The sequence below is a fragment of the Sphingosinicella sp. YJ22 genome, assembly GCF_011320075.1.
GTDB lineage: Bacteria > Pseudomonadota > Alphaproteobacteria > Sphingomonadales > Sphingomonadaceae > Allosphingosinicella.
This window is the reverse complement of the sequence record NZ_JAANPA010000013.1, coordinates 1-55443: the sequence shown is the minus strand read 5'-3', so window position 1 is coordinate 55443 and position 55443 is coordinate 1. Positions and strand designations below refer to the sequence as shown.

Annotated in this window: 62 protein-coding genes and 1 tRNA gene (1 of these 63 only partly in view); 31 read left to right on the top strand and 32 right to left on the bottom strand. The window is 68.4% G+C overall.

What is annotated here, in order from left to right:
- The 6 genes in view from G7B71_RS06720 to G7B71_RS06695 are tightly spaced (at most 13 nt apart) and all read right to left on the bottom strand, a layout consistent with a single transcriptional unit that may run on beyond the window.
- Positions 1-544, bottom strand: partial view of a FliI/YscN family ATPase gene (locus G7B71_RS06720; RefSeq protein WP_243406137.1) — the 5' end (the start) only. The gene continues 770 nt to the left of window position 1, outside the view; the window shows 544 of its 1314 coding nt (coding positions 1-544); its start codon is at positions 542-544; its stop codon lies off the left edge, out of view.
- 8 nt (positions 545-552) lie between these two features.
- A complete protein-coding gene (locus G7B71_RS06715) occupies positions 553-1179 on the bottom strand; it encodes a FliH/SctL family protein (protein WP_166039173.1) in 627 nt (208 codons plus the stop codon).
- Positions 1172-2221, bottom strand: coding sequence for a flagellar motor switch protein FliG (gene fliG / locus G7B71_RS06710; protein WP_166039171.1), 1050 nt, complete (start codon positions 2219-2221; stop codon positions 1172-1174). The genes G7B71_RS06715 and fliG overlap by 8 nt, the downstream gene beginning before the upstream one ends.
- A 1-nt stretch (position 2222) precedes the next feature.
- Positions 2223-3905: a flagellar basal-body MS-ring/collar protein FliF gene (gene fliF / locus G7B71_RS06705; protein ID WP_166039169.1), complete on the bottom strand. Its 1683-nt coding sequence runs from the start codon at positions 3903-3905 to the stop codon at positions 2223-2225.
- Between the two features lie 3 nt (positions 3906-3908).
- The gene (gene fliE / locus G7B71_RS06700) at positions 3909-4265 is read right to left on the bottom strand and encodes a flagellar hook-basal body complex protein FliE (protein ID WP_166039167.1); all 357 of its coding nucleotides are present in this window, start codon (positions 4263-4265) and stop codon (positions 3909-3911) included.
- Positions 4266-4278: 13 nt separating this feature from the next.
- The gene (locus G7B71_RS06695) at positions 4279-5493 is read right to left on the bottom strand and encodes a sigma 54-interacting transcriptional regulator (RefSeq protein WP_166039210.1); all 1215 of its coding nucleotides are present in this window, start codon (positions 5491-5493) and stop codon (positions 4279-4281) included.
- A gap of 277 nt (positions 5494-5770) precedes the next feature.
- Between G7B71_RS06695 and G7B71_RS06690 the strand changes: the two genes are divergently transcribed.
- Positions 5771-6604 (top strand): flagellin, encoded by an 834-nt coding sequence (locus G7B71_RS06690; RefSeq protein ID WP_166039165.1) that lies wholly within the window; start codon positions 5771-5773, stop codon positions 6602-6604.
- A 59-nt stretch (positions 6605-6663) separates the two neighbouring features.
- Here G7B71_RS06690 and G7B71_RS06685 read toward each other — a convergent pair whose 3' ends face one another.
- The 11 genes from G7B71_RS06685 to G7B71_RS06635 form a co-directional block, all read right to left on the bottom strand.
- Complete coding sequence (locus tag G7B71_RS06685; RefSeq protein WP_166039163.1) at positions 6664-7011, bottom strand: hypothetical protein; 348 nt, start codon at positions 7009-7011, stop codon at positions 6664-6666.
- An 85-nt stretch (positions 7012-7096) separates the two neighbouring features.
- Complete coding sequence (locus tag G7B71_RS06680) at positions 7097-7435, bottom strand: hypothetical protein (RefSeq protein ID WP_166039161.1); 339 nt, start codon at positions 7433-7435, stop codon at positions 7097-7099.
- Positions 7436-7531: 96 nt separating this feature from the next.
- Positions 7532-8377: a class I SAM-dependent methyltransferase gene (locus G7B71_RS06675; RefSeq protein WP_166039159.1), complete on the bottom strand. Its 846-nt coding sequence runs from the start codon at positions 8375-8377 to the stop codon at positions 7532-7534.
- Positions 8377-10767 (bottom strand): hydrolase, encoded by a 2391-nt coding sequence (locus G7B71_RS06670; protein WP_166039157.1) that lies wholly within the window; start codon positions 10765-10767, stop codon positions 8377-8379. Before G7B71_RS06670 ends, G7B71_RS06675 begins: the two co-directional genes overlap by 1 nt.
- A gap of 19 nt (positions 10768-10786) precedes the next feature.
- Positions 10787-11515 (bottom strand): RNA polymerase sigma factor FliA, encoded by a 729-nt coding sequence (gene fliA / locus G7B71_RS06665; protein WP_166039155.1) that lies wholly within the window; start codon positions 11513-11515, stop codon positions 10787-10789.
- Positions 11502-12320, bottom strand: a complete 819-nt coding sequence (locus G7B71_RS06660) for an AAA family ATPase (RefSeq protein WP_166039153.1) — start codon at positions 12318-12320, stop codon at positions 11502-11504. Before G7B71_RS06660 ends, fliA begins: the two co-directional genes overlap by 14 nt.
- Positions 12317-14422, bottom strand: a complete 2106-nt coding sequence (gene flhA / locus G7B71_RS06655; protein ID WP_166039152.1) for a flagellar biosynthesis protein FlhA — start codon at positions 14420-14422, stop codon at positions 12317-12319. The genes G7B71_RS06660 and flhA overlap by 4 nt, the downstream gene beginning before the upstream one ends.
- Positions 14419-15231, bottom strand: coding sequence for a transglycosylase SLT domain-containing protein (locus tag G7B71_RS06650; RefSeq protein ID WP_166039150.1), 813 nt, complete (start codon positions 15229-15231; stop codon positions 14419-14421). Before G7B71_RS06650 ends, flhA begins: the two co-directional genes overlap by 4 nt.
- A gap of 167 nt (positions 15232-15398) precedes the next feature.
- The gene (locus G7B71_RS06645; RefSeq protein ID WP_166039148.1) at positions 15399-15698 is read right to left on the bottom strand and encodes a hypothetical protein; all 300 of its coding nucleotides are present in this window, start codon (positions 15696-15698) and stop codon (positions 15399-15401) included.
- Positions 15695-15979 carry a flagellar biosynthesis anti-sigma factor FlgM gene (flgM, locus tag G7B71_RS06640; protein WP_243406136.1) on the bottom strand — a complete coding sequence of 95 codons (285 nt, stop codon included), beginning with the start codon at positions 15977-15979 and terminating at the stop codon, positions 15695-15697. The genes G7B71_RS06645 and flgM overlap by 4 nt, the downstream gene beginning before the upstream one ends.
- 58 nt (positions 15980-16037) lie before the next feature.
- Positions 16038-16583, bottom strand: coding sequence for a flagella basal body P-ring formation protein FlgA (locus tag G7B71_RS06635; RefSeq protein WP_166039146.1), 546 nt, complete (start codon positions 16581-16583; stop codon positions 16038-16040).
- Positions 16584-16902: 319 nt separating this feature from the next.
- On the opposite strand from G7B71_RS06635, the gene flgB reads away from it, so the two are divergent.
- From flgB to G7B71_RS06565, 14 genes are all read left to right on the top strand, one after another.
- Positions 16903-17250, top strand: coding sequence for a flagellar basal body rod protein FlgB (gene flgB / locus G7B71_RS06630; protein ID WP_166039144.1), 348 nt, complete (start codon positions 16903-16905; stop codon positions 17248-17250).
- A complete protein-coding gene (flgC, locus tag G7B71_RS06625) occupies positions 17247-17660 on the top strand; it encodes a flagellar basal body rod protein FlgC (RefSeq protein ID WP_243406135.1) in 414 nt (137 codons plus the stop codon). The genes flgB and flgC overlap by 4 nt, the downstream gene beginning before the upstream one ends.
- Positions 17657-18328: a flagellar hook capping FlgD N-terminal domain-containing protein gene (locus G7B71_RS06620; protein WP_166039141.1), complete on the top strand. Its 672-nt coding sequence runs from the start codon at positions 17657-17659 to the stop codon at positions 18326-18328. Before flgC ends, G7B71_RS06620 begins: the two co-directional genes overlap by 4 nt.
- Positions 18329-18352: 24 nt before the next feature.
- On the top strand, positions 18353-19162 hold the full coding sequence (locus G7B71_RS06615; RefSeq protein WP_166039139.1) for a flagellar hook-basal body complex protein: 810 nt from the start codon (positions 18353-18355) through the stop codon (positions 19160-19162).
- Positions 19163-19188: 26 nt separating this feature from the next.
- Positions 19189-19929 carry a flagellar basal body rod protein FlgF gene (gene flgF / locus G7B71_RS06610; protein ID WP_166039137.1) on the top strand — a complete coding sequence of 247 codons (741 nt, stop codon included), beginning with the start codon at positions 19189-19191 and terminating at the stop codon, positions 19927-19929.
- 12 nt (positions 19930-19941) lie between these two features.
- Positions 19942-20730, top strand: a complete 789-nt coding sequence (gene flgG / locus G7B71_RS06605; protein WP_166039136.1) for a flagellar basal-body rod protein FlgG — start codon at positions 19942-19944, stop codon at positions 20728-20730.
- Between the two features lie 5 nt (positions 20731-20735).
- Positions 20736-21389 carry a flagellar basal body L-ring protein FlgH gene (locus G7B71_RS06600; protein WP_166039204.1) on the top strand — a complete coding sequence of 218 codons (654 nt, stop codon included), beginning with the start codon at positions 20736-20738 and terminating at the stop codon, positions 21387-21389.
- A gap of 16 nt (positions 21390-21405) precedes the next feature.
- Positions 21406-22503 carry a flagellar basal body P-ring protein FlgI gene (locus tag G7B71_RS06595; protein WP_207774729.1) on the top strand — a complete coding sequence of 366 codons (1098 nt, stop codon included), beginning with the start codon at positions 21406-21408 and terminating at the stop codon, positions 22501-22503.
- Complete coding sequence (locus G7B71_RS06590) at positions 22503-22823, top strand: rod-binding protein (RefSeq protein ID WP_243406139.1); 321 nt, start codon at positions 22503-22505, stop codon at positions 22821-22823. The genes G7B71_RS06595 and G7B71_RS06590 overlap by 1 nt, the downstream gene beginning before the upstream one ends.
- Positions 22820-24172, top strand: coding sequence for a flagellar hook-associated protein FlgK (gene flgK / locus G7B71_RS06585; protein WP_166039132.1), 1353 nt, complete (start codon positions 22820-22822; stop codon positions 24170-24172). The genes G7B71_RS06590 and flgK overlap by 4 nt, the downstream gene beginning before the upstream one ends.
- Positions 24173-24183: 11 nt before the next feature.
- The gene (locus G7B71_RS06580) at positions 24184-25029 is read left to right on the top strand and encodes a flagellin (RefSeq protein WP_166039130.1); all 846 of its coding nucleotides are present in this window, start codon (positions 24184-24186) and stop codon (positions 25027-25029) included.
- A 136-nt stretch (positions 25030-25165) separates the two neighbouring features.
- A complete protein-coding gene (gene motA / locus G7B71_RS06575; protein WP_166039128.1) occupies positions 25166-26029 on the top strand; it encodes a flagellar motor stator protein MotA in 864 nt (287 codons plus the stop codon).
- Between the two features lie 36 nt (positions 26030-26065).
- A complete protein-coding gene (locus tag G7B71_RS06570) occupies positions 26066-27001 on the top strand; it encodes a flagellar motor protein MotB (RefSeq protein WP_166039126.1) in 936 nt (311 codons plus the stop codon).
- 118 nt (positions 27002-27119) lie between these two features.
- Positions 27120-28121, top strand: coding sequence for a GGDEF domain-containing protein (locus G7B71_RS06565; protein WP_166039124.1), 1002 nt, complete (start codon positions 27120-27122; stop codon positions 28119-28121).
- Here the strand turns inward: G7B71_RS06565 and G7B71_RS06560 are convergent.
- Positions 28118-28879, bottom strand: a complete 762-nt coding sequence (locus G7B71_RS06560; RefSeq protein WP_166039122.1) for a competence/damage-inducible protein A — start codon at positions 28877-28879, stop codon at positions 28118-28120. The two genes, G7B71_RS06565 and G7B71_RS06560, sit on opposite strands and share 4 nt — an antisense overlap.
- Before the next feature lie 85 nt (positions 28880-28964).
- On the opposite strand from G7B71_RS06560, the gene map reads away from it, so the two are divergent.
- Both map and G7B71_RS06550 read left to right on the top strand, forming a co-directional pair.
- Positions 28965-29786: a type I methionyl aminopeptidase gene (gene map, locus G7B71_RS06555; RefSeq protein WP_166039200.1), complete on the top strand. Its 822-nt coding sequence runs from the start codon at positions 28965-28967 to the stop codon at positions 29784-29786.
- Positions 29787-29866: 80 nt separating this feature from the next.
- Positions 29867-30508, top strand: coding sequence for a protocatechuate 3,4-dioxygenase (locus tag G7B71_RS06550; protein ID WP_166039120.1), 642 nt, complete (start codon positions 29867-29869; stop codon positions 30506-30508).
- Between the two features lie 63 nt (positions 30509-30571).
- Here the strand turns inward: G7B71_RS06550 and G7B71_RS06545 are convergent, their stop codons facing one another.
- Complete coding sequence (locus tag G7B71_RS06545) at positions 30572-30982, bottom strand: hypothetical protein (protein WP_166039118.1); 411 nt, start codon at positions 30980-30982, stop codon at positions 30572-30574.
- Positions 30983-31117: 135 nt separating this feature from the next.
- On the opposite strand from G7B71_RS06545, the gene G7B71_RS06540 reads away from it, so the two are divergent.
- The 8 genes from G7B71_RS06540 (at position 31118) to G7B71_RS06505 (ending at position 37171) form a co-directional block, all read left to right on the top strand.
- Positions 31118-31456 carry a P-II family nitrogen regulator gene (locus tag G7B71_RS06540; protein WP_166039116.1) on the top strand — a complete coding sequence of 113 codons (339 nt, stop codon included), beginning with the start codon at positions 31118-31120 and terminating at the stop codon, positions 31454-31456.
- Positions 31457-31464: 8 nt separating this feature from the next.
- Positions 31465-31689, top strand: a complete 225-nt coding sequence (locus G7B71_RS06535) for a transcriptional regulator (protein WP_166039113.1) — start codon at positions 31465-31467, stop codon at positions 31687-31689.
- 101 nt (positions 31690-31790) lie between these two features.
- The gene (gene glnA / locus G7B71_RS06530; RefSeq protein ID WP_166039111.1) at positions 31791-33203 is read left to right on the top strand and encodes a type I glutamate--ammonia ligase; all 1413 of its coding nucleotides are present in this window, start codon (positions 31791-31793) and stop codon (positions 33201-33203) included.
- Between the two features lie 159 nt (positions 33204-33362).
- A complete protein-coding gene (locus G7B71_RS06525; RefSeq protein WP_166039109.1) occupies positions 33363-34109 on the top strand; it encodes a hypothetical protein in 747 nt (248 codons plus the stop codon).
- Positions 34110-34490: 381 nt separating this feature from the next.
- On the top strand, positions 34491-36188 hold the full coding sequence (gene rpsA, locus G7B71_RS06520; protein WP_166039107.1) for a 30S ribosomal protein S1: 1698 nt from the start codon (positions 34491-34493) through the stop codon (positions 36186-36188).
- 208 nt (positions 36189-36396) lie between these two features.
- Positions 36397-36675 (top strand): integration host factor subunit beta, encoded by a 279-nt coding sequence (locus G7B71_RS06515; protein WP_166039106.1) that lies wholly within the window; start codon positions 36397-36399, stop codon positions 36673-36675.
- Positions 36676-36796: 121 nt separating this feature from the next.
- On the top strand, positions 36797-37036 hold the full coding sequence (locus G7B71_RS06510; protein ID WP_166039104.1) for a hypothetical protein: 240 nt from the start codon (positions 36797-36799) through the stop codon (positions 37034-37036).
- Positions 37037-37085: 49 nt separating this feature from the next.
- Positions 37086-37171 (top strand) — tRNA-Leu (locus G7B71_RS06505).
- A gap of 37 nt (positions 37172-37208) precedes the next feature.
- Here G7B71_RS06505 and G7B71_RS06500 read toward each other — a convergent pair.
- Complete coding sequence (locus G7B71_RS06500; RefSeq protein ID WP_166039102.1) at positions 37209-37544, bottom strand: PilZ domain-containing protein; 336 nt, start codon at positions 37542-37544, stop codon at positions 37209-37211.
- A 126-nt stretch (positions 37545-37670) separates the two neighbouring features.
- On the opposite strand from G7B71_RS06500, the gene G7B71_RS06495 reads away from it, so the two are divergent.
- Positions 37671-39122: an ABC transporter substrate-binding protein gene (locus G7B71_RS06495; RefSeq protein ID WP_166039100.1), complete on the top strand. Its 1452-nt coding sequence runs from the start codon at positions 37671-37673 to the stop codon at positions 39120-39122.
- 2 nt (positions 39123-39124) lie between these two features.
- A complete protein-coding gene (locus G7B71_RS06490; RefSeq protein ID WP_166039098.1) occupies positions 39125-39532 on the top strand; it encodes a DUF4112 domain-containing protein in 408 nt (135 codons plus the stop codon).
- Between the two features lie 8 nt (positions 39533-39540).
- Here G7B71_RS06490 and G7B71_RS06485 read toward each other — a convergent pair whose 3' ends face one another.
- From G7B71_RS06485 to G7B71_RS06435, 11 genes are all read right to left on the bottom strand, one after another.
- Positions 39541-40050, bottom strand: coding sequence for a hypothetical protein (locus tag G7B71_RS06485; RefSeq protein WP_166039096.1), 510 nt, complete (start codon positions 40048-40050; stop codon positions 39541-39543).
- A 61-nt stretch (positions 40051-40111) separates the two neighbouring features.
- Positions 40112-40957, bottom strand: coding sequence for a carboxylating nicotinate-nucleotide diphosphorylase (gene nadC, locus G7B71_RS06480; RefSeq protein ID WP_166039094.1), 846 nt, complete (start codon positions 40955-40957; stop codon positions 40112-40114).
- A 143-nt stretch (positions 40958-41100) separates the two neighbouring features.
- Entirely contained in the window at positions 41101-41472 is a 372-nt protein-coding gene (locus tag G7B71_RS06475; protein WP_166039092.1) for a VOC family protein, read from the bottom strand.
- A gap of 16 nt (positions 41473-41488) precedes the next feature.
- Positions 41489-42490: a quinolinate synthase NadA gene (gene nadA, locus G7B71_RS06470; RefSeq protein ID WP_166039090.1), complete on the bottom strand. Its 1002-nt coding sequence runs from the start codon at positions 42488-42490 to the stop codon at positions 41489-41491.
- Between the two features lie 53 nt (positions 42491-42543).
- Positions 42544-43257: a DUF4230 domain-containing protein gene (locus tag G7B71_RS06465; RefSeq protein ID WP_243406134.1), complete on the bottom strand. Its 714-nt coding sequence runs from the start codon at positions 43255-43257 to the stop codon at positions 42544-42546.
- Positions 43254-44099 (bottom strand): MBL fold metallo-hydrolase, encoded by an 846-nt coding sequence (locus G7B71_RS06460; RefSeq protein ID WP_243406133.1) that lies wholly within the window; start codon positions 44097-44099, stop codon positions 43254-43256. The genes G7B71_RS06465 and G7B71_RS06460 overlap by 4 nt, the downstream gene beginning before the upstream one ends.
- Before the next feature lie 78 nt (positions 44100-44177).
- The gene (locus G7B71_RS06455) at positions 44178-45446 is read right to left on the bottom strand and encodes a M56 family metallopeptidase (protein WP_166039087.1); all 1269 of its coding nucleotides are present in this window, start codon (positions 45444-45446) and stop codon (positions 44178-44180) included.
- The gene (locus G7B71_RS06450) at positions 45443-45808 is read right to left on the bottom strand and encodes a BlaI/MecI/CopY family transcriptional regulator (RefSeq protein ID WP_279338394.1); all 366 of its coding nucleotides are present in this window, start codon (positions 45806-45808) and stop codon (positions 45443-45445) included. The genes G7B71_RS06455 and G7B71_RS06450 overlap by 4 nt, the downstream gene beginning before the upstream one ends.
- 258 nt (positions 45809-46066) lie before the next feature.
- A complete protein-coding gene (locus G7B71_RS06445) occupies positions 46067-46687 on the bottom strand; it encodes a glutathione S-transferase family protein (RefSeq protein WP_166039085.1) in 621 nt (206 codons plus the stop codon).
- Positions 46688-46786: 99 nt separating this feature from the next.
- A complete protein-coding gene (locus G7B71_RS06440; protein ID WP_166039084.1) occupies positions 46787-47317 on the bottom strand; it encodes a hypothetical protein in 531 nt (176 codons plus the stop codon).
- 59 nt (positions 47318-47376) lie between these two features.
- The gene (locus G7B71_RS06435; protein WP_207774728.1) at positions 47377-48375 is read right to left on the bottom strand and encodes an NAD(P)H-quinone oxidoreductase; all 999 of its coding nucleotides are present in this window, start codon (positions 48373-48375) and stop codon (positions 47377-47379) included.
- Between the two features lie 69 nt (positions 48376-48444).
- Here G7B71_RS06435 and G7B71_RS06430 point away from each other — a divergent pair, with 69 nt between their 5' ends.
- The 4 genes from G7B71_RS06430 (at position 48445) to G7B71_RS06415 (ending at position 55143) form a co-directional block, all read left to right on the top strand.
- Entirely contained in the window at positions 48445-48642 is a 198-nt protein-coding gene (locus G7B71_RS06430; protein ID WP_166039081.1) for a DUF1192 domain-containing protein, read from the top strand.
- 131 nt (positions 48643-48773) lie between these two features.
- Entirely contained in the window at positions 48774-51116 is a 2343-nt protein-coding gene (gene clpA / locus G7B71_RS06425; protein WP_166039079.1) for an ATP-dependent Clp protease ATP-binding subunit ClpA, read from the top strand.
- 58 nt (positions 51117-51174) lie between these two features.
- Positions 51175-52893 carry a diguanylate cyclase gene (locus tag G7B71_RS06420; RefSeq protein ID WP_166039077.1) on the top strand — a complete coding sequence of 573 codons (1719 nt, stop codon included), beginning with the start codon at positions 51175-51177 and terminating at the stop codon, positions 52891-52893.
- A 165-nt stretch (positions 52894-53058) separates the two neighbouring features.
- Positions 53059-55143: a TonB-dependent receptor plug domain-containing protein gene (locus tag G7B71_RS06415; RefSeq protein WP_166039075.1), complete on the top strand. Its 2085-nt coding sequence runs from the start codon at positions 53059-53061 to the stop codon at positions 55141-55143.
- A gap of 13 nt (positions 55144-55156) precedes the next feature.
- Here the strand turns inward: G7B71_RS06415 and G7B71_RS06410 are convergent.
- Positions 55157-55443: adenylate/guanylate cyclase domain-containing protein (locus tag G7B71_RS06410; RefSeq protein WP_166039073.1), on the bottom strand; the 287-nt coding region annotated here is incomplete at its 5' end.

Here is a 55443-nt window from a genome sequence, read left to right as displayed (position 1 = left end):
CGGCGCCGTTCAGCATCTGGCCCATCAGCACCGACTTGCCGACGCCCGATCCGGCGACGATGGCGATGCGCTGGCCGATTCCGGCGGTGAGCATGGCGTTGACGCCGCGAACGCCGAGGTCGAACGCCTCGGTCACCCGGGCGCGGTCGAGCGGGTTGCCCGGCTTGCCGGCGAGCGGCCACTTGTCGGTTGCGGCGACAGGTCCCAAGCCATCGAGCGGCTGACCAAGCGCGTCGATGACCCGGCCGAGCAGGCCCGGCCCGACATCGACCATGGTCGACGAAGCGTCGGGCTCGACCCGCGCGCCCGAAGCGTGAGCGGCGTCGGCGCCGAGCGCCATCAGCAGGGTGCGCTTGCCGCGGAAGCCGACCACTTCAGCGCGGGCGACATGGCCGTCAGCATCGACGATCCGGGCGCCGGCGCCGACCGGCTTGTCGAGCCCGGTCGCCTCCAGCATCAGCCCGTCATAGGACAGCAGCCGGCCGACGCGGCGAGGCCCCTCCCCCACCGCGACCGGCTCGAGCAGCGCGCGCGCAGTTTCCATCAGGCCGTTCATCGCGCCGCCGCCACCTTGTCGAGCTCGGCGCGAAGCCGGTCGAGGCGGACCGCGGGCCCGTCCTCGATCCAGCCGTCGGCCGTCTCGAGCAGCACGGTGCCGCGCGGCAGCGCCGCATCGTTCTCGATCTCCACGTCGAGCTCGGCCTCGGCGAGCAGAGCGGCGTCCTCGGGATTGACCTTGAGCCGCGCCGGCTGCGTGGCCTCGCCGATCAGCGCCGCCGCCGCCTTGGCGCGGGCGAGCAGGCGAATTCCGTCGATCTCGACCTCGCCGATCACCTGGCGGACCAGTCGGTCGACCGTCTCGGCGAGAAGCATGGCGAGCGGCAGGGTCGGCTCGGGTCTCAGCACCTGAAGCGCCTCGGCGAGCTGGGCGATGGCGTTGCGCTCGGCGGCGACCTCGGCCTCGACCGTGCGGCGGCCGTCGGCGAGGCCGCGGAGATAGGCCTCCTCCTCGCGCTGGACGACGGGGTCCTCGGCGGTGAAGGCGCCGTCATTGCTGGCCGGCGCACCGTTTTCGGAGTCGCTCACCCACGGCCGGAAGCTGTTGCCCGTCGGCCGGATGACGAAGCTGCCGACGCTCGCGGCCTCCTGGGCCCGATCCTCGCGCCACAACCTAGACATAGTCTTCGCCTCCGCGGCCGGCGAGCTGGATGGTGCCGGCGTCGGCCAGCTTGCGGGCGATGACGAGCACCTGCTTCTGCGCCTCGAGCACTTCGGCGAGCCGCATCGGGCCGCGCTCCTCGATCTCGTCGCGCACCGTGTCGGCGGCGCGGCTCGACATCGACGCCAGCATCTTGTCCCGAAGGCCCGGATCGGCGCCCTTCAGCGCCGGAGCGAGCAGGTCGCCGTCGATCGCCTGCATCAGCGCGGCGAGGTTCTTGGCGCTCAGCTTGGCGAGATCGTCGAAGACGAACATCTCGTCCTCGATCTTCTGGGCCATCGCCTTGTCGACCTTGCTCAGCGAGCGGATGATGCGCTGGTCGGTGCCGCCCTTGGTGTTGGTCATGATCTTGGCGGCCTCGGTGGCGCCGCCGCGGACGGTGGCCGGGGCGGCCGCCGCGACCTTGGTGGATTCGCGGGCGAGGATCTCCTCGAGCTCCTCGATCGCCTCGGCGGTCACCGTCTCGAGCCGCGCGACCCGGTAGATGAGGTCGGGCTGCCGGTCCTGCGGAAGCAGCTGCAGCACGTCGGCCGCGGCCGGCGGCTCGAGATGGGCGAGGACCAAAGCGGCGATCTGCGGGTGCTCGGCCTCGCAGATCGCGGCGATGGTGCGCGCGTCCATCCAGCGCAGCGCGTCCAATGCGCGGCTGCGGGTCGCCGGGGTGATGCGGGCGAGCACGGTCTCGGCGCGCTCCTGGCCGAGCGCATGCTCCATCACCGCGCGGATGCGCGGCGTGGCGCCGAAGCCGATCGTGGTGCGGGCGCGCACCTTGGTCATGAACAGATCGAACACGCTGTCGACGTCGTTCGCGGAGACGTCGACCACGTCGAACATCGCGGAGCCCAGCTGCTGGACCTCGTGCGGGTCGAGATGGCTGAGGATCTCGGCCGCCTCGGCGTCGCCCAGGGTCATCAGGAAGATGGCCGCGGCGGCGCTGCCCTGCGGGCCGACCGGGGTCGGATCCAGGGCTTCGAGGTCTTCAAGGCTGGCGGCTTCGGCCATTTCAGGCGGCTCCCTGGGTGTCGGCGCGGATCAGGTCGCGCACGACGAGCGCGGCGCGGGCGGGATCCTGGCGGACGAAATTGCGGATCAGTTCGGCGCGGGCCTCGTAACTGGGCGCCGCCTCGATCATGTCGATGGTGACGTGCGAGCCGCCGGTCTTGGCATGCTCCTGGACCGCGGCGGCAATCTCCTCGCGGACCTGGTTGCGGCTCTCCGCGCGGCGCGCGGCGGCGGCGGTGAGGCGCTTCATCAGCGGCCGGGCGATCACAAGGAGGAAGGTGAGAGCCAGGATCAGGCCTCCGACGCTGCGAACGATCGGCGACAGCCACGCTTCCTGCCACCAGCTGACCGCCGTCGCCTCCTCGGAGACGAAGCTGCGGGCGGTGAGCGCGACCATGTCGCCGCGCTGCTGGCTGAAGCCGACGGCGCCGCGGATCAGATTCTCCAGCGACTGGATCTCGTCGCGGGTGAGCGGGCGGCCGCCCTCCGGATTGCGCACCGCGACCGCGACCGACAGGCGCTTGACCGTCCCGGTCTGCTGGCGGGTGACCGAGATTTCCCGGCCGACCGCGTAGTTGCGGGCATATTGCTCGTTGCGGCGGGTCTCGTTGGCGGTGGCCGGAGCGCCGGGAACGGCATTGGGGTTGTTCGGGTCGGGCGTGGTCGTCGCGGGCGGCGGCGCCTCGTTGGCAAGCGTGCCCGGGATTCCGCCGGCGGCGGGCTGGGCGTTGGTCTCCTGGGTGACCGTGCCCTGCTCCGAGCGCAGCGCTCGCGATGCCTCCGGGAAAGCCTCGCGGCTCGCCTCGGTCTGGCTGAAGTCCATCTCCGCGCTGACCTCGGCGGTGAAGTTCCCCGCCCCAAGGATCGGCGTCAGCAGAGTGGCGATGGCCTCACGGTAACGGCCCTCGGTGGCCTGCTGGACGGCGAGCTGGCGCTCGCTCTCGCCGCTGGCGCCGTCGCTGCCGCCGGCACGCGACAGCAGGCGGCCGTTCTGGTCGACGACCGACACCTGCTCCGGGTTGAGGTTGGGGATCGACGAGGCGACGAGGTGAATGATCGCCTGGACCTGGCCGTCACTGAGGCTGCGGCCCGATTCCAGCGTGAGCATGACCGAGGCGCCCGGCGAGGCGCGGTCGCGGACGAACACGCTTTGGCCGTTGTCGGCGATGTGGACTCGGGCGGTGCGCACCGCGTCGATCGCCTCGATGGTACGGGCGAGGTCCATCTGGCGGGCGGCGCGGATGCGCTCGCCCTCGACCGCGCGGCTGGCGCCGAGCGGGAGATTCTCCATCACCTGCCCGCCGTCGGGCGCGCCGCGCGGCAGGCCCTGAGCGGCGGCGACCATGCGCGCCTGGTGGTAATCGTCCTCCGACACGGTAACCGCGCCGGTCGAGCTGTCGAGCTGGTGAGCGATCCCGGCGCCCTGCAGCGCCTCGACCACCGCCGCCTTGTCGGAATCGGCGAGGCCGGAGAACAGGGTTCGGCCGGGCGCCTGGCTGAAGGTCATCCACAGCAGGGCGGCGAGGCCGATCAGGCCGACGAAGGCGATCGCCGGGAGCGCCTTGATCACGGCCGGCTGGGACATGAAGTCCCGCGCCCTGCCCATCATGCCGGTGCCGCCCGCGATCGGCAGCGGCCGCGCGGTGGGGGTGAGATCGTTCGGAGTGGCTGCGAGTTCGCTCATCTCTTACACCGGCATGTTCATGATGTCTTTGTAGGCGGAGAGCAGGCGGTTCCTGACCTGCAGCGTCGCCTCGAAACCGATCGACGCCTGCTGGCGAGCCAGCATCACGGCGGCGATGTCGGTGGTCTGCCCGCGCTCATAGGCTTCGCTGATCGCGGAGCTCTGCGACTGCATCTCGTTGACCTGGCGAAGCGCGCCTTGGAGGGCGTCTCCGAAGGTCGCCGGTCCGGTCGCGCCGGGGCCGGTCGCGCCGCCGACCTGGCCGTCGAGGCCGAGGCCGGCAGCCCGCTGGAGCGCGTCGTTGCGCTCCAGGATCTGCGCGCGCATCGCCATGATGCGGCTGGGATCGATCGTGCTCATCTAGAGGATCTCCTCAGGCCGCCGCCGACCGCATCTCTGCGAGCCGGTAGCGAAGGGTGCGTTCGGAAATGCCGAGCTTCTCGGCGGCGCGGAGGCGGTGGCCTCCCGTCGCGGCGAGCGCGGCACGGATGATCCGGGCCTCGGCGGCCTTGGCGGCATGTTCGAGGCTGGTCGCCACTTCGATCTCGACGGCAGGCGCCGCCTCGATGGCGAGATCGGACGCCTCGAGCCGAGCGCCGGTGCGCAGCAGGAGGGCGCGCAGAAGCACGTTGTCGAGCTCGCGGGCGTTGCCCGGCCAGTCGTGGCCGCACAGCAGCTCGACCGCCGCGGCGGTCGGGAACGGAAAGGCCTCGGCGGGATCGGTGTGGCGAAGCATCAGCGCGGCGGCGATCGCCGGGATGTCGCGGCGGCGGTCGCGCAGCGGCGCCAGATGGATCGGCACCACGTTGAGCCGCCAATAAAGGTCGGCGCGGAAGCGGCCTTCGGCGACTTCCGCGGCAAGATCGCGGTTGGCGCAGGCGATGACGCGGACGTCGACCGGCTCCGCCTTGGTCGCTCCGACCGGAAGGACTTCCTTCTCCTGCAAGGCGCGTAGCAGCTTGGCCTGGAGCGCTAGCGGCAGCTCGGCGACCTCGTCGAGCAGCAAGGTGCCACCGGCAGCCGCGCGGAACAGGCCTTCGCCTTCGCTCATCGCGCCGGTGAAGCTGCCGCGGCGATGGCCGAACAGGATCGCCTCGAGCATGGTCTCGGGGAGCGCCGCGCAATTGACGGCGATGAAGCCCCCGTTCGCGCGCGGCGACGAGGCGTGGATGAAGCGGGCAAGGCCTTCCTTGCCGGTGCCGGTCTCGCCGAGCACCAGGACCGACGCGTCGCTGGCGGCGATGCGTCGGGCAAGGCCGAGGAGGCGGGCGCTGGCCGGGTCGGCAGCGGCGGGGCGCGCGGCGGGACGGACAAGCTCGACCGCAAGCGCGTAGCCGAACGCCCGGTCGGCGGCGCCGAAGCTTAGGCGGGCCGGCTTGCCGGTCTCGCGAACGAGCGACGGCGCGCCGTCGGCGACGATCACGTCGCCGGCGCGCGCGCCTTCGGCCTCGCTGGCAGCGAAGATGGCGGGGAAGGCACGATCGCCGCCGGCCTCGACGGGAGCGGCCTCGAGCCCCGCCCCATCAAGCCAGCTGATCAGTCCCGGGTGAGCGGACATCATCGCCCGGCTCAATCCAATCATTCTAATCCCCCCCACGATGCGGCGGAAAAATCCCAGTGCCGCGTGGCTAGGCCGCTTTACGCAAAGGGCGTGCCAATACCGTTAACGCGCGGGATTCCTTTCGCGGGCGCGTACGCACGCATGACGAGCGTCAATCCGCCGTCGCGGGGGAGTGCAGATGCCGCGTCGGAAAGCCGACGCTGAACGCCGAATTAAACCTGTCGGACAAGCCGCCGTTACTGGGTTCGTGGCAGGGCACGGACGGTGCTGGGCTGCCAGGAATGAGCGGGAAAGGAACTTTCGAATGAGCGTGATCAACACCAATACTGCTGCGCTCCGCGCGCAGAACGGCAGCCGGGTTGCCAACAACAGCCTGCAGACTGCCATGGAGCGCCTGTCGAGCGGCAAGCGCATCAACACCGCCAAGGACGACGCCGCCGGCCTCGCCATCGCGAGCAAGATGACGTCGCAGATCCGCGGCATGAACCAGGCGATCCGCAACAGCAATGACGGCATCTCCTACGCCCAGACCGCCGAAGGCGCGCTGGGTGAGGTCACCAACATGCTGCAGCGTATCCGCGAGCTGGCCGTGCAGTCGGCCAACGGCACCTATGGCGCCTCCGACCGCACCAACCTCAACTCCGAGGTTACCGAGCTCAAGTCGCAGATCACCAGCATCCTCGCGACCACCGAGTTCAACGGCACGCGCATCTTCAACAGCAACGCCTCGGGTGCGACCTACACGGCCGCTACGGGCAGCGTCGCGATCCAGACCGGCACCAACAGCGGTGACACTGTCTCGATCAGCTTCTCGGCCCTGTCGGATCTGGCCGCGGCCACCGCGGTCGACACCGTCGCCAATGCCGGCACGGCGCTGGGCAACGTCGACACCACGCTGACCGCCGTCAACTCGACCCGCGCGAAGCTGGGTGCCGCCCAGAGCCGCCTCGAGTCGACCGTCAACAACCTGTCGAGCAACGTCACCAACCTGGCTGACGCGCGTTCGCGGATCGAGGATGCGGACTTCTCGCAGGAGACCACCAACCTCGCCAAGGCCCAGATCCTGAGCCAGGCGTCGACCGCGATGCTCGCCCAGGCCAACCAGAGCCAGCAGGGCGTGCTGAGCCTGCTGCGCTAAACGCAGGCACCGTCCGCTCGTTAAGCCCCGGGGTGGCGACACCCCGGGGCTTTTCGATTCTACAGAGTGATGCCTGACAGGCGCCAGGCCACGGCGATGACGATGATCGCGCCGAACACGATCATCGGCAGCCAGCTCCTCCATCCCTGCGGAAAGTCGCTGGGATGGGCTTTGCGGAACGCCGCAAAGCTCCGTTCCATCCCCTGCATGTGCGTGACCTGGGCGATCTCCTCGGGCATGCCCTTGGTAAGGAAGTCGAGCAGCTGCCGCCGCTCCTCGTCTGAGATGGCGGGAAAGGCGCGCAGCAGGTCGGCCATCCGGCCGAGACGCTTCGAAGCGGGCCCGGTGGGCGCCGGCGCGGCGAGATCATCCCGGTCCTGGACCGAGACGACGTTGGCGATCTTCATGATGTGATTCTCCATGGCGCGGCGACGCCCCCACGGACGCCGCCGATTTATGACTGAGGGGGCACTTCGCGTGGAAGTGCGGCAGTCACGCCGATGGAGGAGCGCGCGCTTGGTTGGCGTTGGGCCGCCGCTCGACTGGAGCCGAGCGGGACAGGATCGCGATCCGCGGCTCGCAGAGTGAGGGCTGGGCTGATTCTATCCCGGCCGGAAGAACCGCCGGATCGGCGCCGTCGCCGTCCTGATCTGCGCCGCCAGGGCCGCCCGGCTGTGCGGCCAGCCTCCCGTGCCCCTCGTCGGGAGCGAGGCCGCTCGCGATGTCGAGACTGGAGGAGGCCCGAGGAGCGACTGGCGCCGAGGCGAACGCCGCCGGCTGCCCGACCAGCATGCCGAACAGCAGCGACAGGAGCACGGAGGCTCGAGTCATTGTTGCGGACATCTGACTCACTGTCGCTCCCATCGCCCGTGACGGGCGCAAGGGCTAGATAGGGTGGCGAGCCGGGCTCGCCAACCTGTCGGCTTTTTAGCGGTCGCCGGCTCGGGCCGCCTGCGACCAGTCCCCGAAGCCGTCCTGGATGTCGACGACAGTCAGGTAATTGGCCAGCCGGTTCTCCTCGAGCCGGCGGATCAGCGCGTTGTCATGATACGGCAGAACGATCTCGGCGACCGCCTGCGACCACGGCGCGTCCATCGCGAACAGCACGCCGAGGCCGAACACGGCCGGTACTTCGGCGAAGGCATATTCTTCGCCCTCGGCCAGCGCCTCGGCGAGGAAATCGTCGATCGCCGTCATCACGCCGTTCTTGGGGCCGCCTTCGTGAAGCGCCGCGGCGAACTGCCCGCAACCGCGGAATCCGCGACCGGGGACCAGGCCGGCGAAGCCCGGTACCATGCCACTGTCCCAGTCGTGGGGATGGCGGAAGTCCGCAGGAATCTGATCCGGTGCGTAATAGAGGTCGCGGCGGGCGCAGGGCCAGGCGACGTCGTGGAGGAAGACCAGCATCGGCTTGCCGTCGCGGCGGCTGCAGGCGCGGATCTGCTTCAGCTCGTTATAGACCGTGTACCAATTGTGGTCGCCGTCGACGATCCAGGCGTCGACGTCGCGCTGGCCGTCGATCGCGTCGAGGCTCAGTGTGGCGACATGCCGCACCCCCGGACGCGTTGCGACCCAGTCGAGAAACTCCTTCTTGGGCGCGGGGTCGATGCTGGTCAGCCGCCCGCCATGGGCGTCGGCGATGTCCGCGAGGACCTGGCTCATGCCACCGAATTCCGCACCGATCTCGACGATTTCCCGCGCGCCCGCCACTTCCAGGGCTGGCACGATGATGTCCGCGAACTCGGACATGGAGTGGATGAGGAGATCGGCCATTATGCGGCTTCCTTCAGGGAGATACGGGGCGCGCGGCGCACGACCGGGCGGAAGACGAGGCTCAGAACCATCGGCTCCTTGGCTTTGGCGGGCGGCGGGACAAGCAGCAGTGCGTCCTCGCGGCAGCGGTAGAAACCCGGCGACACCTCCTCCATGCCTTCGAACAGGATCTGCGCCGGGCTGGCGGGAGTGATCGAGTCAGCGACTGGATCGTGGAGGCCGGCGGCGCTGTGAAAGGCCGCTTCCTCGATCTGCACCCATTCGGCAAAGGCTCCGAGCTGGACCCCGACGGCATATTGGCCGGCGCCGACGGGGAGCGTCGCCTGGTAATAGCCGTCATGGGTCGAGTGCGCCTCGACCGGAAGCAGGGTCTGGCTGGTCGCGCTGGCGATAAAGCCGTTGAGCTCGATCGTGTCGGCGTGGAAATCGGCCGGACGAAGATCGAACTGGTGACGCGTCGCCGCGAACATGGCGAGCAGGTGCGGCAGCCCGTGCTGCTGAAGCTCGCCCGGCAGATACATGCGGTTCGACTGGTTGACGTAGAAAAGGCCGCGGCGCTTGAGACCGGTGCCGGCAAGCTCGGGATCGACCAGCTTCACCATGTCGTCGGAACCGAGATTTACGTCGTGATCGAAGGCTTCGAGCACCTCGACCTCGGCTGCGGTCGGCATGAACAGGAAGCGGCCGAGAACGGCGGCGACCATTGAGCGGCGGCAATCGGCGTCGTCCGAAGCGGCCGACCGCACGACTGCGCCTTCCGCATTGCGCGCGAAGGCGACGCATGCCTCCTGCACGCGGTCGCGGACAGCGTTCTGAAGACCCTTCGGGCCGGCATCCTTGCGGACCGGCGAGCCGTCGAGGGAATAGTCGACTACCGAGCCCTGGGCGACGGTGGACAACTGCTCGATCACCGCGATCGGCATGCACAGCGCATGGATCGCGGCGAGATCGTAATGCCGCTCGTCGATCAGGCCCCTCTTATCGAAGCCGGTCTGCTCATGGTCGCGGAACAGCAGATAGCGTCCCGCGATCTGGATCCCGAAGCGGTCGCGAAGCACCGGCTCGATCAGGTTCTGGACCGTTCCGGCATAGCCGAGGTCGACGAACATCACGGCGTCGCCCTCGTTGACTCCGGCGCGGCGCAGATGCGCCACCAGCTTGTCGGCGAACTTGGCCGAGCGCTCGGCGATGATACGCAGCATCTGCGGGGTCTGGACTCCCCGGTTGAACTTCTTCTGCGCCTCGAAACCGAGCTCATTGCGGCACAGTTTGTTGGTCTCCTGGCGGTTGAGGCCGAGCTGGCGCGCAAGCACGTCGGTCCGGCCGTGGCGGCAATCGTCCGACAGGAAGTTGCAGATCACCTCCTTGCCGGTGAAACTGGCGCGGCGGGCGGTGAAGCGGCTGATCTCCACAGCCGCGCACTCCCGTTCGCCGAACAGGGTGCGATAGACCTGCATCGGCAAATGGCCGTCGCGCATCAAGAACAGCAGCTTGACCGGCTTGCCGGTGCGCTCCGCCATCTCGCGGCGCTCCGCCTCCACCCAGGCGGCGAAGGCATGCATGACCGGGCCGAGCACGTCGTGGCCGAGCGCGACGGCCGGATCGTCGCTGCCGTGAAGCGACAGGACCGGCCGGTGCGGCGCGACCGCGGGGCGGCTGTTGCGCACGCTTGAATCGATCATTGCCGCAGCCGACGCCTCGAAGCGCAGGCGCTGGGCGCATTCGCTGGTGAACTGGCGCAGATGCACGGTGTGGATGCCGAGCAGAGCGGGCGCGTCATGGTCCGCGACCTTGTTGTCGCCGACATGGAAGATCGTCTCGGGCCCGACGCCGAGGTCCTGGAGGACCGGCTTGAACAGCCCTTCCGCCTTGGCGAGGCCATAGGCGGAGGACACGAAGATGCGGTCGATGAGGCCGGCCACTTCCTCGCCCGCGGCGCGCGCGATCAGCTCGCGCAGCTGCACGTCGGACAAATAGGTGTCAGAGACGATGATGATCTCGAGGCCGCGCGCCTTCGCGTCCTTCATCAGCGCCACGGTCGGCGCGAAGGCGTAGCAATGGCGTGCCTCGGCATCGAGTTCGGCCTGAACGGCGGCCGCGATCTCGACGTCGTCGGCATACGGTTTGAGGCTGCGGTAGATCGCCTCGATCGCGATCTCGTGCTTGCCCGTTTCGAAATGCTGGCGCTTGCGGGCGCGGCTCTCGGCCCTGGCGCGGGGCCAAATGCCGCCGCCGGCGATCGGAAGCTCGGCGAACACGTCGCGCGGCGCCACCGTGTTGCGCCACAGCAAGGTGTCGAAGCAGTCGAGCGACAGGTAGCGCACGCTCGCCGGCGCCTGGTCCAGCAGGGTCGGCAGCTCGGCCGCGGCGACTGAAAGTTGCAGGGTCATCTTGTTCTCCGGAATTTCGTCAGGCCCAGTCGGCCAAATTCTTGCGCACCTTGTCCAAGGCGGCTTTCTTGATCTGACAGATGCGCGCGGCGCCGACGCCGAGCGTCTGGCCGATCTCGTCGAGGTTCATCTCCTCGACGAAGTAGAGCTGAAGAACCATCGCATCGCGCTCGGGCAGGGTGCGGATCGCGTCGGCGATCGCGCTTTTCAGCCCCTCGCGCTCGAGCGCCTGATCGGCGCGGTCCTCGACGTCGGCGAACCACATCGAATGGTCCGAATAGACTTCGTCGATCGACTCGTGGCGGACCGACTGAACGTCGTCGACCAGCTCGCGGTAGGACGCGGCGTCGAGGCCCATCTGCTCGGCCATCTCGGCGTCGGTCGGGGCTCGGCCGAACCGCCCCTGAAGAGTCTCGCGTGCCGCATTGAGCTCGCGCCGCCGCACCATCGCCGAACGGCAGATGGTCGCCGACTTGCGCAGGTGATCGATCATCGCGCCGCGGATTCGCATCGTCGCATAGGTCGCGAAGGCGTGGCCGCGGTCTTCGAAGGCGTTGGCCGCCTCGACCAAAGCGATCATGCCGATCTGCGCCAGGTCCTCGACCTCGATCGCCGACGCGACGCGGGCATGGACGTGCCAGGCGATCTTGCGCACCAGCTGCATGTGGGCGCGCACGAGCTGCTCCGGCGCGGCGCGCGGCCGGCGGGTATAGACCGGGATGGTCGGTTGCGGGTCAATGAGCGCCATGCGCGGCCTCCAGCCCGAAGAAGCGATGACCGCCGGGCATCATCGGCATGTCGAGGCCGGCGATTCGCTCGGCGAGGCGGCCGAAGGCGCGGCTCGCCGGCGACGACGGAAACGCCTCGACGCAGCAGCGTTTGGCGTAGACCGAGTCGCGCAGATAGGGGTCGTCCGGGATGGCTCCCAGATAATCCAGGTTGGCGGGCAGGAAGCGCCCGACCACGCCGCTGAACCGGTCGAACAGCGCCCGCCCCTCGGCGGCGCTGACTCGGTTGGCGACGACCGCGAAATCGGTGCAGCCGTGGCGCAGCGCCAGGCCTTTGACCAGCGCATAGGCGTCCATGAACGCGGTCGGCTCGCTCGCCAGGACGACGAGAATGAGGTCGGACGAGGCGACGAGGCTCAGCCCCTCGCCCGCCATTCCGCCGCCGGTGTCGACGAGGACATGGTCGTAATCGTCGGCATGCGGGCGGAATGCGTCGGCGAGAACGGCGCGGGCACCGTCGGCGAGGCCGCCGCCGAGCCCGGTGCCGCTATGCCCCGGCAGGAGCGTCATTCCGGCCGGCCCCTTGCGGGTCACCTCGCCGATGCGCCGCTCGCGGGTGGTGAGGTCGGCGATGGTGAGGTCGCTGTCGACGCCCAACAGGATGTTGGCGTTGGCCAGGCCGACGTCGCAGTCGACCAGCATCGTCCGCCGCCCGAGCCGCGCCAAGGACACGCTGAGGTTCACGCTCACATTGGTCTTGCCGGTCCCGCCCTTGCCGCTCGTCACGGCGATCACTCGGGCAGTCCTGGTACCGATCACGCTCACGCATCCACCTCTTGGTTGATCATGGTTTGGGGGACCTCGCCGCCGACGATGGCGATGACTTCGACCGCCTTGCCGTCGGGGATTTCGAGGAACGAGAAGACCGGCACGTCCGGCAGGTGCGGACCGAGCAGCCGCGACAGCGCCCGGCGGGCGAGCGGCGAGGTGACCAGGGCGAAGCGGCGGCCCTCGCCGAGCAGGGGCCCGGCGATCGAGCTGACCGCTCCGACCAGCTTCTGGCCGAGGCCGGGCTCGATCGGGTGGGTCGCGTCGCGCCCGGTGCGCACCGCCTGGGTGAGCAGGCTTTCGAGGCTCGCGTCGAGGGTAATGACCGGCAGCGGCATGCGCACCGGCACCAGGGTCTGGACGATCAACGCGCCGATCCGCTGGCGGACCTTCTCGACCATCTGCGCCGGATCCGGCTCGTCGCGGGCGACGTCGGCCATCGCCTCGGCGATCCGGCGGAAGTCCTTCAGCGGCACGCCCTCGGCGAGCAGAGCGCGGCACATCGCGGCGATCGCGGTCAGGCTCAGCGGGTTGGGCGTCAGATTGGCGACGAGCTGCGGCGCGCTGTCCTTCAGCGCGTCGAGCAGCTTCTGCGCCTCGTCCATTCCGAACAGGTCGGCGGCGGCGGTCTGGATGATCTGGTTGAGATGGGTCGCGGCGACGGTCGCGGCGTCCACGACGGTGTAGCCGGCGACGATCGCCTCGGCACGCTGAGCGGGCGGAATCCACACCGCGTCGAGGCCGAAGGTGGGGTCCTTGGCCGCCCGGCCCTCGATCCGATTGAGCAGGTCGCCGCTGTCGAGCGCGAGCAGCTCGTCGGGATAAATTTCGTCCTCGCCGACGATCACTCCGCCGACGGTGATCCGATAGGCGTTGGGAGCGAGCGCCATATTGTCGCGCACGCGCACCAGCGGAATGACGAAGCCCAGTTCGCGCGAGAGCTGGCGGCGGATGCCGGTGATCCGGGCCATCAGCGGCGCGCCCTTGCGCTCGTCGACCAGGCCGACAAGGCCGTAGCCGAGCTCGAGGCCGAGGGCGGCGTCGTCGCTGACCTCGTCCCAGCCGATCGCGGCGGGGTTCGGAGCCGGCGGCGCCGGCGGCGGCACCGCGGCCCTGGCGTCGGCACCCTTCTTGAGCTTCCAGGCGACATATCCGGCAAGCGCCGCGGCGGGCAGCACGATGAGATGCGGCATGCCCGGCAGAATGCCCAGAATGAAAAGGATGACCGCGACCGGGGTCCAGGCGCGGTGCGAGCCGAACTGGCTAGTGATCTGACCGTTGAGGTCCATCGGCGAGCTGACCCGGGTCACGATCGCGGCGGCACCGATCGACAGCAGCAGCGCCGGCACCTGCGCCACGAGCGCGTCACCGATTGCCAGCAGCACGTAGATTTCCGCTGCCTCGCTCATGCTGAGCCCGTGGCTGACCGTTCCGAGAATGAGGCCGCCGAGGATGTTGATGACGAGGATGAGGACGCCGGCGACAGCATCGCCCTTCACGAACTTGGAGGCGCCGTCCATCGAGCCGTAGAAGTCCGCCTCGGTGGCGACTTCCTGACGGCGGACCTTGGCTTCCTCGGGAGTCAGCAGGCCGGCGTTCAAGTCGGCGTCGATCGCCATCTGCTTACCGGGCAAGGCGTCGAGGGTGAAGCGCGCCGACACTTCCGAGACGCGCCCGGCGCCCTTGGTGATGACCACCAGGTTGATGATCATCAGGATCATGAAGACGAAGATGCCGACGGCATAGTCGCCGCCGATCAGGAAGTGGCCGAATGCCTCGATGACGTGGCCGGCCGCAGCAGTGCCCTCGTGGCCGTTGACCAGCACGACGCGGGTCGAGGCGACGTTGAGCGCGAGCCTCAGGAGGGTCGCGAACAGGAGGACCGTCGGGAAGCTGGAGAAATCGAGCGGCTTGGCGACGTTGATCGCGACCATCAGCACGGCGAGGCTGATCATGATGTTCACGATGAAGCCGACGTCCAGCATCGTCGCCGGGATCGGCACCACCATCAGCATGACCAGCATCAGGATGGCGAACGGCAGGACCGCGCCCTTGCCGGCGCCGATCCAGGCTTGGCGGGTCATCGCGGCGCGGCTCATGCCAAGCCTCCGATGTCGCCGCTGAGGTCGGCGAGAAGCATATAGGCGAGGCGCGCGTGGCGCGGCGACACGGCGGCGCCGGTCTCGGTCTCGGCCTGCAGAGCGGCGAGCCGCTGCGCAGGATTTTCACTGGCCGCGATGGTGACCGGGCGCGGAGTCACTGCCGGCGTCCGACCGCTGGTGCCGAGCCGGGCGGCCATCATGTTGCGGATCTCGTTGAAGCTTCGGGCCGCGCCGTCGCGCTTGAAGAAGATCGAGCGGTTGGCGCGCGCGGCATCGGGGAAGCTCGCTGCGGCGGCGGCATTCGGGCTCGCCTCGTGCGCGCGCAGGAAACGGGTGGCGCCGCCGGCGCCGAGGAAATGAGCCAGGTAGAGGTCGACCGGCTCCATCTCGCGGCCGAGCCGGCGCTCGAGATGGGCGCGATTGTCGTTGGCGAACTCGGCGGCCATGGCCGAGGCGGCCTCGGGATTGCGGCGCAGGTCCATGATCTGGAGGCGAAGCGTCGGATCGCTGACATGGAAGCGCCCGTTCGATCCACGCTGCACGGCATTGGCGGCCCAACCCATTCCGTTGGCGGCGCCATGCCTGTCGATCATCGCGAGCCAGGTCTGGTCGACGAACTGGTAGAGACCCGTGGCGGACGACGTGCGCGCCCGCGCGTTGGGGTTCAGGCTGCTCTCCAGGCGCGCCTGGTTATAGAGGTAGGAAAAGTCGACGCCGCTCCGCTCCGCCGCCTGCCTGATGGCGGCGTCGACCCGGCCAAGAGAGCCGGTCGCGGCAGCAGCGCTGGAACTGGTCGTCGAATTCATGACACCCCCGGGTGGTACGGGGATGAGAATGCAAGGGGTGTGCCAGTCCTCTTTTGCAGGACTCAGGCTCATCGCTCGTCCTGAGCGTAGTCGAAGGGCGTCCGATCAGAGTCTGTGCAAGCGCCCTTCGACTTCGCTCAGGACGATCGGGGAGATTTGCTCGGCTATTACGAGCGCGAGTAGGTCGGCGCCCGGCCCCGGGCGATGGCGAGGGCATCCGCCCGGCGGCGGGCCTGGTCAGCCAGCACGTTGAGGCGCATCGCGGCGGCGTCGGCGAGGCCGCCGATCCGCTCCGCCGCGGCCTTGAGCTCGGGCGTGGCGACCCACGCCTGGACGCTGCCGAGCGAGGTCAAAGTCTCGTCGAGGCCGGTGCAGGCCTTGCCGATCGCATCGATGTCGTTGGTGTCCAGCGCCGCGATCAGCGCTTCGTGGCGTGCCTGCAGCTGCGCCAGCGGCTGGAGGTTCATTGCGGCAGGTCGAGCGCCAGCATCGCCTCGGCGAGGCGATCGGCGTCCACCGGATAGCGGCCCTCGGCGATCGCCTGCTTGATCGCGGCGACCTTGGCGCCGTCAATCGGCGCGCCCGACGAGGCGATGTCGGAAACCAGGCTGCCGACGGTGATGTGGCCTGCCTTGCGGGCATCGTTGCGCGCATGGATTTCGGCCGAGACACCCTGTCCCGGGGCGCTCCGGTTGGCTTCGATGCGGCCGCTGCCGCCCTTGCCGATCCCGTTGATCATCGCCTTCATTCCTTATCCACGCGGCTGCCGCGAACTTCTCAACAAAGCATTACGGCAGAAATCACGATCAATTAAATCCGCTCATCAAAATTCGTCCGTCGGGCAGCACCTGACCGATGATCGGTGCGGCGCGCGGCTCGGTGCGGACCCGGATTCGGTCGCCCGGCGCGCCGTCCTGATCGGCCACCGCCTGGCGGCTGACCGTGAAGCTGCCCGAGATCACCACCAGGGAAACGGGATCGCCACGCCGTACCACCGGCGCGACGCGCGCATGACGGGCGGCCGCCGGAGACGCCCCCCAGTTCGACTCTCCGGCGGCCTGGGCGGCGTCATCGCGCACCACCGGCACGCGGATCCGCCAGCCAAGCTGTTCGCATCTTACCGTCGCCGCTCCGAGCATCGGAGCTTCGACGCTGACCGGCCCCGGGCAGGCCGCGAGCCGCAGCCGCCGGTCAATCGGCCGGGCCGGGCCGCCCGGCTCGCCGATGCCGGCGCCCAGCGCCGCCGAAACCCTGTGCTCCAGAGCCTCGATGTCCTCGAAGCTCTGCGCCGCCGCCGGCGCCGCGGTCGTCGCCGCGATGGCCAGGGCCAGGTGTCGGAAAATTGGCGTCATCGTCTGTGGCTCCACTCGTTCGCGAGCATCGAAGCAACAGCCGTGCCAAGGCGGCATTTCCCCCGGGCGCCTGACAAAAAAGGCGGGAGGATCGGCTGCCCCCGCTCAGGGTCATCCCATCCTCCCGCCGAACCGGGCGAACCGGCAAAACGCCGCCGGCACCGGCAAGAAACTGCCGGATATGTCCCCGCCGCCCGTGAGGGACGAGATGTTCCGGAGCGTGCGGTAAAACTGGCACGGCCGTTGCATCGAGGCGCCGGGGGCACCTGCCATGTCGGAATAACGGCGCCCCGCAACGGAACTTTAGAGGGGACATTCAATGTCCGAGGATTTGTTCGGAGTTCATGGTCAGGCGCTGGCGCTTCGCTCGCAGCGGCTCTCCATGCTCGCCTCCAACATCGCCAATGCCGCCACTCCTGGCTATCGCGCGCGTGACATCGATTTCACCGCCGCGCTCGATATGGCCTCGCAGGGCATGGGCGTCGGCGACGCCGGCGATTCCGCGACCCGCTACCGCGTCCCCGTCAATCCGTCGATCGACGGCAACACCGTCGAATTGTCGACGGAGCAGACGCTCTTTGCGGAAAATGCGGTCCAGTACCGCGCCACCCTCTCCTTCCTCGAGGGCCGCATCAACACCATCCGTCGCGCTCTGAAAGGCGAATGACCATGGCCGACAATCCCATGTCCATCTTCGACATCAGCGGGCGCGCGATGAGCGCGCAGCTCGCACGTCTCAACACCACCGCGTCCAACCTCGCCAATGCCGGCAGCGTGTCGGGCAGCCGGGGGACGGCCTATCGCGCGCTTCGCCCGGTGTTCACCGTCGCCGAGGGCGCGCCGGGAGTCGCCACCGTCGACGCCGGCCGGATCGTCCGCACCAACGTCGAGCCGACCCGCCGTCACGATCCCGACCACCCGCTCGCCGACGCCAATGGCGACGTGTGGGTCGCGGGCGTCGACACCGCCGCCGAGATGATCGAGATGGTCGAGGCCTCGCGCCAGTATCAGAACAACGTCCAGGTCCTTCAGACCGCCAAGACCCTCATGCTCGACACGCTGAGGCTCGGCCAGTGAGCGGCGCCACCGACATCGTCGCCGGCCTGAATGGCCGCAACACGGCCACGCCGACCGTGGCGAGCGCGATGGGCGGCCTCGACCAGGCCGCCTTCCTGCGGCTGATGACCACCCAGCTCACCACCCAGGACCCGTTCAACCCGGTCGACAACACCCAGATGGTCGCCCAGATGGCGCAGTTCAGCCAGGTCGCCGGCATCGCCGAGATGAACCAGAATCTGCGCGCCCTGGTGTCCTCGATGGGCGGCGGCCGCTTCACCGAGGCGTCGAGCTGGATCGGCCGGGCGATGCTCGTCCAGGCCGATATCGCCACGCCGCTTTCCGACGGCACCTATGCCGGCGAGCTGAGCTTCGACGCCGATGCCGACGAGGTCAGCGTCTCCTTCGTCGATGCCGCCGGCAACACCGTCCACACGATGGATCTCGGCGCCCGCGAGGCGGGTGCCACCGCGTTCCACTGGGACGGCAAGAACGCCGCCGGCGAGCTGGTCGCGACCGGCCCTCTGCAGGTCGTCGTCACCGCCCGCGCCGCCGGCTCGCCGGTCCAGCCCAACATCGCGACCTGGACCGGAATCGCCGGCATCCAGTCGCCCGCCAACGGCGGCGAGAGCCGCCTCGTCACCGGTCTCGGGCTCCTGAAGCCCGAAGACGCCATCCGCCTCGCCTGACCCGAATTTCCAAGGAGCAATTTCATGTCCTTCTACACTTCGCTGTCCGGCCTGAAGGCCGCCCAGACCGACCTGTCGGTGACCGCCAACAACATCGCCAATGTCGGCTCGATGGGCTTCAAGCGCAGCCGCGCCGAGTTCGGCGACATCAAGCCGCCGTCGTCGACCACGGCCGGCATCGGCACCCGCCTGAAGTCGATCACCCAGCAGTTCACGCAGGGCAATTTCGAGGCGTCGAGCCGTGAGCTCGATCTCGCCATCAACGGCGCCGGCTTCTTCGTGACGCGCAACCAGGCCACCTCGGGCGACACCTATCTCACCCGTAGCGGCTCGCTTGCCATCACCTCCGACCGCTACCTGGTCGACAGCAACCGCGACTATGTCCAGGTGCTGCCGGTCGACGCGTCGGGCAACCTCACCGCGACCGATCTCGCCTCGGCGACCAGCCTGCAGCTCCCGGCGGCCAGCGCCACCGGCTCGGCGCTCAGCAGCATCGACATCGGCAAGACCGGCCTCGTCACCGCCACCTTCGCGGACGGCACCACCGAGCCGCTCGGCGCGGTGATGGTCGCCAACGTCACCAACCCGGAGGGCCTCGCCCAGCAGGGCAATGCGCGCTGGTCGATCACCGGCGAGGCCGGCACCGTCACCAGCGCCACGCCCGGCACGTCCGGCATCGGCACCGTCGAGAGCGGCGTGCTCGAGCGCGCCAATGTCGACATCACCGAGGAGCTGGTCGGCCTGATCACCGCCCAGCGCAACTTCCAGGCGAACGCCAAGGCGATCGAGACCGCCAACGCGATCACCCAGACCGTCACCAACATGCGGACCTGATCGGGACGCTCGAAGGGACCTGAACCATGGATCGGCTCGTCCATACCGCCTTGTCCGCGATGCGCGGCGCGATGCAGCGCCAGGCGGCGACGGCGAACAATCTCGCCAACGCCGCCACGACCGGCTTTCGCGCCGAGGTTTCGGCCGCGCAGGCGGTCTACATGGCCGACGAGGGCGAGGTGTTCGGCGCCCGCACCGCCCAGCAGGTGCTCAGCGCCGACATGGCTGCGGGCACGGTCACCCAGACCGGCCGCCCGCTCGACATCGCCATGGCCGGCGACGCCATGCTCGCGGTCCAGGCGCGCAACGGCGAGGAGGCCTATACCCGCCGGGGCGACCTCCAGGTCTCCGACAGCGGCCTCGTCACCACCGGCGACGGCACGCCCGTCCTCGCCGAGGGCGGTCCCCTCACCATCCCGCCGGCCGACGATGTGCGCATCGACCAGGACGGCGCGGTGTGGATCGTGCCGGTGGGCGGCGATCCCAACAACCCGACCCAGATCGACCGGCTGCGGCTGGTCAGCCCGCAGGGCAGCCGAGTCGCCAAGGGCCTCGACGGCCTGTTCCGCGTGCGCGGCGGCGGCGCCCTGCCCTCCGATCCCGACGCCCGGGTCATCACCGGGAGCCTCGAAGGCTCGAATGTCAACGTGAGCTCGGCCCTCATCGACATGATCGAGGCGAGCCGCGCCTGGGACAACCAAATGAACCTCATCACCTCGGCGCGCGACATGGACACGTCCGCCGCCGACCTGATGCGCCTGCCCTAAGGAGCAAGATCAATGAGCAACGCCGCCCTTCACGTCGCCCGCACCGGCCTCGACGCCCAGTCGGCCCGCATGCGAGTCATCGCCAACAATTTGGCGAACGTGAACACGACCGCGTTCCAGCGCGAGCGCGCTGAGTTCCAGACCCTGTCCTACCAGACCCTGGTGGCGCCCGGCGCCGCGTCGTCCGGAGACAACCGCTATGCGATCGGCCTGTCGCTCGGCACCGGCGTGCAGATGACCGGCACCGCCCGCGTCGCCACCGCCGGCTCGCTCAACAGCACCGACAACCCCTATGACCTCGCCATCCAGGGCGACGGTTATTTCCAGATCCAGCGCCCGGACGGCACCACCGCCTACAGCCGCGCCGGCAATTTCCAGGTCTCGCCCGAAGGCCAGCTGGTCACCGGCGACGGGTTCCCGGTGATGCCGGACATCCGCATCCCGGAAGGCGCCAGCGCGATCACGATCAGCGCCGACGGCAAGGTCTCCGCGACCGTCGCCGGCGAGACCGAGGCGACCGAGGTCGGCCAGATCGAGCTCGCCCGCTTCGTCAACCCGGCCGGCCTCCTGCCGCTCGGCGACAATCTCTACCAGGCGACCCAGGCCAGCGGCGAGCCGCAGGTCGGCGCCGCCGGCCAGGAAGGCCGCGGGATCATCCGCCAGGGCATGCTCGAGGGCTCCAACGTCAATGTCGTCCAGGAGCTGGTCGACATGATCGAGACCCAGCGCGCCTACGAGGTCAATTCGAAGATGGTCTCGGCCACCGACGAAATGCTCCGCAACGCCAACCAGCAGCTGTGATCATGATGCGCGCGACCCTCCTGCTGCCGGCGGCCCTGCTGCTCACCGCGGCCTACGACCCGGATCCGAACGCCCCGGCGTTCCGGCCGAGCTATGCCGTGCCGGCGCCGCCGCCGCCGGCCAACGGTTCGATCTTCCAGGCGTCGAACGGCTACGCGCCGCTGACCAGCGGCCAGCGCGCCGCCCAGGTCGGCGACGTGCTGACCGTCGTCCTGACCGAACGCACCCAGGCGCAGGCCACCGCCGGCACCAACACCCAGCGCGATTCCAGCCTCGGCCTCACCCCGCCCACCACCGGCGTGCTGTCGCGCCTGTTCAGCGCCTCCGACGTGAGCGCCAGCGGCGGCTCGCAATTCGCCGGCCAGGGCCAGACCGCCCAGTCGAACCAGCTGTCCGGCGAGATCAGCGTGACCGTGGTCGAGCTGTTCGCCAACGGCACCATGCTGGTCCAGGGCGAGAAGCGGGTCCGGCTCAACCGCGGCAACGAGTTCATCCAGGTCACCGGCCTGGTTCGCCCCGCCGACATCACGCCCGACAACCGCATCGCCTCGACCCGTTTGGCCGATGCTCGGATCACCTATTCCGGCCGCGGCGAGATCGCCCGCGCCGCCCGCGAGGGCTGGCTGACCCGCTTCTTCAACATCCTGAGCCCGTTCTGAGGTGTCCGCGATGACCATCTTCCGCACGATCCTCCTCGCCCTGGTCGCCGCCTTCGCGGTCGCGGCTCCGGCGCAGGCAAGCCGGGTCAAGGATCTCGGCTCCTTTCAGGGCGTCCGCACCAACCAGCTGACCGGCTACGGAATCGTCGTCGGCCTCGCCGGCACGGGCGACGACAACCTCGCTTACGCGACCCAGGGCATGACCGGCGTCGCCAGCCGCTTCGGCCTGACCCTGCCGCCGGGCGTCAATCCGTCGCTGCGCAACGCCGCCGCGGTGATGATCACCGCCGAGCTGCCGCCCTTCGCCAATCCGGGCCAGCGCATCGACATCACCGTCTCCGCGCTGGGCCGCGCGCGCTCCCTTCGCGGCGGCACCCTCATCATGACTCCGCTGCGCGGCGCCGACGACCAGATCTATGCGATGGCCCAGGGCAACCTTGTCGTCGGCGGCCTCGGCGTGTCCGCTCAGGACGGCAGCCAGGTCACGGTCAACGTGCCGAGCGCCGGCCGAATCCCGGGCGGCGCCACGGTCGAGCGGTCGGTCGACACCGGCTTCGCGACCGCGCCGCAGCTGCGCTTCAACCTGTTCGAGGCCGACCTCACCACCGCCGGCCGGGTTGCCGAGGCGATCAACCGCGAGATCGGCCAGCCGATCGCCAGCGCCGTCAACGGCGGCTCGATCGCGATCGACGCGCCGGACGGCGCCGAAGCCCGAACCGCGCTGATGGGCCGGATCGAAAATGTCCTGGTCGATCCGGGCGACGCCCCGGCGCGGGTCATCGTCAACTCGCGCACGGGCACGGTCGTGATCAACGGCGCGGTGCGGATCAGCCCCGCCGCGGTCAGCCACGGCCGCCTGACGGTGTCGGTCGAGGAAAATCCGCAGGTCATCCAGCCGGAGCCCTTCTCGCGCGGCCAGACCGCGGTCCAGCAGGACAGCGCGATCCGGGTCGAGGAGGAACGTGCCCGCATGTTCGACATGGGCGCGGGCGCCAACCTCTCGGAAATCGTCCGTGCGGTGAACGCGATCGGCGCGACCGCGTCCGATCTCGTCGCCATCCTCGAGGCGCTGAAGCAGGCGGGCGCGCTGCGCGCCGAGCTGGTGATCCTGTGATCAATCCCGCCGCCGCCAATCCCGCCGCCCAGGCGACGGACCCGGCCGCCACTCGGCGCGAGGCGCAGATGCGCCAGGCCGCCGAGGCGTTCGAGGCCGTCTTTCTTCGCCAGGTCATCGGCTCGATGCGCCAGGCGAAGATCGGCGAGGACCTGTTCGGCTCGAGCGCGAGCGACCAGTTTCGCGACATGGCCGACGCCCGCCTCGCCGACGACATGGCGGCGCGCGGCAGCTTCGGCATCGCCGAGCTTCTGCTCCAGCAGTTCGGCCGCGGCGGCACGAGCCCCGACGGCGGCACCAATGACGGGGGTTCCCGATGAGCGACCTGCTCGGCCTCGGCCTGTCGGGCCTTCGCGCCTACCGCACCGCTCTCGGCGCGGTCGGCGAGAATGTCGCCAACGCGGAGACTCCGGGCTTCACCCGCCGCAGCGTCACGCTGACTCCGGGAGTCTCCGGCGGCGCGCGGCTCACCCCCTATAGCGGGGAGAGCTACGTGTTCGGCGGCGTCCGGGTGCAGGGCATCGAGCGCGCCTGGGACATGTTCAGGGCCGCCGAGATGCGCCACGCGAGCTCGGCCGCCGGCCGCACCGAAGTGCGCGAGCAGTGGCTGACCGGCATCGAGACCATTCTCGACGACGGCCCCTACGGGGTCGGCGCCAAGATCACCGCCTTCTTCAACGCCGCCGACGATCTCGCCGCTACGCCGGGCGACCGTTTCGGCCGCAGCCAGTTCCTCGCCAAGCTGGACGATGTCGCCGGCGTCTTTCGCAACAATGCCGACGCTCTGCGCCGCCTCTCCGCCGGCATCGGCGACGCCGCCCAGCTCGACGTTCAAGCGGTCAACAACGCGGTAAACGGCCTCGCCCAGCTCAACACCGCGCTGCGCGCCGCGACCCCGGGAAGCACGGTGCGTGCAGCGATGGAGGATGATCGCGACCGGCTGATCGACACCATCGCCGAGCGGATCGGCATCGTCACCTCGGACAATGCGGACGGCACCGTCCAGGTCAGCCTGGCCGACGCGCCCGGCTCCGTCCTGGTCAGCCCGACCGAAACCGCGAGCCTGTCGCTCACCATTGCAGGCGATGGCCGGCTGTCGCTGCAGGTCACCAACAGCAGCGGCGCGGCCGCGGTGGTGCCGAGCGCCGGCAAGCTCGCCGGGCTCGTCGAATCGGCGGACATCGCCGCGACTCGGGCGTCCGAGCTGTCCACTCTCGCCATCGACTTCGCGGTCCAGCTCAACACCTGGTCCTCGAACGGGCGCGACCAGGCCGGCAATCCCGGCCCGGCGCTGCTCGATCCGGCCGGCGGCGCCGGCGGAATCCGCGCCCTGGTCACCGATCCGGCGCTCGTAGCGGCGCAGTCCGGCCCCGGTGTGCCCAACGGCAACCTTCTTGCGCTCGATGCGCTGCGCGGCACCAATGGCGTCGAACGACGCTGGACCAATCTCGTCGCCGGCCATGCCCAGACGCTGTCGTCGGCCAGGTCCGAGCACGCCGCAGCGTCCGCATGGCGCGACACCAGCTTCGGCGCGCTTGACGAGATCACCGGCGTCGACCTCGACCGCGAGGCCGCCGACCTGCTGCGCTTCCAGCAGGCCTACAGCGCCGCCGCGCGCATCATCCAGGTCGGTCGCGAGACCGTCCAGGACATCCTCAACATCTTCTAGGGCGCGACATCATGATCAGCGGCACCCGCTACCAGCTTCGTCTCGAGACCAACCGCCAGCTCCGCCTGGCGGGCGAGATCGCCCGCGCCCAGGCCGAGATCTCGACGGGCAAGAAGATCCTCGCGCCGTCGGACGATCCCGCCGCCGCCGCACGAATCTCCGACATCGGCCGCAGCCAGTCCAACCAGACGACCTGGCGCTCCAATCTCGACAAGGCGATGGCGATCTACGCCCAGGCCGACGGAGTCCTGAAGTCGCTCGGCACCACCTTCACCCGCGCCTCGGAGCTGATGGTCCAGGGCGCCAGCCGCACCATGTCGAGCACCGACCGCAACGCGATCGCGCTCGAGCTGGAAAGCCTGTCCCAGCATGTCGCCTCGCTTCGCAGCACCCGCGATTCCCGCGGCGAGCTCCTGTTTCCGGACGGCCCTGCGATCCGAATCCCGGTCGCCGCCGACCTCGAACTGAGCGCCGTCGCCACCCGCAATGCCGTGTTCGACAACGTCACAACGCAATATGGGACGACCAATCTCACCAAGATCCTCAACGATGCCGCGCTCGCCCTTCGCGGTGGCGAGCCCGCTCCGATCAACGCGCTCATGAACGAGGTGAATTCCGCGGTGAACCACATCGCGGCCGTCCATGCCGACCACGGCTCGCGCGGCAATCGCATCGAGGACATGATCGAGCAGTCGGAATCCGTGAAGATCGTCATGGAGGACGAGCGCATGGGCCTCGAAAGCGCCGATATCGCCGAGGTCGTGGCCCGGCTCCAGGCCAAGGAGCTGTCGCTCGAGGCGGCCCAGGCGGCCTTCGCCCGCATCAACCGGTCGAACCTGTTCGACCTGATCGGCTAGCCCCTCCGGTCGCGGAGGGTCGAATGGCCGGCAAATATCCTGACCGCGCCTTTAACCATTAAGTCTCGCCGCCCGCGCCGTTAATCCCCTTGGGCGAAGTGTCTTTCGCCCCAGTGTCGAGGGAGCGGGGACCGGAATGTTTGCGGGCATCGGGATTATCGTCGTCCTGGTGATGGTGTTCGGCGGGTTCATCATCGCTGGTGGCAAGATGGACGTGCTGGCGCACGCGCTTCCGCTCGAGATGATGATCATCGGCGGCGCAGCGCTCGGCGCCACCATCGTCGGCAACAATGGCCGCGAGCTCAAGGCGCTGTCCGGCGCCTTCCTCAAGGCGTTCAAGGGCCCGCGCTACGGCCGCCAGGACTTTCTCGACACCATCTTCCTCGTCTCCAAGCTGATGAAGATGCTGCGCACCGAAGGCCCGGTCGCGGTCGAGCCGCATATCGAGCAGCCCGAGACCAGCGCGATCTTCGGCGAATATCCCAAGCTGATGAAGGACCAGGTCCTCATCCACCTGATCTGCGACACGTTGCGCTTGGTCGTCGTCTCCTCCGGCACGCTCAATCCGCATGCCATGGAGGAAGTGATGGATAACGCCATCAAGACCCACCATCATGACGTGATCCGGCCGGTCAATTCACTTCAGACCATGGCCGACGCCCTCCCCGCGCTCGGCATCGTCGCGGCGGTGCTGGGAGTCATCAAGACGATGTCGTCGATCGACGAGCCGCCGTCGGTGCTCGGCGGCATGATCGGCTCGGCGCTGGTCGGCACCTTCCTCGGCGTGCTCTTGTCCTACGGCTTCGTCGGCCCGTTCGCCAACCGCGCCCGCCAGGTTGTGGAGAGCGACGCCGCCATCTACGACGTCGTCAAGCAGATCATCATCGCCTCGCTGCACGGCCATCCGCTGCCGCTGGTCATCGAGGCGGCGCGCTCGGGCATCGCCCACAACAACCAACCTGCCTTCGCCGACGTTTTCGACGGCATGCGGGGCCGCTGATATGCCCAGGACTCGCTCGCGCGGGAGCGCTCTCTAATGGCCACCGCAGCCCGCGGGCGCAACGAGCCGCCGCCCCAGCCGATCATCGTCAAGAAGATCGTCCAGGAGAACCACGACGCCCATCACGGCGGTGCGTGGAAGATCGCCTATGCCGACTTCGTGACGGCGATGATGGCCTTCTTCCTGCTGCTGTGGCTGGTCGGCGCAGTCGACGAGGCCAAGCGCAAGGGCCTCGCCGACTATTTCACGCCGACGGTGATCGAATATCGCCAGAACAGCGCCGGCTCGAACGGCATCATGGGCGGCGACTCGATCATCGCGGAGGAGAATTATCCGCACAAGGCGCAGCAGACCGGTTCGCGCTCGATCGTCATCCCGCGCTCGGCGCTGGGCGGCCCGCAGACCGGCTCGGCCCAGCAGCGCGAGCAGGAAATGGCGCGCTTCGCCCAGCTGCGTTCCGAGCTGATGCGGCGCATGGAGCAGGACCCGCAGCTGCGCTCGCTGATGAGCCACATCTCCTTCACGCAGTCCGACGCCGGCCTGCGCATCGACCTCGTCGATGAGGCCGACTTCTCGATGTTCGAGGTCGGCACCAACGTCCTTCGCCCGCAGGCGGCACGGCTGCTGCGTCAGGTCTCCCAGGTCATCCAGCCGGTGTCGAACCAGGTGGTGGTGCGCGGACACACCGACTCGCGGCCGTGGACCAATGCGCGCATGAACAATTGGATGCTGTCGACCGCCCGGGCCGAGACCACGCGCACCGTCCTCGAAGGCGCAGGCGTCCCGCTCCCCCGCTTCACCCGCATCGAGGGCGTCGCCGACCGCGAACCCTATGTCGCTGGCGACCGGCTCGACCCGCGCAACCGCCGCATTTCGATCACCCTCCTATGGGCCGACGGGCAGGATCGCTCTCGGCCGATCGTCTCGGCCTCGGCGGCGCCAGCCGGAGGCGGCGCCAGGTCCTCGCGCTAAACATGATCCTTGCCGAAACGACCTGGCGCTGTGTAAAATGTGCAACGAGATTGGCACTTTAGCATCAGGCGTTGCATTCCCGGGGGCGCGGGCGGCGCGCGGTCGGATCGGCGGGGGCGTGAACGACAAGAAATCGCGCGATGACGCGCACCGGAGGACGTTCAGGGCGATCGGCGATTTCCTCGCCCTTCACGGCCTCGAACCGACCCCCGAAAATTATACCCTGGTCTATGGTCTCGTCAGCGACGACACCACGCCTGTCGCGCGGATGATCCTCGCGCTGACGGCCGACGGCGTGCGCCTGACCCAGCGCGACGTCGACCGCATCCGCAAGCAGATCGACGAGGAATTTCCCGGGCTCGAGGAGGACAAGGCGGCCGAGCTGATCGCCGATCTCAGGCGTTCGATGGAGAATTTCACCTCGGTCGTCGACGCGACCCGGGAAGAGACCCGCAGCTACGAAGCCGACCTCGCGCGCGGCGCCGAGGATCTCAACGCGCATGCCACCGCCAATCCCAGCATCTCCACGGTCGCGCGCCTGACCGGCGCCATGCTGGAGCGCACCCGCGCGGCCGAAGCGCAGCTCGCGGTCGCCCGTTCGGAGGCGGACGCGCTGCGCGAGAAGCTCGCCGAGGCCGAGGAAGAGGCGCGCAGCGACGCCCTCACCCGCCTCCCCAACCGCCGCGCCTTCGAGACCCGGCTCGACGAGGTGATGCGCTCGGGCCAGCTGTGCAGCCTCGCCATTTGCGACATCGACCGCTTCAAGCGCGTCAATGATGGCCATGGCCACGGCGTGGGCGACCGAGTGCTGCGCATGGTCGCCGAGACGCTCCAGCAATCCTGCGGCGAGCACATGGTCGCCCGGCTCGGCGGCGAGGAGTTTGCGGTTCTGTTCGACGGCCTGACGCCCGTCGAGGCCGCGGTCTTGCTCGACCAGGCGCGCGCCGACCTCGCCGTGCGCGACTTCCGGGTCCGGGAGACCGACGCTCCGCTCGGCCAGATCACCTTCTCGGCCGGAGTCGCGCGTTGCACCGGCGATTCGCCGCTCAAGCGCGCCGACAACCTCCTCTACGAGGCCAAGGACGCCGGCCGGAACAGGATCGCCGCCGAGGCGGACTAGATCCCGCCGTCGGTAACCTCGCGGCCCGAGGCCGCGAGCGCCGCCGCCAGGTCGCCGGCGCATGCCGCCAGCGCCGCTTCGTCGTCGCTTCGCACCACGAAGTTCGCGCCCGCTTTGCCGTCGCGGAAGAAGGGGTAGGAGCCGATCTGGCAGCGCGCATGCGCCTTCTCCGTCGCCGCGAGCAGCTCGGCGACCTCGCTCTCCGCCACCCAGCAGCCGAGCGTTCGCGACAGCAGCGGCCGCCCCCCCTCCAGCGCCCCGGTCAGCGCGTCGAGCATCATCGCCGCGATCCGCGGCACCCCCGCCAATATGTAGATGTTGCCGACCTTGATCCCCGGCGCGCCCGAGAAGCGGTTCTCGATCAGCTCGGCGCCCTCGGGCACGCGCGCCATCCTGAGCCGCGCCTCATTCACCCCGCCGCGATCCGCATAATAGGCCTCCAGCGCCGCCCGCGCCGTCGGATGAACCACGACCGGCAGGCCCAGCGCCGCGGCGATTCCGTCGACGGTGATGTCGTCATGGGTCGGACCGATCCCGCCCGTCGTGAACAGGTAATCGTAGCGCTCGCGCAGCGCGTTGGTCGCCTCGGCGATCGCCTCGATCCGGTCCGCGACCATGCGCACCTCGGTCAGGCGGATGCCCTGAAGGTTCAGCCAGGTCCCGATCTGCACGACATTGAGGTCCTGGGTCCGCCCCGACAGGATCTCGTCGCCGATCACCAGCAGCCCCGCCGTCCAGATGCGCGCGTCGTCCGACATGGCATCGGCCATGGCTGAAAGGCACAGGCGCGACAAGCAGTCCGCGTTCATTGAGAATGCGCCTGCCTCTCGCTATATCGGCGCGATGCAGGACATGGCTCTTTCCGACGGCGTCATCATCGGCCGCAGCGGCGCGATCAAGCTTCATGGCCCGGCGGGCTTCGAGGGCATGCGCCGCGCAGGACGCGTTGCCGCGGAGATTCTCGACGCGCTCGCCGCGCACGTCGTCCCGGGCGTCACCACCCAGGAGATCGACGACATCGTGTTCGCCGAGATGCGCGCCCGCGGCGCCATCCCCGCGACTCTCGGCTATCGCGGCTACACCAAGAGCTGCTGCACCTCGATCAACCATGTCATCTGCCACGGCATCCCGGGCGAGAAGGTCCTCAAGGACGGCGACATCGTCAACATCGACGTGACCCCGATCGTCGACGGCTGGCACGGCGACACGAGCCGCATGTATCTGGTCGGCGACGTCGGCATCAAGGCGCGCCGCCTGGTCGACGTCACCTACGAATGCCTAATGCTCGGCATCGAGGCGGCCAGGCCCGGCAACCATCTCGGCGACATCGGCGCTGCGATCCAGCGCCATGCCGAGGCGAACCGCTATTCCGTGGTGCGCGACTTTTGCGGCCACGGCCTCGGCCAGGTCTTCCACGACACGCCCGAGGTGATCCACGCCGCCCGCGCCGGGACCGGCCCGGAACTGAAGCCCGGCATGTTCTTCACCATCGAGCCGATGATCAACATCGGCAAGCCGACCTCCAAGATCCTCGACGACGGCTGGACCGCCGTCACCCGCGACCGCTCGCTGTCCGCCCAGTTCGAGCATTCGATCGGAATCACCGAGGACGGCTGCGAGATCTTCACCAGGAGCCCCAGGGGCCTCGACAAGCCGCCTTATTAGGACCGTCGGCGTCCCGCCGCTGGGGCCGGGGCGCACAATCTGCTATGCTGACCGGACTCGCTGCCTCGGGGGAGGAGCCGATGTCCAATACGACCTTGATGACCCGTCGGGCTCTGGCCGGCGCGCTGGTCGGCGGCGCCGCGGCCGCCGCGGCCGCAAGCCGCCTGTTCGCCCAGGCAAGCCTTCAGCCGACGCCGGAATCGACACGCGGCCCCTTCTTTCCCGCCACGCTGCCGGCGGACGACGATGCCGACATGGTCCAGGTGCGCGGCCGCGCCGGCCGAGCGCAAGGCCAGGTCATCGAGGTCAGCGGCCGCCTGCTCGATCGCCACGGCAATCCCATCTCCGGCGGTCGGATCGACATCTGGCAGGCCAATGCCGCCGGCCGCTACGACCATCCCCGGGACATCAGCACCGCTCCGCTCGACCCGGATTTCCAGGGTTTCGCGCGGCTTCGCACCGGCCCCGGCGGCGAATGGCGGATCACGACAATCAAGCCCGGGGGCTATGATTCCCCGATCGGGCATCGCCCTCCGCACATCCATTTCGATGTCGCCGGCCGCGGCCGCAGCCTGGTCGCTCAGATGTATTTTCCCGACGAGGCCGCGGGCAATTCCGCCGACAGCCTGTTCCGCGAACTGGGAGCGGCGGGGCCGCGTTCGGTCGCGGCGCTGGGCAACCCCAACGTCTATCGCTGGGACATCATCCTCGCCGACGGCTGAACGACAGACGCCCCGGCTGTCGGGCTGGGGCGCTCCGTCTCGAACCCGACGAGGTAAGGCTTCTCAGTCGCCGGTGGGGACGCGCCGGTAGGGCACGAACTCGTCGAGGAAAACGACGCCCCTGAACATGCCGGTGGTCGGGTCGACCAGCTCAAGCGTATCGACGCGGCACAGCGAATTGGTGCTGGTCCGGTTGACCTGGGCGCTCCAGCCGTCGAGCTGGTCGGCGCCGGAGCGCGGCCGGTTCACATAGATCACGCTGCCGACTTCATAGAGAAGCGCGGTGCCGCGGATGGTCCGGCTCGATCGGATCGAACGCAGATTGAGGCAGCTGACCGGTTCCCCGGCGACTCGGCCCTCGAGAGCGCGGGCCAGCTCGGCCTCGCCGCTGGGGCGTTCGCGCGGCTGCGCCTGGGCCGGGGCCGCGCCAATTGCGACGGCGCCGAGAAGGAGGGGAAACAGCTTGCGTGTCATGTCGAGTCTCACTCGGCCATTCTGGTTGCGTAGGCAACTAGCCGCGCACGACTGAACAGAGCCTGACTTAATCGTCGGTGCGCGGTCGGTGCGGCATCGCTTGCGCCGGACGGACGCCGCCTTATGCTCGCCGGCGTGAAGAAGATCGAAGCCGTCATCAAGCCGTTCAAGCTGGACGAGGTGAAGGAGGCGCTGACCGACGCCGGGGTCAGCGGAATCACCGTCACCGAGGCCAAGGGCTTCGGCCGCCAGAAGGGCCATACCGAGCTCTACCGCGGCTCCGAATATGTCGTCGACTTCCTGCCCAAGGTGAAGCTGGAGGTGGTGGTCGACGACGACCAGGTCAGCCGCGTCGTCGAGGCCATCGCCGCCGCCGCCAAGACCGGCCGCATCGGCGACGGCAAGATCTTCGTCTCCCCCGTCGAGCAGGCGATCCGAATCCGAACCGGGGAGCGGGATTCAGACGCGATCTGAAGGGCGTCATGCACAACACGAACGCCACAGAGGGTCAGCATCCCTCCATGTCGCCCGAGGAGCTGCGCTCGGCGATGCGCACGCTCGATTGCCGCACCCAGAGCGACCTCGCCGCCGCGATCGGGGTCAGCCGCTCGGCGGTCAGCCTGTGGCTGGAAGGCAAGGTCGGCGTGCCACGGCCGGTCGCGATGCTTCTGCGCATGCTCGTCCAGGCCCGCCGCCGCGGCTATTGAGCGCGTTGCCCACGTGAAATCTTAACTCCGGGCTGGACCGCCCGCGCCGCCCCCGCGAAACCCGGCGCCACATCATTCCAGCTTACGGGGATTCGGGGACCATGGCCAACGACGCTCGCAGCATCTTGAAGACCATCAAGGACAAGGAGGTCGAGTGGGTCGACCTTCGCTTCACCGATCCCAAGGGCAAGTGGCAGCACCTGTCGATGTGCGCGAGCGCGATCGACGAGGACGCGCTCACCGACGGCCTGATGTTCGACGGCTCGTCGATCGAGGGCTGGAAGGCGATCAACGAGAGCGACATGATCCTTCGGCCGGACCTGGCGTCCGCGACCCTCGACCCGTTCAGCGCGACGCCGATGCTGATCCTGTTCTGCGACATCGTCGAGCCGTCGACCGGCGAGCTCTACAGCCGCGATCCCCGCTCCACCGCCAAGCGCGCCGAGGCCTATCTCAAGGCGACCGGCATCGGCGACACCATCTATGTCGGCCCCGAGGCCGAGTTCTTCATGTTCGACGACGTCCGCTTCGAGGACGGCTACGCCAGTTCCTCCTTCCAGGTCGACGACATCGAGCTGCCGACCAACAGCGCGCAGAAATACGAAGCCGGCAATCTTGGCCACCGGCCGCGCGCCAAGGGCGGCTATTTCCCGGTCGCGCCGGTCGACAGCGCCATGGACATCCGCGCCGAGATGGTCTCGACGATGATCGAGATGGGCCTGCCGATGGACAAGCACCATCACGAGGTCGCGCCGGCCCAGCACGAACTCGGAATGATCTTCGGAACGCTGGTCGAAACCGCCGACCGAATGCAGATCTACAAATATGTCGTCCACATGGTCGCCCAGGCCTATGGCAAGACCGCGACCTTCATGCCCAAGCCGATCAAGGCGGACAATGGCAGCGGCATGCACACCCACATGTCGATCTGGAAGGGCGGCAACACCCTGTTCGCCGGCAACGGCTATGCGGGCCTTTCCGAGACCTGCCTCTATTTCATCGGCGGCGTCATCAAGCACGCCAAGGCGCTGAACGCGTTCACCAACCCGACGACCAACAGCTACAAGCGCCTGGTCCCGGGCTTCGAGGCGCCGGTGCTGCTCGCCTATTCCAGCCGCAACCGCTCGGCCTCGTGCCGGATCCCCTATGGCGCCGGCGAGAAGGCCAAGCGCGTCGAGTTCCGCTTCCCGGACGCGCTCGCCAATCCCTATCTCGCATATTCAGCGCTTCTGATGGCCGGTCTCGACGGCATCCAGAACCGCATCCATCCCGGCGACCCGATGGACAAGAACCTCTACGACCTGCCGCCGCAGGAGCTCGCCGACGTGCCGACCGTGTGCGGCTCGCTTCGCGAAGCCCTCCTCGCCCTCCATCACGACCGCGAGTTCCTCACCCGTGGCGACGTGTTCAGCGACGACCAGATCGACGCCTACATGGAATTGAAGTGGGAAGAGCAGCTGCGCTGGGAGACCACCCCCAGCCCGGTCGAATACGACATGTATTATTCGGGCTGAGTCACTTACCGGACTTGCCTGGCGGCCCGGCGTTCCACGAGCGCCGGGCCCAATATTATTCACATAAATCAGTCGCCATGGCGGATTCCGTCTCGCCTTTTTTCGCGGCCTGAATTCACTTCCATTCGTCCGCGTCCTGCGGACGAATGGGGGAAATCTATGAAAGTTCGTCATAAAGTGGCGCTCGGCGCCGCGTTGCTTTGCGTACCCGGCCTGGCTCACGCCCAGGAGGCCGCTCCGGCCGTCGATCAGGCCATGGCCGTTGCCGCGCCCGCCGAGGCCGCCGCGCCCGCCGAGGTCTTCGTCCCGATCACTCCGGTCCCGGCCGCGCCGACCCCCGCGACCATCGCCGCCGGCCTCTCCATCCCGCTCGCCCTCACCGCCGAGCTCAGCAGCAGCCGCAACCGCGAGGGCGAAACCTTCGCGCTCACCGTCACCCAGGACGTCGTCTCGGACGGCGTCGTCGTCATTCCCCGCGGCACCCGCGGAGTCGGCGAGATCACGCTTCGCTCGGGCCGCGGCATGTTCGGCAAGTCGGGCAAGATGGAGCTGTCGTTCCGCTATCTCGACATGGACGGCGTGCGGGTTCCGCTCGACGGCACCCATTTCCAGGCCGGCGAAGGCAACACCGCCGGCACGATCGGCGCCGTCCTCGCGGTCGGCGTGGTCGGCGGCATGGTCGTGACCGGCCGCAGCGCCAACATGCCCGAGGGCCGCGAGTTCACCGCGCGCACGATCGACGCGCTCCCGGTCATGGTGCTGCCGCCGGCGCCAGGCAGCTACGACCGTCCGCAGGCGCGGCTCGCGGCGAACTACACGCCGTCGGCGATCCAGACCGGCAGCGCCCACCGCATGGCGGAGGAGCGCCAGCGCCGCGAGGCGCGCGAAGCGCGCCGCCGCCGCTGAACCGAACCCAGGGCCGGGCCTCACCGCCCGGCCCTGCCCGGCCGCCCGCCGATTACGGCCGAACCATCTTGCCGCCTTTGCCCTCTTCCTCTATAGGGCCGCCCCGTCCGACGGGCGCTTAGGGGCGTTCGTGGGGGCCTTGGCATAAGGCAATAGCGCGTGAGGGGGCGGCCCCGGCCGGCCTCTTGACGCGCCTTTTTGCTTCAAAACACGCGCGCCCGCCTGAGCGGGCTGCCCGGCGCCGGCCGCCCACGAAACGACCTTCAGGCACCCGCGCGGATGCCCGCGTCCGGCATGGGGCCGGCGGGGCGGAACAACTCGAGCCCCGGACCACGCGCGTCGCGCCGACCTCCGGACACGAACGAAAGAACACAGATCTTTATGGCCACTACGGCAACTCCGACCCGCGACGATTTCGCGGCCCTGCTCAACGAAAGCCTCGGCGGCGACAATGAAGGCTTCGAAGGCCGGGTCGTGAAGGGCATCGTCACCGGAATCGAGAATGATCTCGCGGTGATCGACGTCGGTTTGAAGTCCGAAGGCCGAGTGCCGCTGCGGGAGTTCGCAGCGCCGGGCCAGAAGGCCGAAGTCCAGGTCGGCGACGAAGTCGAGGTCTATGTCGACCGCATCGAGAACACCCATGGCGAAGCGATGCTCAGCCGCGACCGCGCCCGCCGCGAAGCAGCCTGGGACAAGCTTGAGACCCAGCATGCCGCCAATGAGCGCGTCGAGGGCGTGATTTTCGGCCGCGTCAAGGGCGGCTTCACCGTCGATCTCGGCGGCGCCGTGGCCTTTCTGCCGGGCAGCCAAGTCGACATCCGTCCGGTCCGCGACGTCACCCCGCTGATGGACCTGCCGCAGCCGTTCCAGATTTTGAAGATGGACCGCCGCCGCGGCAACATCGTCGTGTCGCGCCGCGCCATTCTCGAAGAGAATCGCGCTGAGCAGCGCAGCGGCCTCATCCAGAGCCTGGCCGAGGGCCAGGTGGTCGACGGCGTGGTCAAGAACATCACCGATTACGGTGCGTTCGTCGATCTCGGCGGAATCGACGGCCTGCTCCACGTCACCGACATCAGCTACAAGCGCGTCGGCCACCCGTCCGAGGTTCTCAACATCGGCGACACCGTGAAGGTGCAGATCGTCCGCATCAACCGCGAGACCCAGCGCATCAGCCTCGGCATGAAGCAGCTCGAGACCGATCCATGGGAAGGCGCTGCCGCCAAATATCCGGTCGGCGGCGTGTTCAAGGGCCGAGTGACCAACATCACCGAGTACGGCGCATTCGTCGAGCTGGAGCCGGGCATCGAAGGCCTGGTCCACGTCTCGGAGATGAGCTGGACCAAGAAGAACGTCCATCCGGGCAAGATCGTCTCGACCTCGCAGGAGGTCGACGTGTCGGTGCTCGAGGTCGACGGCGAGAAGCGCCGCATCTCGCTCGGCCTCAAGCAGGCCCAGGCCAATCCGTGGGAGGCCTTCGCGGCCGCTCACCCGGTCGGCACCGAGGTCGAGGGCGAGGTCAAGAATTCGACCGAGTTCGGCCTGTTCATCGGCCTCGACGGCGACGTCGACGGCATGGTCCACATGTCGGACATCGCCTGGGGCGTGTCGGGTGAGGAAGCCCTCAACCTCCACCACAAGGGCGAGATGGTCCAGGCGGTGGTTCTCGACGTCGACGTCGAAAAGGAGCGTATCAGCCTCGGCATGAAGCAGCTCGAGCGCGGCGGCGTCGCCGCGGGCGCGTCGGGCAGCATCAACAAGGGCGAGGTCGTCACCGTGACCGTGCTCGAGGTCCGCGACGGCGGTCTCGAGGTTCAGCAGGGCGACGACGGCGCGACCGGCTTCATCAAGCGCATCGATCTCGGCCGCGACCGCGACGAGCAGCGTCCGGAGCGTTTCCAGGTCGGCCAGAAGTTCGACGCGATGGTGATCGGCTTCGACCGTTCCAAGAAGCCGAACTTCTCGGTCAAGGCGATGCAGATCGCCGAGGAGAAGCAGGCGGTCGCCCAGTACGGCTCGTCCGACTCGGGCGCGTCGCTCGGCGACATCCTCGGCGAGGCCCTCAAGCAGAAGAACAGCTGATTTCCGTAACGGCGGCGGGTGGTTTGATGGCCGTCCGCCGCCGCTCCGATCCAGGATCGTTGTTCGAAACAAACGTAAACTCTGTTAATATCAGGAACTTGCACCCTTGCGTTTTCGGACGCGGGGTGCGATTGATCCAGATCAATCGGGCGGGCTGAAAGCGCGGCCGGACCGCAAGCATCGAGAAGATAGAGGGAAAGGGGGCGCCGTGATCCGCTCTGAACTGGTCCAGAAGCTCTGCGAGGATCATCCCGATCTCACCGCGAAGGAAGTCGAGCGCGTGGTCGCCGCCTTCTTCGATTCGATCATCGAGCAGCTGGAACAGGGCGGCCGAGTCGAGCTGCGTGGCTTCGGCGCTTTCTCGACCCGAGCCCGCGACGCCCGCCGGGGCCGCAATCCGCGGACCGGCGAAGCGGTCGACGTCGACGCCAAGCGCGTGCCCTATTTCAAGCCGGGCAAGGAAATGCGCGAGCGGCTCAACGTCTGATGCAAGCGCCGCTGGTCCGCCGGCGGCGCGCATTAATCTGCATTTACGATCGCCTCACATCCTGTAGAGTTCCCCCGCCGACTCGGACGGCACCCGAAGGTCTGGGATGGGGGACTTTCCGTTGAATTCCGATCATCGCTTCTATTGGCGGCGGGCAGCCGCCGAGTTCCAGGCAGCCGCGCGCGCGGTCACGCCGGCGGCGCGCGAACGCCGCCACGAGCTTGCCGAATCCTATGTGCGCCGGCTGAGGGACGCCGGAATCGTCTTCCGCTTCGACCAGGCGCCGCTTGAAGCCGAGCGCCCGCGCGGCAGCGAGGCCGACTGGTCGCCGCTCGGCGCCGTCATCGTCCCGGCCGAATAGCGCCTTCGCCCTTGCCTCGCGGCCCGGTCGCCGGCACGTTCCCGCGCAAGCGGACGTGGCGGAACCGGTAGACGCTGGAGACTTAAAATCTTCTGCCCCATGGGCGTGCGGGTTCGAGTCCCGCCGTCCGCACCAGGCCTGCCGCGCATGAGCCGGCAGGCCGCGCCGCCGGTCAGGCCAGCGGCCGCGCGGTCGTCCATTCGCAGCGATGGAGGCTGATCGGGTCGAGGAACTTGGCACCGAGGCGGTTGCCGACCTGCCAGCGAATCTGGGCGTGGACCGGGCCAACGCCGGGGAGGTCTAGCGACACGTAGGAGCCGATCAGAACCGGGTGCAGGCATTCGGCGAGGAAGCCGCTGGTCGACAGGTCGCAGACGACGATCTCGACCGCCGATTCGTGGGCACGCATCCGGGTCCGCTCGCTCAGTGAGACGCGCTGGTTGCGGCGCGGCTGATAGTCCACCGCCTCCTCTCCCGCCACGTCACGGCCCGGATAGTTGAGGTCCATGCCACCCCACGTAACGCGAAGCGGTGAAGGACGCGTAAAGAGGATGTCGCGGAAACCTGCGCATCGTCGCGGCCGATGCCGGCAAAAGGGATGTACTCCGCGGCGCGGCTGGCTAGGTTCGCGCGCGTGACCGTGCGCAAGGCCCCTCCGCTGCTGATCGCCCTCGCCTTGCTCGCGGGCTGTGGCGAGCGAGCGTCGGGCCCACTCAAGGTGACCGCGATCGGGCCGCAGCCGACCCTGATCAACCCGAATCTCCAGCCGGTGGCGCCGCCCGCCGCAATGCTTCTCGAGACGGTCGCCCAGGGGCTGGTCCGCTTCGACGCCGCCGGCGAGATCGAGCCGGCGCTGGCGCAGAGCTGGATCGTGTCCGACGACGGCCGCCGCTACACCTTCCGCCTGCGCCGCGCCATGTGGGCGCGGGGCGAGCGGGTGACCGCCGAGCAGGTCGTCGCGCGGCTCCAGGCAGCGCTCAGCCGCGCCAGCCGCAACCGGCTGAAGCCGGTGCTCGGCGTAGTCGAGGACGTCGAGGCGATGACCGAACAGGTGCTCGAGATCCGCCTCGCCAACCCGCGCGCCAATTTCCTCGAGCTACTCGCCCAGCCCGAAATGGCGATCGTCGCCAGCAACGAAGGCACCGGGCCCTACCGCATGGGCGGCCGCATTGGCGACGCGCTTCGGCTGGTGCCGCCCCCGCCCGAGGATGACGAGGCGCCGCAGGACGAGGCCGCGGTCGAGATCCGGCTCTCCGGAGCCGCGCCCGCCCTCGCCGCCGCGCGTTTCCGCGAGGGCGCGGCGGACTTCGTCACCGGCGGCACCGCCGGCGACCTGCCGATCCTGCGCGCCGCCGAGATCCCGCAGGGCCAGATCGCCTACGACCCGACGGTGGGCCTGTTCGGCCTCGCCTTCCAGAGCGCGCGGGGACCGCTCGCCGATCCAGCGGTTCGGCGCGCGCTCAGCATGGCCATCGACCGGGCCGCGATCCTCGAGCGCTTCCAGGTTCCCGATTGGCGGCCGCGCACCGGATTGCTGCCGCCCGGACTCGACCAGTTGCCTGCCCCGGCCGCGCCCGACTGGGCGAACCTCGCTTATCCGCAGCGCCGCGAGCTTGCCGCCCTGGCGATTGCCGCGCTCGACGTGGACGTGCCGCTGCGCCTGCGCATCGCCATGCCGGACAGGCCCGGCTACCGAATCCTCTTCGCCCATCTGCGCCGCGACTGGCGGCTGATCGGCGTCGAGATCGAGCGCGTCGCCGCCAATGAAGCGGCCGAACTGCGGCTGATCGACGAAGTCGCACCCGCCCGGCTCGCCAGTTGGTATCTGCGACCGTTCATGTGCCCGGCAAGCCCGGTCTGCGACCAGGAGGTGACCAGCCTGCTCGAATCGGCGCGGGCGACCCCGGACCCGGCCGAGCGTCGCGCCTTGCTCGCCCAAGCGGACCAGGCGCTCACCAACGCCTCCGTCTTTATCCCGATTGCAAATCCCGTGCGTTGGTCGCTGCGCACGCAACGCCTCACCGGCTTCAGGACCAACATGTTCGCACGGCACGCGCCGTTCGAGCTCATTCAGGCAAGGGACTAGGCATGGCCACCGATAGCAGGGAACTGTCTTCCTACGACCGCGCCCACCCGGACAGCGTTCGCCGGCGCATCGAGCGGATGGAGCATCTGCTCGAAAGCGCCGTGCGCATCCCGGGCACCAGCAAGCGGCTCGGCCTCGACGTGATCCTCGACGTGGTGCCGGTCGGCGGAAGCGTCGTCGCCGCGGCGATGGGAGCCTGGCTCGCCTGGGAAGCGCGCAATCTCGGCGTATCGAAATGGACGCTGGCCAGGATGGGCGGCAATATCGGCTTCGACATGCTCCTCGGCACGGTGCCGGTGGTCGGCTGGATCGCCGACTATTTCTTCCGCTCCAACAGCCGCAACCTGCGCCTGTTGAAGCGCCATCTCGACAAGCATCACCCGCAAGGCGGGCCGGGCGCCGCTCCCTAGACCAGGCTCTAGCGGAACACGTCCGCGTTGACGTTCGGCGTCGCGGTACGGAACCACTCGGTCGCGTCGCGCCGGAACAGGAAGACCAGGGCCGCGACGCCGAGCGCCTCGCTGACCCCGTCGATGGCGACCAGCCCCGCCTGCAATCCCGCGAAGCCCGCAAGGTCTTGTGCGACCTCGCCCGGCATCACCAACAACATGACGAGGCTGCCGAACCACGCCAGCACGGACAGGACGGAAATGGCCAGCAGAAGCCACTTGGCGACCTCGGTGCGCTTGCGCGCCGCCAGCCACCACAGGAGCAGCGGAATCCCGACCGAGAAGAGCAGTCCGACCAGGAACGAGCCGATCATGATCCCGCTGAACATGCCGCCCATGCCGGGAGGCATGTCGGCGCCCGCGGGCATCCGGTCGAACGCTTCCCGAACGACGAAATAGGCCGCGACGGACTGGATGATCACGACCGCGAGCGATGCCAGATAGAGCCGCTCGAACTGAATGATGGATGCCGGCCGCATATGCCCCTCCTTACGCCTGAGGGAGCGAGACTAGCGATCGGCCCACGCCAGGCAAGCGCGATCAGGCCGGGCTGAAGTCGAGGCCGATATCGGCGGCGGGCGCCGACTGAGTGATTCGGCCGACCGAAATATAGGTGACGCCGGTCTCGGCCTTGGCGCGGATCGTGTCGAGGTCGATGCCGCCGCTCGCTTCCGTCGGCACGCGTCCGCCGACCAGCGCGACCGCCTCGCGCAGCGTGTCCGGCGCCATATTGTCGAGGAGCAGGTGGGTGGCGCCGGCATCGAGCGCCGGCTCGACCTGCTCGAGCCGATCGACCTCGACGATGATCCGCTCGATCCCCGCCGTCACGGCGCGCCGCACCGCCTCGCCGACCGAGCCGGCGACCGCGACATGGTTGTCCTTGATCATCGCCGCGTCCCACAGCCCCATGCGGTGATTGGTCGCGCCGCCCATGCGGGTCGCATATTTTTCGAGCACGCGCAGGCCCGGCAATGTCTTGCGGGTGTCGAGCAGGATCGCGCCGGTGCCGGCAATGGCGTCCACATAGCGCCGCGTCAGCGTGGCGATTCCGGACAGGTGCTGGACCGTGTTGAGCGCGCTACGCTCGGCGGTGAGCAGAGCGCGGGCGCTTCCCCTGATGTGCATGAGGATGGCGCCCGGATGCACCGGCTCGCCGTCCTCGACCAGCGCGCTGACTTCCGCGCCCGGATCCAGCTTGCGGAAGAACGCCTCGGCGATCGGCAACCCTGCGACCGTGATCGCGTCGCGGCTCTGCATGACACCCGAGAAGACGGCGTCCTCCGGAATGACCGAGGCGCAGGTGATGTCGCCCTTGCCGCCGAGATCCTCGGCAAGCGTGGCGCGGACGAAGGCGTCGAGATCGAAGCGGTCGAGCTGGAAAGGCATGGGGGTGCGCTTAGCTTGTCCGGGCCACACGCAAAACCCATCGCTCGCCCTGAGCGAAGTCGAAGGGGTGTCCGCTCAGAGTTGGTGTCAGCGCCCCTCGACTTCGCTCGGGACGGGCGGAGAGGTGGGCTTGAATTTCCGGTCTAGAAATCTCCCGGCTTCACCGGCGCCGCGAAGGTGATCCAGAAGCGGTTGCAGTCGCGGATGGTGAATTCGCGCAGGCCATAGAAGGTGTCGTGGAGCCCTTCGACCAGCTCGCCCTGGTCGGCGACCTCGCCGAACCAGGCGTCGGCGTCGCTGACATAGCAGAACAGGTCGACGTCGCGCCGCCGCGCTGCGCTTGGCGAGCCGCCGGCGTTGAGCATCATCTCGCCCTCGCCGAACCTCATGCAGGCCCAGGTGACCCGGCCCTCGTCCTCCGCACTGTCGACGAGCTCGAACCCTATGCCCTGGTACCAGGCGGCGGTTGCCGCGACGTCGGGCACATTGAGCATCGGCACCGCGTCCCTGGACATGATTTCCTCCCGGGCGTTAGCTCCCCGAAATCACCGGCCGCCCGACATCGCCCTTGCCGACCGTGGAACCGGCCATCTCAAGCATCCGGTCGAGCGGCTTCTTGGCGGCGATGCGCAACTCCTCGTCGATCTCGATCCGCGGCTGAAGCGTGTCGAGGGCCATGTAGAGCTTCTCGAGCGTGTTGAGCGCCATGTACGGGCACATGTTGCAGTTGCAGTTCCCGTCGGCGCCGGGCGCGCCGATGAAGGTCTTGTGCGGCGCCGCCTTCTCCATCTGGTGGATGATGTGCGGCTCGGTGGCGACGATCATCACCTCGCTGTCGCTGCTCAGCGCATATTCGAGAATCGCCCGGGTCGAGCCGACATGATCGGCATGGTCGAGGATGTGCGGCGGGCATTCCGGGTGCGCGAGGATCGGCGCGCCTGGATGCTGCGCCTTGAGCTTGAGGAGCTCGGTCTCGCTGAACGCCTCATGGACGATGCACACGCCCGGCCACAGCAGCATGTCGCGGCCGGTCTTGCGCGCGAGATAGCCGCCGAGATTGCGGTCCGGCCCGAAGATGATCTTCTGGTCCTGGGGAATCTGCTTGAGGATGATGTCGGCCGACGACGACGTGACGATGATGTCGCTGAGCGCCTTCACCTCGGTCGAGCAGTTGATGTAGGTGAGCGCGATATGGTCCGGGTGCTGCTCCCGGAAGCGCCTGAACTGGTCGGGCGGGCAGCTGTCCTCGAGACTGCAGCCGGCGTCCATGTCGGGTAGGATGACGGTCTTGTCGGGCGACAGGATCTTGGCGGTCTCGGCCATGAAGCGGACGCCGCAGAAGGCAATCACGTCGGCGTCGGTGCTCGCCGCCTTGCGTGACAGGTCGAGGCTGTCGCCGACGAAATCGGCGAGATCCTGGATCTCGGGCTTTTGGTAATAATGGGCGAGGATGACCGCGTTGCGCTCCTTGCGCAGCCGGTCGATCTCGGCGCGCAGGTCGAGGCCAGTCAGGTTCGGACGAAGTGCGGTCATGAGCTCCCCTATTCTGCACGCGAATATAGGCGAATGCCGCGAACTTTGTAGGGTCAGCGCTGCTTCTGGCGCTGGGCATCCTTCGGGTCGGCGAGGACATCCTCGATGCGGCGCGAATAGTCCATATATTCGCGCTCGCCGCCGGCCGGCTCGTCGGCGAAGCGGACCGCGACATTGGCCTCGATCCCCGCGGCGCGCAGCGGCAGAGCGAAGCTTCGCGCGACGGCGCGCTTGGCGGATTCCCGGGCGAGCCGCATCGGCATCGGCTGGCGCGCCTGCTCGACCAGCGAGGCGAGGCCCTGGCGGCGGTTGGCCTCGTCGAGCGCCCGCTCGGCATCGGTCAGGCGCATGAGCAGGCCGCCGCCCGAATATTCCTGGATCGCGTTCAGATCGATCTGCGGCTGCGAGATCTCGATCGGCGGCAGAGTGACGTTGAGCGTGCGCGTGCCCTCGTCCCAGCGGATATTCTCGTCGGTGAGGTTGGCGAGGTTCAATTCGTAGCGGACGTCGCCGGGCATGATCATCGTCTTCTGAGCGCTGACGATCCCGCCCAGCCGCTCCTGGGTCGAGGTGACGACGGCGACATAGCGGGCGGCGAAGACGCTGAGCCGCGCCTGCTCGCGCATCGACTGGACGCTGGCCTGGGCAATGGTCTCCGGCTCCGGCGCGCCGAACATGCCGCCGACGCTCCTGAGAATCAGCCACAGGCCGACCAGCAACGCGACGACGCTGAGCGGGATGATGACGGCAAGGCGGCTGCGTCTCACGCGGCAAGTCTCCAATTGTCGCCGTCGCGGCGCACGCGTCCACGGCTTTCGAGGTCGATCAGATGGGCGAGAACCGAACGCCCGGCAGCGGGAAAAAGTCGCGGGTCGGTGTCGGTATAGAGGGCCGGCACCATCGCGGCGATGTCGCCCTGTCCCGCCTCGACCTGCGCCAGAATCTGCGCCTCGCGGCCGCGGCGGTGGGCGACGAGCGCCCGGACATGGTCGTGCGGCTCGGTCACGGCGGGGCCGTGGGTCGGGTAGTAGACCGCGTCGTCGCGCGCGAGCAGCTTGTCGAGGCTCGCCATATAGGCGGCCATGTCGCCCTCGGGCGGCGACACCACGGTGGTCGACCAGCCCATGACATGGTCGCCAGTGAACAGCGCTTTGTGCTCGCGCAGCGCGAAGCAGAGATGGTTGGACGTATGTCCGGGCGTCGCCACCGCCTCCAGGGTCCAGCCCTTTCCGGCGACGCTCTCGCCGTCCGCGAGCACCCGGTCGGGCGCATAGTCGAAGTCGAAGCTGGCGTCGGCGCGCGGGCCGTCGTCGTCGATGGCGAGCGGCGCGCAGCCGACGATCGGAGCGCCGGTGGCCGCCGCGAGCGGGCGGCTTGCGGGGCTGTGGTCGCGATGCGTGTGAGTGACGAGAATCGCCGTCACTTGCTCGCCGTGCAAGGCGCTCATCAGCGCTTCGATGTGCAGGCTGTCGTCAGGTCCCGGGTCGATCACCGCCACCTCCCCGTCGCCTACGACATAGGTCTGGGTGCCGGTGAAGGTGAAGGCGGACGGATTGGGCGCGAGCAGTCGGCGGACGCCCGGCGCGATCTGTTCGAATGCTGCGCTCACCCCGGCGATGTGGCGGTTCGGGCCGCGAAAGGGAAGCTTTGTTCCTCCCCATCGTCTTCGGCGACAGGGAGGAACGGGTCAGTTCCCCGCCCGCGCGCGGGCGATGGCCTGGTCGATCTGGGCGAGCACGCGCTGCCTGGTCTCGGCGCTGAGATGGCCTTCGGACGCCAGCCGCTCGCGCGCCCGCTCGAGCGCCTCGACGCGGCTCTCCGCGCTGCCCTCGCCCTGGTTGCACAGGACGATCCGGGTGCGCTGATTGCCTTCGCCTTCGTCGACGTTGAGCAGGTTGTTGCCTTCCCGGCAGCGTTCGATCCGCGCCGCGACCTCGGGGTCGAGATGGCGGCGGATCGCATGGCCCTCCCCGTCGCGGCGATGCTCGCGATGCTCGGCGCCGTGACCGCCCGCGCCGTCGCGATGCTCCATGATGATGATCCGGCGCTCCTGCTTTTCCTCGGCCTTATCCTGGGCGAGACCGGGCGCGCCGAACGCCATGCTTGCGGCGACGAGGGCGGCACTGACAGCGGCGCCGGCCAAGGCGCGGCCGCGGTCCTTGCGATGGTGCTTCAGCATCTTCAGTCTCCGTTTCAGTTGATCGGCATGATTGAGCGGACAGGCGGCGATCAGCCCAGGCTTGCTCGCCGACTTGACCAGGGCGCGGGCATAATCGGCGCGCGCTTCGGCAGGCGCCGACGCGGCGACCGCGGCGTCACAGGACAGTTCCTGGTCGGCGCGGAAGGCGCGGAAGGCGAGCCAGGCGACCGGGTTGAACCAGTTGAGCGCCAGCACGAGCAGCGCGACATGGTTGGCGAGGATGTCGCCGCGGCGATGATGGTAGCGCTCATGGTCGAGGGCGAGGCGGCGCTCGGCGGGCGCGTAGCGGCTTTCGAAGTCGGCGGGAACGACGATGCGGCGGTCGACGAGCCCGAGCGCGAGCGGACCCTCCACCGCGCCGCTGGCAAGCAGAGGCAGGCCGCCATGGCGGCCGGCGCTCTGAAGCGACAGGCTGAGGCGGCGGAGGAAGCGGCGGTAGCAGACGGCATGGTAGGCGAGGAACAGCAGGGCGCCGGCGAGCCACAGCGCGCTCAGCACGTCCAGCCAGGCGACGCCCGCCGCCGGGCCTGCCGTGCCACCTTCGGCCATGTCGACCGACAGGATGATCGGCGGCAGCGTGGCCAGCGAGCCGGCGAACCAGTCCGCGGGCGGCCCGACCAGACGCACCGCCGGCACCAGCCACAGCGCATAGGCGGTGCCGGCACCGAGCATGGCTGCTACCGGCCGGCGGATCACCAGCACGACCAGCATCGCCGCGCTCGCCCAGATCATGTTGCCGGCGAGCCAGGCGATCATGGCTTGAGCGCCTTCAACAGCGCCTCGATCTCGGAAATGTCCCTGTCGCTCAGCTTGTCCCGCTGCGCGAGATGCGCGACCAGCGGCGTTACCCGGCCGCCGAACAGCCGGTCGATCAGCCGCGACGATTCCTGGGCGACATAATCGTCCTTCCTCACCGCCGGGCGGTAGAGATAGCGCCGGCCGTCCTCCTCGTGCGCGAGCGCGCCCTTGGCGAGCAGCCGCCCGAGCAGGGTCTTCACGGTGCGGTCGCTCCACTTGCGCTCAGCGGGCACGCGCGCGGCGACCTCGGCGGCGGTGAGCGGGTTCTCCGCCCACAGCACTTCCATCACCGCATGCTCGGCTTCGCTGATCCGTTCCACCGATCGCTCCCTTGGACTACAGATGTAGTCGAACCTGCACTGAACGCCAGATGAATGGCCGGCGCAAGGCGCTGGAAGTGTCGGCCCGCCTTACACCAACCCATGTTGGTTAAGCCGGCTTCACCATCGGGACGACGCGATTCCGCGGTTGCCGCGACTTGGCACGCGCCATGCGAGTAGAGTGGCATCCTACTTGGTCCACTCATCGGGGTGGAGACGGCAGTGCCACCCGGCCCGCCTCTCCACCCCTTCTTTTTGTCAGCCGTCGATGGGCACATAACCGGGCTGAGCCACCACCCGCGCCAGCCAGGCCTGCACGGCCGGATAGGCGGCGAGACGCAAGCCGCCGTCCTCCGCGACGTGGGTGTAGGCATAGAGCGCGATGTCGGCGAGGCTGATCGTGTCGCCGACGAACCAGTCGCGCCGCTCCAGATGCTCGTCCATCAACCGCAGCGCCGCCTCTCCCGCCGAACGCTTGGCCGGCAGCTGCTCGCGCTGCTGCTGCGTGAGCTTATCCTCGCCGACGAAGGCCAGCCAGAAGCGCAGGGTCGCGACATTGGGTTCGTGATTATATTGCTCCCAGAACATCCAGCGCAGCATGTCGGCGCGGTCGAACGGGTCGGCAGGAATCAGCCGCGTCCCGTCGGCAAGGTAAAAGCTCGCGGCGTTGCTCTCCGGCAGGAAGCGGTCGCCAACCTGGAGCACCGGGATGCGCCCGTTGGCATTCACCGCAGAGAGGAATGCCGGAGTCCGCGTCTCGCCCTTCAGGATGTCATATTCGCGCCGCTCGAGCGGAAGGCCGAGCAGTGCCGCGGTCAGGCGGATTTTGTAGCAATTCCCCGACTGGGCGTATTCGTGCAGGACCAGTGGTTCAGGCATCGGCGCGGCTCCCCTTCGGCATGCCGCCAGTCTCGGGCTACCGCGTCCGCGGACAAGCCGAATTTGCGGACAAGCTCATAAGGGCGGCTGATCGGTGGTTCAGGCGGCCTCGGCGCTGTCCAGCGCCCACATCGCCTCCTCGCGCGCCCGAGCTTCCTTGCGCCAGAGCAGGATCAGCAAGCCGATTGCCAGCGGGAACAGCCAGCCCCAGACGTGGCGATACCAGCGGAATTCGTAATCGCGCAGGACCGGGCGGCCGGCCTTTTCCTCGAGCAGCGAGACCTGACGCGGCCCGACGCCGGCATAGCGATAGGCGTCGCCATAATCGATGTAGAGGGCGGGCAGAGTCGATACGTTCTCGGCCCAGTAGGGCAGGCCCAGGATGCCGCTTTCCCGATACAACCAGCCCAGCTTCAGCGGCTGCGCGCTCGCATCGAGGTCGTCCCTGGCGCCGCGGAGGTGCGGGATCTCGCCTGCGCCGATTTCCGTGTAGCGCCGGACGTCGGCCAGTTCCGGCGTCTCCGGCAGAGTCGCGATTTCCTCGATCTGGTACATGGAATAACCCTGCAGCGGACGGTTCGTCAGCAGGGCGTTGGCGAGCACCGCCACAGCCAGCAGCGCGGCCAGCACCCACGAGATCGGAACTCCCTTAAGAAACGGCATCCCTGCTTCCCCCCAGAAAATAAGGCTCAGACCGTCAGGACGATCTTTCCGACATGCTGTCCCGATTCCATCCGCTCGTGCGCGGCGGCGGCCTGCGCGAGCGGGAAGGTCGAGTCGATCACCGGCCTCAGCGCGCCAGCCTCGACATGCGGCCACACGGCGCCCAGCAATTCCTGCGCGACCAGCTCCTTGAACTCGCGGGAACGCGGGCGGAGCGTCGAGCCGGTGATGGTGAGGCGCCGGCGCATGACGTCGAACAGGTTGAGGTCGGCCTCGGCGCCGTGCTGAACGGCGATCGACACATGGCGGCCGTCGTCGGCGAGGCAGGCGAGGTTGCGCGGGAAATAGTCGCCGCCGACCATGTCGAGGACGATGTCGACGCCGCGGCCTCCGGTGAAGTCCTTCACTGCCTCGGCGAAATCCTGCTCGCGATAGTTGATCGCGCCGTCCGCTCCCAGCGCCTCGGCGCGGGCGCATTTGTCGTCGCTGCCGCAGGTGACGAGGATCTTGAGGCCGAACAATTTGGCGAGCGCGATCGCCATGGTGCCGATGCCGCTGGTGCCGCCATGGACCAGCACCATCTCGCCGTCCCGCGCATAGCCGCGCTCGAACAGGTTGGTCCAGACGGTGAACAGCGTCTCGGGCATGGCCGCCGCCTCGACCATCGACAGTCCCCTTGGCACCGGCAGGCACATGTCGGCGCGCACCACGGCATATTCGGCATAGCCGCCGCCCGCGACGAGCGCGCAGACGGGCAAGCCGTGAATCTCCTTCGCGACGCCGTCGCCCATGTCGACGATCGCGCCGGCAATCTCGAGCCCGGGGATCGACGGCGCGCCCGGCGGCGGCGGATAGAGCCCGCGCCGCTGCAGCACGTCCGGCCGGTTGACGCCGGCCGCCGCGATGCGGACGAGCACCTCGTCCGGTCCCGGCTCTGGCACCGGCCGCCTGACGAGCTGAAGCACCTCCGGACCGCCCGGTCCGGCAGGGTCGATCGCATTCATCTCGTCCGGAATTTCCGGCATGTCCCGCCCCCCTTGCCGAACAGCTTGTCAGCTTATTGACTTGGCGGGCGGACCGGTCAACGCTGGGGCATGGACCTCGACGAGCTTTTTCCGAACAAGCCGGACGATCCGCTGACCCAGCTCACCAAGCAGGACCTCGACCCATTGTCGGTCGAGGAGCTCGAAGGCCGCATCACGGTGCTCCAGGCCGAGATCGAGCGGGTTAAGGCAAAGCTCCAGAACGCGGTTAACTTCCGCGCAACCGCCGAGAGCCTATTCAAGAAATAAGGCGGAGTCGCTCCGAAGGCTCTTCCCCAGCTTTCTTGGGCCCCGGCCTTGATGCGGGGCGTTGGAAGGCAGACATTGAGGCCAAGAGGCCCGTGAGAGATCCTCCTCCCGGGCCGGTAGGAGTGATTTGAATGCCTTCTTTCGCCCGCGAACTCGAGCAGACGCTGCACAACGCGCTCGCTGCGGCCAGCAGCCGGCGCCACGAATATGCGACGCTCGAGCATCTTCTCCTCGCGCTGATCGACGACGCCCATGCCAGCCGGGTCATGCAGGCCTGCGGAGTCAACAATGACGAGCTGAGAGACGCGGTCCGCCACTATCTCGACAACGAGCTTGAGGCTCTGAAGGTCGAGGGCGAGACCGATCCGACTCCGACCAGCGGCTTCCAGCGTGTCGTCCAGCGCGCCATCCTCCACGTCCAGTCCTCGGGGCGCGACGAGGTGACCGGGGCCAACGTGCTGGTCGCTTTGTTCTCCGAGCGCGAGAGCTATGCCGTCTATTTCCTGCAGCAGCAGGACATGAGCCGCCTCGACGCGGTGACCTACATCTCGCACGGAGTCGGCAAGGGCGAGGCGATCGCCTCGCAGCCGGCCGAGGTGAAGGGCGCCGACGAGCCCAAGCAGGAAGAGAAATCCAAGAAGAGCGAGTCCGCGCTCAAGCAGTTCACGGTCAACCTCAACGAGAAGGCCCAGTCCGGCCGAGTCGACCCGCTGATCGGCCGCGGGCCCGAGGTCGACCGCACCGTCCAGATCCTGTGCCGCCGCTCGAAGAACAACCCGCTCTATGTCGGCGATCCCGGCGTCGGCAAGACCGCCATCGCAGAAGGCCTCGCGCGCAAGATCATCGAGGGCGACGTCCCCGACGTGCTCAAGCCCGCGGTGATCTACTCGCTCGACATGGGCGCTCTGCTCGCCGGCACCCGCTATCGCGGCGACTTCGAGGAGCGTCTCAAGGCGGTGGTCAACGAACTCGAGAAGCTCCCCCACGCCATCCTGTTCATCGACGAGATTCACACCGTGATCGGCGCCGGCGCGACCTCCGGCGGCGCGATGGACGCGTCGAACCTTCTGAAGCCGGCGCTGTCGGGCGGCACGATCCGCTGCATCGGATCGACCACCTACAAGGAGTTCCGCAACCACTTCGAGAAGGACCGGGCGCTGCTCCGGCGCTTCCAGAAGATCGACGTCAACGAGCCGACCATCGAGGACACGATCAAGATCCTGGCGGGGCTCCGCTCGGCGTTCGAGGAGCACCACAGCGTCAAGTACACCCCCGACGCGATCAAGTCGGCGGTCGAGCTGTCGGCGCGCTACATCAACGACCGCAAGCTGCCGGACAAGGCGATCGACGTGATCGACGAGGTCGGCGCGATGCAGATGCTGGTGCCGCCGTCCAAGCGCAAGAAGACGATCACCACCAAGGAGATCGAGGCGGTCATCGCGACCATCGCCCGGATCCCGCCGAAGTCGGTCAGCGCCGACGACAAGGCCGTGCTCCAGGACCTCGACCGCGACCTCAAGCGGGTCGTGTTCGGTCAGGACAAGGCGATCGAGGTGCTCGCCTCGGCGATCAAGCTCAGCCGCGCCGGCCTTCGCGATCCCGACAAGCCGATCGGCAACTATCTCTTCTCCGGCCCGACCGGCGTCGGCAAGACCGAGGTTGCGCGCCAGCTGGCGACGATCATGGGCATCCCGCTGCAGCGCTTCGACATGTCGGAATATATGGAGCGCCACAGCGTCTCGCGTTTGATCGGCGCGCCTCCGGGCTATGTCGGCTTCGATCAGGGCGGCCTCCTGACCGACGCGGTCGACCAGAACCCGCACAGCGTGCTCCTCCTCGACGAGATCGAGAAGGCGCATCCGGACCTGTTCAACATCCTCCTGCAGATCATGGATAACGGGCGCCTCACCGACCATCACGGCAAGACGGTCGACTTCCGCAACGTCATCCTGATCATGACCACCAATGCCGGCGCCAGCGACATGGCGCGCGAGGCGGTCGGTTTCGGCGCCATGACCCGCGAGGGCGAGGACGAGGAGGCGATCAAGCGGATGTTCACTCCGGAATTCCGCAACCGCCTCGATGCAATCGTTCCGTTCGGCTACCTGCCGCCGGAAGTCGTCGCACGCGTCGTGGACAAGTTCGTCCTCCAGCTCGAGCTTCAGCTCGCGGACCGCAACGTCCATATCGAGCTCGACGACGAGGCACGCGAGTGGCTCACCGCCCGCGGCTACGACAAGCTCTACGGCGCGCGTCCGATGGGCCGGCTGGTCCAGGAGAAGATCAAGCAGCCGCTCGCCGAGGAGCTGCTGTTTGGCAAGCTCGTCCATGGCGGCGAGGTCAAGGTCCGAATCAAGGACAATGCGCCTCACTTCGAAATCATCTCGGCCGCACCCAAGGCGGCCAAGGGCAAAAAGAAGGCCGGTGGGCCCAAGCTCGACAAGGCTCCCGAGGCCCCCGAGGCGCAAGCGTGACCCTGCGCCTCGGCGCCCCTTAACCTATTTTAGTCAATTGCCGGTCTAGCCCCCTCCCATGCGGAGGGGGTTTTGCTTTCGGCTGGCGGCGGCGTGGCTGATTGCGGCCATCGCCTTGCTGCTGGGCGCCTCCCCCGCCCTCGCAAATCACGAAGCGGACAACCGGCTGCGGCCCTGCGTCGCCCCGGTCTCTGCCGGCGACGATGCGGCGAGCCGGTTCGCGGCGCGCGACTTCGACTGCACGAGCGATCAAACGAGCTTCGGCACGGGCAATTTCTGGATCCGGATGGACGTTCCCCATGCGCCGCCCGCGGGTGAGTCGGTCGCATTGCGCTTCGGCAGCGTGTGGATGGACGGGATGACCGTCCATGTCCTCTACGCCGACGGCCGGAGCACGGCGCGCTCCTACACCTCGCGAGACGCGAGCCGCCTGATCCGGGTCGGCGCGATCATCGAGGTGCCGATCGCCGCACGCGACGTGCCGGTGACATCGATCCTGGTGCGCATGGAGGGCGCCGCGAACCTGCGCGGCCTCGTCCTCGCCCCGGTCCTGTTCACGCGCGACCAGAGCTCCAGCGATGCGATCGGCGCGACCGCGCTCTATGCCTTCTTCCTCGGCTTGTGCCTCGCCCTGCTCGTCTACAATTTCGTTCTGTGGCTGACGCTGCGCCACCGCTTCCAGCTCTACTACTGCGCTATGATCCTGGCGACGATGGGCTATGCCTTCACCTCGTCGGGAGGTCTCGCCTTCCTGTTCGAAGGAATCGACAACAACGACCGCTTGCGGCTCAACCATCTGCTGCTCGGCACCATCGCCGTCAGCGCCCTTCTCTTCATCCGCCACTTTTTCGAGCCGCGCGTGATGACCCCGTGGCTCAGGCGGGCGATCTTCTGGTCGTGCGTGTTCACCGTCGCCTCGTCGCTCGCCTTCGCCTTGCTCGCGCCGTGGCAGATCAAACTGCTCGACCGCGCCTATTTCGTCTCGTTCCTCCTGACGCTCGGCTTGTGCGGCCCCCTGCTCGCGAGCGCTCGGCGCAACCAGAGCCAGTTTCTCAGCCTGTTCCTGCTGGCCTGGTCGGCGCCGGTCATCGTCACTTTCCTGCGCGCGCTGCACGGGTTCAATCTGGTCCCCTACAATTTCTGGCTCGACAACGGCACCATGCTGGCGATGGGCCTCGAATCCCTGCTGAGCTCGCTGGTCATCGCCTACCGGATCAAGCTGCTGTCGGACGAGCGCGACCTGGAGCGGGCCGAAAAGACGGTCGCCCAGCGCCTCGCCAGCGTCGATCCGCTGACCGGCCTGCTCAACCGCCGCGCCTTCCTCGCGCAGGCGATCGGCAAGCCGGGAAAGCGACGGCTGCTGCTCGTCGACATCGATCATTTCAAGCGGATCAACGACACGGTCGGCCATGCCGGCGGCGACGAGGTGCTGAAGGCCTTCGCGCTGGCGCTGCGCAAATGGGCGCCTGACGGCTGCCTCGTCGTGCGTCTCGGCGGCGAGGAATTCGGGCTGCTCCTGCCCGAAGGCAAGGACGGGTCCAGCGCCGCCTTGTTGCTGGCCCGGATCCGAAGCCAAGCCATGCCGCACGAGCTGCTCGTCACCGCGAGTATCGGCGAAGCCGAGGGCGCGCTCACCAGCCAGGAGGCATGGATCGCTCTCTATCGCAGCGCCGACGTCGCGCTCTACCGCGCCAAGTCCGAGGGCCGCGACCGCGCCTGTCATATCGACGAGCTCGGTCTTGGCGCCGCGCTGACCTCCCATCCCTGCGCCGCCTGAGGCCTCGCCGTCCGCCGAAGCCTGTTGGGGGTTCGTCGAAAAGCTGCTGTAGCAGCCGGGCAATACAGCTTGGCTTTCCTCGCCGGTCCCTTCCGACAACGACCACCTCGCCCACCTGGCGTCGCGGAGGGGGCCGGCGACCCTGTGGCATGAGGTCCCCCCACTTTGCGTATCCTGATCTCCGGCGGCGCGGCCGCGTCATTCCTCGCCCTGGCACCGGCCATCCACGCCCAGGACGCGCCGCCCGCGGACCCGCCGGCGCCGGCCACCACGTCGGAGACGACCGACCGAACCGTCTATCCCGCCGACTTCTTCCGCACCTACTCGCCGGCCAACGCCCTCGACATCGTGCGACGCACGCCCGGCTTCACGCTCGATGCCGGTTCCCAGGACGTGCGGGGCTTCGGCGGCGCGGCCGGCAACGTCGTCATCAACGGCGCGCGGCCGACCTCCAAGAACGACACGCTCGAGACCATCCTCGCCCGAATTCCGGCGCAGCGCGTGCTTCGGGTCGAGGTCGGCCGCGGCGAGCAGTTCGGCGCCGAGTTCGCCGGCCGCGCCCAGGTTCTCAACCTCGTGCTCAATTCGGCGGGCGGCCTCGCCGGGAATATCGACGCCGAGATTCGCCGCGATTTCTCCGGGCAGATCACGCCCCAGGGAAGCGCTTCGGCACTGCTTCGCCGGGGACCGAGCACGTTCAATCTGTCGGTCGGCTACAACAACCGCCACTTTCCGGAGGAAGGGACGGACACGGTCACCGCGCTGCCGAGCGGCGCCCTGGTCGAGTTCCGCGAGAAATATAACGACATCACCGACCGGCTCGCCTTCGTCTCCGGCTCCTGGGCACTCGACGAAGGCGAGAACCGCTCCGCCCACCTCAACGGGCGCTTCGCGGTCGGCGACTTCCTGCTGGCCCAGACCAACGACGTGTTCCCGGTCGGGGGCACGGTCCGCAACGACCTGCTCACCCAGGACTTCAGCCGCCATGAGTTCGAGATCGGCGGCGACATCACGCGCCCGTTCCTGGGCGGCGGCCTGCGCTTGGTCGGGCTCGCCACCCGCCGCACCCGCGACAATCTCGAAAACTCGATCAACCGAATCGAGGGCGATGTCATCGGCGGCTTCGAGCAAACCGTCGACGACGTCCGCGACGAGCGGGTGCTGCGCCTGGTCTGGTCGCGCAGCGTGCCGAACGGCTGGACCGTCGAGACCGGCCTCGAGGGCGCGTTCAACCGGCTTGACAGCGACGTGCGCCTGTTCGCGATCCAGCCGGGCGGCGGCCGCACCCGAATCGACCTGCCGATCGACCAGGCGGTGGTCGAGGAATATCGCATGGAGGGCTTCTTCAACGCCGGCCGAAGCCTCGCCCCGAACCTGCGCGTCGACGGCGGCCTCACCTTCGAAGCGTCGCGCCTGACCGTGAGCGGCGACACCGAGGCGGAGCGGGTGCTGCGCTTCCTCAAGCCGCGGCTGGTGGTCGACTGGCGGCCGGGGGACGGCTGGCGCACCCAGCTGTCGATCCAGCGCACCGTCGCCCAGCTCGATTTCGTGGACTTCATCAGCGCCGCCGAGCTCAGCAACGACCGCGTCACCGGCGGCAATCCCGACCTTCTGCCGCAACGCGCCTGGGAGCTGCTCGCGACCGTCGAGCGCCCGATCCTCGGCGACGGCCAGGTCCGGCTCGAGTTCGGCTACCAGGCGATCCAGCTCGTCCAGGACCGGGTCCCAACGCGGGAAGGGTTCGATGCGCCGGGCAACCTCGGCAGCGGCCGCCACGCCTTCGTCCGCGGCACCCTCGACGCACCGCTTGGCCGGTTCGGCATTCGCGGCGGCCGGCTCACCGTCAACGGAACGATCCGTGACACGTCGGTCGAGGACTCCTATACCCACCGCCAGCGCGCCTTCTCGAACTTCCAGGAATGGCAGCTGCAGGCGACCTTCCGCCAGGATCTCGAGCGCTTTGCCTGGGGCATCAACTATTTCGGCAGCCCCGCAATCCCCTTCTATCGGCGCAACGAGATCGACGTTCCCAACGGCATGGAGCCGTTCGTCAACATCTTCGGCGAGTATCGCATGAACCCCCAGACGACCTTCACCCTGACGCTCGAGAATCTCTTCGAGGTCGGCGGCACACGCGGCCGCACCTTCTTCACTCCCGACCGCTCCAACCCCAATCCGAATCTGTTCGAGTTCCGCGAACGCAATCCCCACCGCTCGGTCGCGCTTCGGGTCCGCCACTCGTTCGGCTGACCGCGGACTCAGCTCAGGGAGACGGCATCCTTCCGGCCTGCGCCACCGGCGTCGGCTCCGCCCGCTTCAGGCGGAAGATCGGGATCTCGCCGATGCCCTTGAGGGTGACCTGCTCGGGCGCGTCGAACAGCGCCTTGTGGCGGCTGCGCAGATAGGTGCTTTCGGAGGCCACGATCGAATTGGCCGCCGCCTGCCCTTCGAGGCGGCTGGCGACGTTCATTGTCTCGCCCCAATAATCGTAGGTCATGCGCGTCGCGCCGATGACTCCGCCGACCACCGAGCCGCTATGGATTCCAACCC

Bases quoted from the DNA above. Each gene is read 5' to 3' on its own strand.
- G7B71_RS06715 (WP_166039173.1), bottom strand. From the start codon at position 1,179: ATGTCTAGGTTGTGGCGCGAGGATCGGGCCCAGGAGGCCGCGAGCGTC.
- fliG (WP_166039171.1), bottom strand. From the start codon at position 2,221: ATGGCCGAAGCCGCCAGCCTTGAAGACCTCGAAGCCCTGGATCCGACC.
- fliF (WP_166039169.1), bottom strand. From the start codon at position 3,905: ATGAGCGAACTCGCAGCCACTCCGAACGATCTCACCCCCACCGCGCGG.
- fliE (WP_166039167.1), bottom strand. From the start codon at position 4,265: ATGAGCACGATCGATCCCAGCCGCATCATGGCGATGCGCGCGCAGATC.
- G7B71_RS06690 (WP_166039165.1), top strand. From the start codon at position 5,771: ATGAGCGTGATCAACACCAATACTGCTGCGCTCCGCGCGCAGAACGGC.
- G7B71_RS06685 (WP_166039163.1), bottom strand. From the start codon at position 7,011: ATGAAGATCGCCAACGTCGTCTCGGTCCAGGACCGGGATGATCTCGCC.
- G7B71_RS06680 (WP_166039161.1), bottom strand. From the start codon at position 7,435: ATGACTCGAGCCTCCGTGCTCCTGTCGCTGCTGTTCGGCATGCTGGTC.
- G7B71_RS06675 (WP_166039159.1), bottom strand. From the start codon at position 8,377: ATGGCCGATCTCCTCATCCACTCCATGTCCGAGTTCGCGGACATCATC.
- G7B71_RS06670 (WP_166039157.1), bottom strand. From the start codon at position 10,767: ATGACCCTGCAACTTTCAGTCGCCGCGGCCGAGCTGCCGACCCTGCTG.
- fliA (WP_166039155.1), bottom strand. From the start codon at position 11,515: ATGGCGCTCATTGACCCGCAACCGACCATCCCGGTCTATACCCGCCGG.
- flhA (WP_166039152.1), bottom strand. From the start codon at position 14,422: ATGAGCCGCGCCGCGATGACCCGCCAAGCCTGGATCGGCGCCGGCAAG.
- G7B71_RS06650 (WP_166039150.1), bottom strand. From the start codon at position 15,231: ATGAATTCGACGACCAGTTCCAGCGCTGCTGCCGCGACCGGCTCTCTT.
- G7B71_RS06645 (WP_166039148.1), bottom strand. From the start codon at position 15,698: ATGAACCTCCAGCCGCTGGCGCAGCTGCAGGCACGCCACGAAGCGCTG.
- flgM (WP_243406136.1), bottom strand. From the start codon at position 15,979: ATGAAGGCGATGATCAACGGGATCGGCAAGGGCGGCAGCGGCCGCATC.
- G7B71_RS06635 (WP_166039146.1), bottom strand. From the start codon at position 16,583: ATGACGCCAATTTTCCGACACCTGGCCCTGGCCATCGCGGCGACGACC.
- flgB (WP_166039144.1), top strand. From the start codon at position 16,903: ATGTCCGAGGATTTGTTCGGAGTTCATGGTCAGGCGCTGGCGCTTCGC.
- flgC (WP_243406135.1), top strand. From the start codon at position 17,247: ATGACCATGGCCGACAATCCCATGTCCATCTTCGACATCAGCGGGCGC.
- G7B71_RS06615 (WP_166039139.1), top strand. From the start codon at position 18,353: ATGTCCTTCTACACTTCGCTGTCCGGCCTGAAGGCCGCCCAGACCGAC.
- flgF (WP_166039137.1), top strand. From the start codon at position 19,189: ATGGATCGGCTCGTCCATACCGCCTTGTCCGCGATGCGCGGCGCGATG.
- flgG (WP_166039136.1), top strand. From the start codon at position 19,942: ATGAGCAACGCCGCCCTTCACGTCGCCCGCACCGGCCTCGACGCCCAG.
- G7B71_RS06600 (WP_166039204.1), top strand. From the start codon at position 20,736: ATGCGCGCGACCCTCCTGCTGCCGGCGGCCCTGCTGCTCACCGCGGCC.
- flgK (WP_166039132.1), top strand. From the start codon at position 22,820: ATGAGCGACCTGCTCGGCCTCGGCCTGTCGGGCCTTCGCGCCTACCGC.
- G7B71_RS06580 (WP_166039130.1), top strand. From the start codon at position 24,184: ATGATCAGCGGCACCCGCTACCAGCTTCGTCTCGAGACCAACCGCCAG.
- motA (WP_166039128.1), top strand. From the start codon at position 25,166: ATGTTTGCGGGCATCGGGATTATCGTCGTCCTGGTGATGGTGTTCGGC.
- G7B71_RS06570 (WP_166039126.1), top strand. From the start codon at position 26,066: ATGGCCACCGCAGCCCGCGGGCGCAACGAGCCGCCGCCCCAGCCGATC.
- G7B71_RS06560 (WP_166039122.1), bottom strand. From the start codon at position 28,879: ATGTCGGACGACGCGCGCATCTGGACGGCGGGGCTGCTGGTGATCGGC.
- map (WP_166039200.1), top strand. From the start codon at position 28,965: ATGCAGGACATGGCTCTTTCCGACGGCGTCATCATCGGCCGCAGCGGC.
- G7B71_RS06550 (WP_166039120.1), top strand. From the start codon at position 29,867: ATGTCCAATACGACCTTGATGACCCGTCGGGCTCTGGCCGGCGCGCTG.
- G7B71_RS06545 (WP_166039118.1), bottom strand. From the start codon at position 30,982: ATGACACGCAAGCTGTTTCCCCTCCTTCTCGGCGCCGTCGCAATTGGC.
- G7B71_RS06535 (WP_166039113.1), top strand. From the start codon at position 31,465: ATGCACAACACGAACGCCACAGAGGGTCAGCATCCCTCCATGTCGCCC.
- glnA (WP_166039111.1), top strand. From the start codon at position 31,791: ATGGCCAACGACGCTCGCAGCATCTTGAAGACCATCAAGGACAAGGAG.
- G7B71_RS06525 (WP_166039109.1), top strand. From the start codon at position 33,363: ATGAAAGTTCGTCATAAAGTGGCGCTCGGCGCCGCGTTGCTTTGCGTA.
- rpsA (WP_166039107.1), top strand. From the start codon at position 34,491: ATGGCCACTACGGCAACTCCGACCCGCGACGATTTCGCGGCCCTGCTC.
- G7B71_RS06500 (WP_166039102.1), bottom strand. From the start codon at position 37,544: ATGGACCTCAACTATCCGGGCCGTGACGTGGCGGGAGAGGAGGCGGTG.
- G7B71_RS06490 (WP_166039098.1), top strand. From the start codon at position 39,125: ATGGCCACCGATAGCAGGGAACTGTCTTCCTACGACCGCGCCCACCCG.
- G7B71_RS06485 (WP_166039096.1), bottom strand. From the start codon at position 40,050: ATGCGGCCGGCATCCATCATTCAGTTCGAGCGGCTCTATCTGGCATCG.
- nadC (WP_166039094.1), bottom strand. From the start codon at position 40,957: ATGCCTTTCCAGCTCGACCGCTTCGATCTCGACGCCTTCGTCCGCGCC.
- G7B71_RS06475 (WP_166039092.1), bottom strand. From the start codon at position 41,472: ATGTCCAGGGACGCGGTGCCGATGCTCAATGTGCCCGACGTCGCGGCA.
- nadA (WP_166039090.1), bottom strand. From the start codon at position 42,490: ATGACCGCACTTCGTCCGAACCTGACTGGCCTCGACCTGCGCGCCGAG.
- G7B71_RS06455 (WP_166039087.1), bottom strand. From the start codon at position 45,446: ATGATCGCCTGGCTCGCCGGCAACATGATCTGGGCGAGCGCGGCGATG.
- G7B71_RS06445 (WP_166039085.1), bottom strand. From the start codon at position 46,687: ATGCCTGAACCACTGGTCCTGCACGAATACGCCCAGTCGGGGAATTGC.
- G7B71_RS06435 (WP_207774728.1), bottom strand. From the start codon at position 48,375: ATGCCGGAAATTCCGGACGAGATGAATGCGATCGACCCTGCCGGACCG.
- G7B71_RS06430 (WP_166039081.1), top strand. From the start codon at position 48,445: ATGGACCTCGACGAGCTTTTTCCGAACAAGCCGGACGATCCGCTGACC.
- clpA (WP_166039079.1), top strand. From the start codon at position 48,774: ATGCCTTCTTTCGCCCGCGAACTCGAGCAGACGCTGCACAACGCGCTC.
- G7B71_RS06420 (WP_166039077.1), top strand. From the start codon at position 51,175: ATGCGGAGGGGGTTTTGCTTTCGGCTGGCGGCGGCGTGGCTGATTGCG.